At 66.5% G+C, this 47,464-nt stretch carries 47 protein-coding genes and 1 tRNA gene; 27 read left to right on the top strand and 21 right to left on the bottom strand.

Features of this window, described 5'->3' with window-relative positions:
• Positions 1-113 precede the first annotated feature (113 nt).
• From VSO01S_RS12575 to flgL, 4 genes are all read left to right on the top strand, one after another.
• On the top strand, positions 114-1,850 hold the full coding sequence (locus tag VSO01S_RS12575) for a methyl-accepting chemotaxis protein (protein ID WP_068642850.1): 1,737 nt from the start codon (positions 114-116) through the stop codon (positions 1,848-1,850).
• 35 nt (positions 1,851-1,885) lie between these two features.
• Entirely contained in the window at positions 1,886-3,436 is a 1,551-nt protein-coding gene (locus VSO01S_RS12580; protein ID WP_068642852.1) for a methyl-accepting chemotaxis protein, read from the top strand.
• 136 nt (positions 3,437-3,572) lie between these two features.
• The gene (gene flgK, locus VSO01S_RS12585) at positions 3,573-5,534 is read left to right on the top strand and encodes a flagellar hook-associated protein FlgK (protein WP_068642854.1); all 1,962 of its coding nucleotides are present in this window, start codon (positions 3,573-3,575) and stop codon (positions 5,532-5,534) included.
• A 41-nt stretch (positions 5,535-5,575) separates the two neighbouring features.
• Complete coding sequence (gene flgL, locus VSO01S_RS12590; protein ID WP_068642935.1) at positions 5,576-6,787, top strand: flagellar hook-associated protein FlgL; 1,212 nt, start codon at positions 5,576-5,578, stop codon at positions 6,785-6,787.
• Here flgL and VSO01S_RS12595 read toward each other — a convergent pair.
• Positions 6,774-7,049, bottom strand: a complete 276-nt coding sequence (locus VSO01S_RS12595) for a hypothetical protein (RefSeq protein ID WP_245684195.1) — start codon at positions 7,047-7,049, stop codon at positions 6,774-6,776. The genes flgL and VSO01S_RS12595 overlap by 14 nt on opposite strands.
• A 207-nt stretch (positions 7,050-7,256) precedes the next feature.
• Between VSO01S_RS12595 and VSO01S_RS12600 the strand changes: the two genes are divergently transcribed.
• From VSO01S_RS12600 to VSO01S_RS12615, 5 genes are all read left to right on the top strand, one after another.
• The gene (locus VSO01S_RS12600) at positions 7,257-7,496 is read left to right on the top strand and encodes a hypothetical protein (RefSeq protein ID WP_068642856.1); all 240 of its coding nucleotides are present in this window, start codon (positions 7,257-7,259) and stop codon (positions 7,494-7,496) included.
• A gap of 15 nt (positions 7,497-7,511) precedes the next feature.
• The gene (locus VSO01S_RS12605; protein ID WP_068642858.1) at positions 7,512-7,736 is read left to right on the top strand and encodes a hypothetical protein; all 225 of its coding nucleotides are present in this window, start codon (positions 7,512-7,514) and stop codon (positions 7,734-7,736) included.
• 42 nt (positions 7,737-7,778) lie between these two features.
• On the top strand, positions 7,779-8,642 hold the full coding sequence (locus VSO01S_RS12610) for an alpha/beta fold hydrolase (RefSeq protein ID WP_068642860.1): 864 nt from the start codon (positions 7,779-7,781) through the stop codon (positions 8,640-8,642).
• Positions 8,643-8,911: 269 nt separating this feature from the next.
• Positions 8,912-9,118: a hypothetical protein gene (locus VSO01S_RS27835; RefSeq protein WP_174544727.1), complete on the top strand. Its 207-nt coding sequence runs from the start codon at positions 8,912-8,914 to the stop codon at positions 9,116-9,118.
• 45 nt (positions 9,119-9,163) lie between these two features.
• Positions 9,164-11,500, top strand: coding sequence for a phosphocholine-specific phospholipase C (locus VSO01S_RS12615; protein WP_068642862.1), 2,337 nt, complete (start codon positions 9,164-9,166; stop codon positions 11,498-11,500).
• 52 nt (positions 11,501-11,552) lie between these two features.
• On the opposite strand, the gene VSO01S_RS12620 is transcribed toward VSO01S_RS12615, so the two are convergent.
• Positions 11,553-12,194 carry a GDSL-type esterase/lipase family protein gene (locus tag VSO01S_RS12620; protein WP_068642864.1) on the bottom strand — a complete coding sequence of 214 codons (642 nt, stop codon included), beginning with the start codon at positions 12,192-12,194 and terminating at the stop codon, positions 11,553-11,555.
• A gap of 39 nt (positions 12,195-12,233) precedes the next feature.
• On the opposite strand from VSO01S_RS12620, the gene VSO01S_RS12625 reads away from it, so the two are divergent.
• Both VSO01S_RS12625 and VSO01S_RS12630 read left to right on the top strand, forming a co-directional pair.
• Positions 12,234-12,635, top strand: coding sequence for a YkvA family protein (locus VSO01S_RS12625; protein WP_068642866.1), 402 nt, complete (start codon positions 12,234-12,236; stop codon positions 12,633-12,635).
• A 38-nt stretch (positions 12,636-12,673) separates the two neighbouring features.
• On the top strand, positions 12,674-13,231 hold the full coding sequence (locus tag VSO01S_RS12630) for a hypothetical protein (RefSeq protein ID WP_153305246.1): 558 nt from the start codon (positions 12,674-12,676) through the stop codon (positions 13,229-13,231).
• Positions 13,232-13,240: 9 nt separating this feature from the next.
• On the opposite strand, the gene VSO01S_RS12635 is transcribed toward VSO01S_RS12630, so the two are convergent.
• Complete coding sequence (locus VSO01S_RS12635) at positions 13,241-14,155, bottom strand: LysR family transcriptional regulator (RefSeq protein ID WP_068642870.1); 915 nt, start codon at positions 14,153-14,155, stop codon at positions 13,241-13,243.
• A 98-nt stretch (positions 14,156-14,253) separates the two neighbouring features.
• Between VSO01S_RS12635 and VSO01S_RS12640 the strand changes: the two genes are divergently transcribed.
• The 5 genes from VSO01S_RS12640 to VSO01S_RS12660 all read left to right on the top strand — a co-directional run bounded on the left by VSO01S_RS12640 (position 14,254) and on the right by VSO01S_RS12660 (position 20,741).
• Positions 14,254-14,718, top strand: coding sequence for a GlcG/HbpS family heme-binding protein (locus tag VSO01S_RS12640; protein WP_068642872.1), 465 nt, complete (start codon positions 14,254-14,256; stop codon positions 14,716-14,718).
• Between the two features lie 67 nt (positions 14,719-14,785).
• The gene (locus VSO01S_RS12645; RefSeq protein ID WP_068642874.1) at positions 14,786-15,544 is read left to right on the top strand and encodes a tRNA-uridine aminocarboxypropyltransferase; all 759 of its coding nucleotides are present in this window, start codon (positions 14,786-14,788) and stop codon (positions 15,542-15,544) included.
• Positions 15,545-15,729: 185 nt separating this feature from the next.
• On the top strand, positions 15,730-17,526 hold the full coding sequence (locus VSO01S_RS12650) for a carboxylesterase/lipase family protein (RefSeq protein ID WP_084241845.1): 1,797 nt from the start codon (positions 15,730-15,732) through the stop codon (positions 17,524-17,526).
• A gap of 174 nt (positions 17,527-17,700) precedes the next feature.
• A complete protein-coding gene (locus VSO01S_RS12655; protein WP_068642878.1) occupies positions 17,701-19,428 on the top strand; it encodes a dipeptidase in 1,728 nt (575 codons plus the stop codon).
• A gap of 20 nt (positions 19,429-19,448) precedes the next feature.
• On the top strand, positions 19,449-20,741 hold the full coding sequence (locus tag VSO01S_RS12660; RefSeq protein WP_068642937.1) for a M16 family metallopeptidase: 1,293 nt from the start codon (positions 19,449-19,451) through the stop codon (positions 20,739-20,741).
• Positions 20,742-20,775: 34 nt separating this feature from the next.
• On the opposite strand, the gene VSO01S_RS12665 is transcribed toward VSO01S_RS12660, so the two are convergent.
• The 3 genes from VSO01S_RS12665 to VSO01S_RS12675 all read right to left on the bottom strand — a co-directional run bounded on the left by VSO01S_RS12665 (position 20,776) and on the right by VSO01S_RS12675 (position 23,489).
• Positions 20,776-21,147: a hypothetical protein gene (locus VSO01S_RS12665; protein WP_068642880.1), complete on the bottom strand. Its 372-nt coding sequence runs from the start codon at positions 21,145-21,147 to the stop codon at positions 20,776-20,778.
• A gap of 130 nt (positions 21,148-21,277) precedes the next feature.
• A complete protein-coding gene (locus VSO01S_RS12670; protein ID WP_068642882.1) occupies positions 21,278-22,588 on the bottom strand; it encodes an aminotransferase class V-fold PLP-dependent enzyme in 1,311 nt (436 codons plus the stop codon).
• A gap of 4 nt (positions 22,589-22,592) precedes the next feature.
• The gene (locus VSO01S_RS12675; RefSeq protein ID WP_068642884.1) at positions 22,593-23,489 is read right to left on the bottom strand and encodes an amino acid ABC transporter substrate-binding protein; all 897 of its coding nucleotides are present in this window, start codon (positions 23,487-23,489) and stop codon (positions 22,593-22,595) included.
• A gap of 127 nt (positions 23,490-23,616) precedes the next feature.
• Here VSO01S_RS12675 and VSO01S_RS12680 point away from each other — a divergent pair, with 127 nt between their 5' ends.
• Positions 23,617-24,537, top strand: coding sequence for a LysR family transcriptional regulator (locus VSO01S_RS12680; protein ID WP_068642886.1), 921 nt, complete (start codon positions 23,617-23,619; stop codon positions 24,535-24,537).
• Here VSO01S_RS12680 and VSO01S_RS12685 read toward each other — a convergent pair.
• Both VSO01S_RS12685 and VSO01S_RS12690 read right to left on the bottom strand, forming a co-directional pair.
• Positions 24,534-25,259, bottom strand: coding sequence for a hypothetical protein (locus tag VSO01S_RS12685; RefSeq protein WP_068642888.1), 726 nt, complete (start codon positions 25,257-25,259; stop codon positions 24,534-24,536). The genes VSO01S_RS12680 and VSO01S_RS12685 overlap by 4 nt on opposite strands.
• Positions 25,260-25,317: 58 nt before the next feature.
• Complete coding sequence (locus tag VSO01S_RS12690; RefSeq protein WP_068642890.1) at positions 25,318-26,145, bottom strand: IclR family transcriptional regulator; 828 nt, start codon at positions 26,143-26,145, stop codon at positions 25,318-25,320.
• A 115-nt stretch (positions 26,146-26,260) separates the two neighbouring features.
• Here VSO01S_RS12690 and VSO01S_RS12695 point away from each other — a divergent pair, with 115 nt between their 5' ends.
• The 3 genes from VSO01S_RS12695 (at position 26,261) to VSO01S_RS12705 (ending at position 30,502) form a co-directional block, all read left to right on the top strand.
• On the top strand, positions 26,261-27,232 hold the full coding sequence (locus VSO01S_RS12695) for a Bug family tripartite tricarboxylate transporter substrate binding protein (RefSeq protein ID WP_068642892.1): 972 nt from the start codon (positions 26,261-26,263) through the stop codon (positions 27,230-27,232).
• Between the two features lie 79 nt (positions 27,233-27,311).
• Positions 27,312-29,672, top strand: a complete 2,361-nt coding sequence (locus tag VSO01S_RS12700) for a cytochrome P450/oxidoreductase (protein WP_068642895.1) — start codon at positions 27,312-27,314, stop codon at positions 29,670-29,672.
• A 65-nt stretch (positions 29,673-29,737) separates the two neighbouring features.
• Complete coding sequence (locus tag VSO01S_RS12705; RefSeq protein ID WP_068642897.1) at positions 29,738-30,502, top strand: alpha/beta fold hydrolase; 765 nt, start codon at positions 29,738-29,740, stop codon at positions 30,500-30,502.
• A gap of 22 nt (positions 30,503-30,524) precedes the next feature.
• On the opposite strand, the gene VSO01S_RS12710 is transcribed toward VSO01S_RS12705, so the two are convergent.
• A complete protein-coding gene (locus VSO01S_RS12710) occupies positions 30,525-31,337 on the bottom strand; it encodes a class I SAM-dependent methyltransferase (RefSeq protein ID WP_068642899.1) in 813 nt (270 codons plus the stop codon).
• Between the two features lie 435 nt (positions 31,338-31,772).
• Here VSO01S_RS12710 and VSO01S_RS12715 point away from each other — a divergent pair, with 435 nt between their 5' ends.
• The 3 genes from VSO01S_RS12715 to VSO01S_RS12725 all read left to right on the top strand — a co-directional run bounded on the left by VSO01S_RS12715 (position 31,773) and on the right by VSO01S_RS12725 (position 34,003).
• Positions 31,773-32,102, top strand: coding sequence for a hypothetical protein (locus VSO01S_RS12715; protein WP_153305247.1), 330 nt, complete (start codon positions 31,773-31,775; stop codon positions 32,100-32,102).
• A 14-nt stretch (positions 32,103-32,116) separates the two neighbouring features.
• Complete coding sequence (locus VSO01S_RS12720) at positions 32,117-32,725, top strand: hypothetical protein (RefSeq protein WP_068642903.1); 609 nt, start codon at positions 32,117-32,119, stop codon at positions 32,723-32,725.
• Between the two features lie 279 nt (positions 32,726-33,004).
• Positions 33,005-34,003: a ParB/RepB/Spo0J family partition protein gene (locus VSO01S_RS12725; RefSeq protein ID WP_161944440.1), complete on the top strand. Its 999-nt coding sequence runs from the start codon at positions 33,005-33,007 to the stop codon at positions 34,001-34,003.
• Here the strand turns inward: VSO01S_RS12725 and VSO01S_RS12730 are convergent, their stop codons facing one another.
• The 4 genes from VSO01S_RS12730 to VSO01S_RS12745 form a co-directional block, all read right to left on the bottom strand.
• A complete protein-coding gene (locus tag VSO01S_RS12730) occupies positions 34,004-34,228 on the bottom strand; it encodes a sigma factor-like helix-turn-helix DNA-binding protein (protein WP_068642907.1) in 225 nt (74 codons plus the stop codon). It abuts the gene before it with no gap.
• Positions 34,225-34,656 carry a hypothetical protein gene (locus tag VSO01S_RS12735; protein ID WP_068642909.1) on the bottom strand — a complete coding sequence of 144 codons (432 nt, stop codon included), beginning with the start codon at positions 34,654-34,656 and terminating at the stop codon, positions 34,225-34,227. Before VSO01S_RS12735 ends, VSO01S_RS12730 begins: the two co-directional genes overlap by 4 nt.
• 8 nt (positions 34,657-34,664) lie before the next feature.
• Positions 34,665-35,822: a phage major capsid protein gene (locus VSO01S_RS12740; protein WP_068642911.1), complete on the bottom strand. Its 1,158-nt coding sequence runs from the start codon at positions 35,820-35,822 to the stop codon at positions 34,665-34,667.
• A 76-nt stretch (positions 35,823-35,898) separates the two neighbouring features.
• Positions 35,899-36,180: a hypothetical protein gene (locus VSO01S_RS12745; RefSeq protein WP_068642913.1), complete on the bottom strand. Its 282-nt coding sequence runs from the start codon at positions 36,178-36,180 to the stop codon at positions 35,899-35,901.
• A gap of 373 nt (positions 36,181-36,553) precedes the next feature.
• Here VSO01S_RS12745 and VSO01S_RS27130 point away from each other — a divergent pair, with 373 nt between their 5' ends.
• The 3 genes from VSO01S_RS27130 to VSO01S_RS12750 are packed head-to-tail and all read left to right on the top strand — an operon-like array spanning position 36,554 to position 38,519.
• Complete coding sequence (locus VSO01S_RS27130; protein ID WP_153305248.1) at positions 36,554-37,231, top strand: hypothetical protein; 678 nt, start codon at positions 36,554-36,556, stop codon at positions 37,229-37,231.
• A gap of 4 nt (positions 37,232-37,235) precedes the next feature.
• Positions 37,236-37,901 (top strand): hypothetical protein, encoded by a 666-nt coding sequence (locus VSO01S_RS27135; RefSeq protein ID WP_153305249.1) that lies wholly within the window; start codon positions 37,236-37,238, stop codon positions 37,899-37,901.
• A 12-nt stretch (positions 37,902-37,913) separates the two neighbouring features.
• Positions 37,914-38,519 carry an RES family NAD+ phosphorylase gene (locus tag VSO01S_RS12750; protein WP_161944441.1) on the top strand — a complete coding sequence of 202 codons (606 nt, stop codon included), beginning with the start codon at positions 37,914-37,916 and terminating at the stop codon, positions 38,517-38,519.
• Between the two features lie 282 nt (positions 38,520-38,801).
• On the opposite strand, the gene VSO01S_RS12755 is transcribed toward VSO01S_RS12750, so the two are convergent.
• From VSO01S_RS12755 to VSO01S_RS12790, 8 genes are all read right to left on the bottom strand, one after another.
• Complete coding sequence (locus tag VSO01S_RS12755; protein WP_084241848.1) at positions 38,802-40,190, bottom strand: AAA family ATPase; 1,389 nt, start codon at positions 40,188-40,190, stop codon at positions 38,802-38,804.
• Positions 40,172-40,642 (bottom strand): CHC2 zinc finger domain-containing protein, encoded by a 471-nt coding sequence (locus VSO01S_RS12760; RefSeq protein WP_068642918.1) that lies wholly within the window; start codon positions 40,640-40,642, stop codon positions 40,172-40,174. The genes VSO01S_RS12755 and VSO01S_RS12760 overlap by 19 nt, the downstream gene beginning before the upstream one ends.
• A gap of 309 nt (positions 40,643-40,951) precedes the next feature.
• On the bottom strand, positions 40,952-41,143 hold the full coding sequence (locus tag VSO01S_RS12765) for a hypothetical protein (RefSeq protein WP_068642920.1): 192 nt from the start codon (positions 41,141-41,143) through the stop codon (positions 40,952-40,954).
• Positions 41,144-41,348: 205 nt separating this feature from the next.
• On the bottom strand, positions 41,349-42,005 hold the full coding sequence (locus tag VSO01S_RS12770) for a hypothetical protein (protein ID WP_068642922.1): 657 nt from the start codon (positions 42,003-42,005) through the stop codon (positions 41,349-41,351).
• Entirely contained in the window at positions 42,002-43,273 is a 1,272-nt protein-coding gene (locus tag VSO01S_RS12775; protein WP_068642926.1) for a tyrosine-type recombinase/integrase, read from the bottom strand. The genes VSO01S_RS12770 and VSO01S_RS12775 overlap by 4 nt, the downstream gene beginning before the upstream one ends.
• A 201-nt stretch (positions 43,274-43,474) precedes the next feature.
• Positions 43,475-43,565, bottom strand: a tRNA-Ser gene (locus VSO01S_RS12780).
• Positions 43,566-43,590: 25 nt separating this feature from the next.
• Positions 43,591-44,517 carry an SPFH domain-containing protein gene (locus VSO01S_RS12785; RefSeq protein WP_068642928.1) on the bottom strand — a complete coding sequence of 309 codons (927 nt, stop codon included), beginning with the start codon at positions 44,515-44,517 and terminating at the stop codon, positions 43,591-43,593.
• A gap of 56 nt (positions 44,518-44,573) precedes the next feature.
• Positions 44,574-45,002 carry an NfeD family protein gene (locus tag VSO01S_RS12790; protein WP_068642930.1) on the bottom strand — a complete coding sequence of 143 codons (429 nt, stop codon included), beginning with the start codon at positions 45,000-45,002 and terminating at the stop codon, positions 44,574-44,576.
• A gap of 116 nt (positions 45,003-45,118) precedes the next feature.
• Here VSO01S_RS12790 and VSO01S_RS12795 point away from each other — a divergent pair, with 116 nt between their 5' ends.
• Entirely contained in the window at positions 45,119-47,392 is a 2,274-nt protein-coding gene (locus tag VSO01S_RS12795; protein WP_068642932.1) for an arginine/lysine/ornithine decarboxylase, read from the top strand.
• Positions 47,393-47,464 lie beyond the last annotated feature (72 nt).

The following is a 47,464-nucleotide window of genomic DNA, read 5'->3' on the forward strand; positions in this document are numbered from 1 at the left end:
GGCAAGGCCCGCAGCGCCAAGGCGCAGGCCGAGGTGCAGCCCGCCGACCCGACGCCCCAGCCCGCCACCGCCGGCACCGGCGACTGGACCGAATTCTGAACAGGCGCACGACCATGCAATTCCTTCGCAACATGCTGATCGGCAGGCGCCTGGCCCTGGGCTTCGGCCTGGTGCTGGTCCTGTCGCTGGCCTCCACCGCCTTCACGCTGCAGAGCATGCGCAGCAGCGCGCAGACCACCCAGCAGACCGTGCTGGGGCCGCTCGCCAAGGAGCGGCTGGTGTCCGACTGGTACGTGCTCACCTATTCGGCCATTGCCCGCACCGAGCTGATCGCGCGCAGCACCGACGCGGCGCTGTCCAAGACCTTTGCCGAGGTGATCGCGGCCAGCTCGAAGAAGGGCAGCGAGACCATGGCCAAGGTCGAGCCGCTGCTGGTCACCGACGAGGAACGCGCGATCTTCAAGCACATCGGGGAGCTGCGCGCCAAGTACCAGAGCGCCAAGGAACTGGTGATGAACACCAAGACCGCCGGCGACGCTGCGCTGGCCGAGCGCCAGTTCAACGAGGTGTTCATGCCGGCCGCCAAGACCTACGAGAAGCGCGTGCTGGACCTGCTCTCGCACGAGCGCCAGACCATCGACGCGGCCGTGGTCGCGGCGCGCGAGGCCTCGGCCGAGCGCTTCATGACGCTGATGCTGTTCGCGGCGGTGTCGCTGGTCGCGGGTGTGGCGGCGTCCTTGCTCATTGCGCGCAGCATCGTCCGCCCGCTAGGGCAGGCGGTGGATGTGGCCCGCACCGTGGCCGGCGGCGACCTGGGCAGCCGCATCGTGGTGGATTCGCGCGACGAGACCGGACAGTTGCTGGAAGCGCTGCGCGAGATGAACGACAGCCTGGCCCGCGTGGTGGGCGAGGTGCGCAGCGGCACCGACAACATCGCGACCGCCTCGGGCCAGATCGCCACGGGCAACCAGGATCTGTCCTCGCGCACCGAAGAGCAGGCCAGCTCGCTGGAAGAAACGGCCGCCTCGATGGAACAGCTGACCAGCACCGTCAAGCAGAACGCGGACAACGCGCGCCAGGCCAACCAGCTGGCGGTGTCGGCCTCGGAAGTGGCGGTCAAGGGCGGCACAGTGGTCGGCCAGGTGGTGGACACGATGGCCTCGATCAACGAGTCGTCCAGGAAGATCGTGGACATCATCGGCGTGATCGATGGCATCGCGTTCCAGACCAACATCCTGGCGCTGAATGCGGCGGTGGAAGCCGCCCGTGCCGGCGAACAGGGCCGGGGCTTTGCAGTCGTGGCCGCCGAAGTGCGCAACCTGGCGCAGCGCTCGGCGGCAGCGGCCAAGGAAATCAAGGGCCTGATCGACGACTCCGTGGGCAAGGTGCAAGCCGGCAGCGAACTCGTTGGCGAAGCCGGCCAGACCATGCAGGAGATCGTGGGCAGCGTGAAGCGCGTGACCGACATCATGGGCGAGATCACGGCCGCGAGCCAGGAGCAGACGGCGGGCATCGAGCAGATCAACCAGGCGATCACGCAGATGGACCAGGTGACGCAGCAGAACGCGGCGCTGGTGGAAGAGGCGGCTGCAGCTGCGGCCTCGCTGCAGGAGCAGGCCGGCGGCCTGGTGCAGGCGGTGAGCGTGTTCCGCATGGGCGGCGCATCGCAGGCGGCGCCTGCGGCCCGCAAGCCGGCCGGCACGGCCGTTGCGCGCAAGGCCACTGCACCGGCAGGCAAGGCCAGGGCCTCTGCCAAAGCCAAGCCAAGCGTTCGCGAAACCACTCGCGCAGAGCCCGCCATGGCCCCGTCCGGCGCCTCCAGCGCCGCAGGCGACTGGACCGAGTTCTGAACAAGCAAAACAAGAAAGACAGAGAAGAGAAGTCAATGAACCTGAAGAACCTGAAGATCGGCACCCGCATGGGCCTGGGCTTTGCCGTCGTGCTGCTGCTGATGGCTTTCATCGCGGCATCCGGCCTGCTGCGGCTGGAGAACGTGGGCAGTGCCACGAATGAGATGGTGAACGGCCCGCAGGTCAAGGAGCGCCTGGTGGCGCAATGGGCCAGCGAGGTCAAGGCCAACATCGTGCGCACCTACGCCATGGTCAAGTCCACCGACGCCGCGTACGAGGAGTACTACAAGAAGGGCATCGGCGAAGGCTCGGCCCGCATCTCGCCGATCCAGAAGAAGCTGGAGGGCATGCTCGACTCGCCCGAGGAGAAGAAGCTCTACGCCCAGATGGGCGCGGTGCGCAAGGAGGTGCTCGACATGGTGGATGCCGTCGGCAAGCTCAAGGCCGACAAGGAATGGGACGCGGCCGCCCGCATGGCCGACGAGCAGCTGAGCAAGAAGCTGGCGGCCTACGAGGCCAGCCTGATCGCCCTGGGCGAACAGCAGCAGGCGCAGATCGACGCGGCGGCCAAGGCCATTGCGCACGAGCACCAGACCGGCCGCCGCTCGCTCATCGTGCTGTCCGTCGTCGCGCTGGTGGCGGCGGCGCTGTGCGCCTGGCGCCTGACGGTGAGCATCGTCCGCCCGCTGGGCGAGGCGGTGAAGGTGGCCGAGACCGTAGCCGGCGGCAACCTGGGTTCGCACATCGAGGTCGACAGCAAGGACGAGACCGGCCAGCTGATGCTCGCGCTCAAGGAGATGAACCAGAGCCTGGCCCGCGTGGTGGGCGAGGTGCGCAGCGGCACCGACAACATCGCGACCGCCTCGGGCCAGATCGCCACGGGCAACCAGGATCTTTCGTCGCGCACCGAAGAGCAGGCCAGCTCGCTGGAGCAGACGGCTGCCTCGATGGAGCAGCTGACCAGCACCGTCAAGCAGAACGCGGACAACGCGCGCCAGGCCAATCAACTGGCCGTATCGGCATCTGAAGTTGCCGTGAAGGGCGGCACGGTGGTGGGGCAGGTGGTGGACACCATGGCCTCGATCAACGAGTCGTCCAGGAAGATCGTGGACATCATCGGTGTCATCGACGGCATCGCGTTCCAGACCAACATCCTGGCGCTGAACGCGGCGGTGGAAGCCGCCCGTGCCGGCGAGCAGGGCCGGGGCTTTGCAGTCGTGGCAGCGGAAGTGCGCAACCTGGCGCAGCGCTCGGCCGCAGCCGCCAAGGAAATCAAGGGCCTGATCGACGACTCGGTGGGCAAGGTGCAAGCCGGCAGCGAACTCGTTGGCGAAGCCGGCCAGACCATGCAGGAGATCGTGGGCAGCGTGAAGCGCGTGACCGACATCATGGGCGAGATCACGGCGGCCAGCCAGGAACAGACGGCGGGCATCGAGCAGATCAACCAGGCGATCACGCAGATGGACCAGGTGACGCAGCAGAACGCGGCGCTGGTGGAAGAGGCTGCGGCAGCGGCCGCCTCGCTGCAGGAGCAGGCCGGCGGCCTGGTGCAGGCGGTGAGCGTGTTCCGCCTGCAGGCGGCCTGAAGGCGCGGGCGAGCCGCCAGGCCGGCGCGCAGCCCTTCAGCTTTGCGCCGGCCTGCCGATATCCCACTTGAAGCGGCTCGTTTCTTTCTCTTGAAGGCGGCTGCCACAAGTCCAACCCCCACTTCCCCGAAGCACCATGTCCGGAAACTTGTTCCTCACAGGCCTGAGCGGCCTCAACGTGGCACGCGGCGCGCTGTTGACCACGGCCCACAACACGGCCAACGTCTACACGCCGGGCTACAGCCGCCAGGTGGCGCAGATCAGCACCTCCACGCCCAACGCCACCGGCGCGGGCTTCTTCGGCACCGGCGCGGTCGTGACCACGGTGACCCGCAGCTACGACCGCTACCTGACGGCGCAGCTGGCGGCCGCCGATTCGTCGGCCGCCGCGCTGTCCACCTATGCCTCGCAGATCAACCGCATCGACTCGCTGCTGGCCGACCGCACCTCGGGCCTGCAGCCGCTGCTGCAGGGCTTCTTCGACAGCGTGCAAGGCGTGGCCAACATGCCGGCGGACCCGGCGGCGCGCCAGCAGCTCATCAGCTCGGCGCAGGCCCTGGCCAACAAGTTCCGCAGCACCGACCAGTACCTGACGGACATGAACGCGTCGGTGAACGACCAGATCACCGCCAGCGCCGGCCAGATCAACACCTATGCCACGCAGATCGCCAACCTCAACCAGCAGATCAGCCAGCTGAGCGCCATGGCCGGCGGCCAGCCGCCCAACGACCTGCTGGACCAGCGCGACCAGCTGGTGAGCGAGCTGAGCAAGATCGTCGACGTGAAGGTGCTGGAAACCGACGGTGGCAAGTACAACGTGTTCATCGGCAACGGCCAGTCGCTGGTGCTGGGCGACCGCGCGGCCGAAGTGGCGGCGGTGACCTCGGCGGCCGACCCGACCCGCAAGTCCATCGCCATCACCGGCCCGGCCGGCAACCAGGTGGAAGTGGCCGACAGCGTGTTCACCGGCGGATCGCTGGGCGGCCTCATGGCCTTCCGTGCCGAGACGCTCACGCCCACGCAGAACGCCATCGGCCGCCTGGCCATGGCCCTGGGCGACACCTTCAATGCGCAGCACAAGCTGGGCGTGGACCTCCAAGGCCTGCTGGGTCAGGACTTCTTCAGCGTGGCCCAGCCCGGCGTGTTCACCAACACGCACAACGCGGGCGACCTGCAGCTCGCAGCGAGCATCACCGACACCGGCAGCCTCAGCACCAGCGACTACAAGGTGCAGGTGAAGGACGTGGCCGGCACGCCCACCTATGTGGTCACGCGCATGTCGGACAACCAGGTGGTGGCCAATTCCACCGGCTTTCCCATCGACTTCGACGGCGTGCGGCTCGACTCGGCCGGCGGCACCGCCGCCGCCGGCGACTCCTTCCTGGTGCAGCCCACCCGCACCGGCGCGCGCGACGTGGACGTGCTGGTGCGCGACCCGGCCAAGGTGGCGGCGGCTTCGCCGGTCGTCACCGGCAGCGCCGCCGGCAACATGGGCACGGGCTCGATCAGCAGCGCCACCATCGGCGCCGGCTATGGCGCCACGCCGCTGGCAGCCAACGTCACGCTGGCATACGACGCCGCCACGGGCACGCTGTCGGGCTTTCCCGCTGGTTCCGCCGTGACGGTGACGGCGGCCGACGGCACGGTCAACACCTATGCCGCGGGCACCCCGGTGCCCTACAGCGCGGGCGCAGCCATCAGCTTCGACGGCATCAGCGTCACGCTCAAGGGTGCGCCGGCGCAGGGCGACACCTTCAGCATCTCGAAGAACACAGCCGGCGTGTCGGACGGCAGCAATGCGCTGCTGCTGGGCGCGCTGCAGCGCCAGACCACCATCGGCGGCGGCACCAGCACCTTCAACGGCGCCTATGCGCAGCTGGTGAGCGAAGTGGGCAACCGCGCCATGGAAGTGCAGGTGGCCAGCAAGACGCAGGACAGCCTGGCCACGCAGATCCGCGCCAGCCAGCAATCCGTCTCCGGCGTGAACCAGGACGAGGAGACCGGCAACCTGCTGATGTTCCAGCAGATGTACCAGGCCAACGCCAAGGTCATCCAGACCGCGCAGGCCATGTTCGACGCCATCCTCGGCATCGGCTGAGCCGGCGGCCACGACAAGAACGCATTCAAGGAGTCATGATGATGCGCATCAGCACCCAGACCTTCTACGACCAGAGCCAGTCGGCCATGGGCTCGCAGCAGCTGAACCTGTTCCGCCTGCAGCAGAAGATCGCCACCGGCCGCAACATCCTCACGCCCTCGGACGACCCGGTGGGCGCGGCGCGCGCGCTCAACGTGAGCCAGGCCCTGTCGGAAGGCGCGCAGTACGCGGCCAGCCGTTCGCAGGCCACGGCCATGCTCTCGCGCGAGGAAGACGCGCTGCAGAGCGTGGTCTCGGTCCTGCAGAACCTCAAGACGCTCACCGTGCAGGCGGGCAACGGCACGCTCAGCGACGCCGACCGCGCGTCCCTGGCCACCACCATCCAGAGCAACCTGGACCAGCTGGTGGGCCTGGCCAATGCGGACGACGGCAACGGCCAGTTCATCTTCGCGGGCTTCAAGAGCGCCACCGCGCCCTTTGCCCAGCAGGCCGGCGGCGGCTACCAGTACCTGGGCGACCAGGGCCAGCGGCTGATGCAGGTGGACGTGGCGCGCCAGATGGCCACCACCGACGACGGGCGCAGCGTGTTCCAGTCGGTGCAGGGCGGGGCAGGGTACGTGGCCTCGGGCGCCGCGGCCAACACCGGCACCGGCGTGTTCGGCGCCGTGAGCGTGACCGACGCCACCGCCGCCGCCTACGGCAAGGACTTCACCATCAGCTTCGCGGGCGGCAACTACAGCGTGCAGACGAAGGACACGCCCCCCACCGTGGTGGCCACCGGCCCCTATGCGGCAGGCACGCCCATCAGCTTCGGCGGCCTGTCGATGAGCATCAGCGGCCAGCCGGCCGACGGCGACAGCTTCGACGTCTCCACCGCGCGCAATGCCGGCACCGACATCTTCGCGACGCTGGGCGAGCTGGTCACGGCGTTGAAGAAGCCGCTGGAGGGCGGCGGCGCGCAGGCGCAGTCCCAGCTGCTCAATGCGCTGAGCACCGCCAACGTGAAGATCACCAACGCGCACGACAACGTGCTGACCATCCGGGCCTCGGTGGGTTCGCGCATGAGCGAGCTCGAGCAGCTGGACAGCGGCGGCGAAGCCCGCACGCTGATCGACAAGAGCTATCTGTCGGAAATCGAGGACCTGGACTACTACGACGCCATCTCCGAATTCACGCAGCGGCAGACGGCGCTGCAGGCCGCGCAGCAGACCTTCGTGTCCCTGAGCGGACTGGCCCTGTTCAAGTACCTCTGAGCGCGCGGCGCGCTTCGAGAGGGCGGGGCGGCCCTAGCGGGTCCGCCGATGCGCGCTCGCCGGTGCCGGCGGCATCGGTGGTGCTGTCGTGCGCAATGGGATAGGCGCCTTCCGAGCCTTCGTCGGGCAGGGCGGTGCGATGGCGGTCGGTCTGCACATCGCTGCCGCTGTCGCTGCTGTCGCTCGGGCCGAGCGCGTCCACGTCCTTGCCTTGGGGCTCGGCGGGCGCACGCTTGCCGCCGAGGATGCTGCTGGTTGCCATGGGCATATCTCCTGGGAAGAATGAAAGAGCAGATGCCACCACTTTGGGGCGGCGGGAAGGCAACGCATGTGAGACGGTGCCCAGCCCGCTTGTCGGTGGCCGTGGCGGATCGTTGACCTGCACTAGGGGCTGCGTCCGACAGGCATGCGCCGGCGGCGGTCCTACGCTTGGGTATCCAAGCTGTCCTCCTCCTCGGAGTCTCGTCCCATGCAACGCGGAGAAATCGTCAAGAGCAAGGCGCCCCGGCGCTGGATGCTGGTGCTTCTCGTGGTGCTGCTGGTCGGCGGGGTGGCCATCGCGCTCTTCTGGAGCGAGCAATCCAATGCCCAGGCCTCGGCTGCGCTGGGCCAGAGCCTGGTGGCCTGGAGCCCGAGCGCCGAACTGCGCTGCGAAATGGTGCGCGTGTGGCCGCTGCCGGCCGAATGCGTCTTCGTGTTCGGGAAGTAGGAAGGGCTCTCCAAGATGCCAAGCGAATCGCGCATCAGCCGGGCCGGTGGCGGCAATGTGCCGGCGCCGCAACCGGTGCCGCCCCTTCCCGGCCCCGACGTGCCCGGCATCGAACTGCCGCCTGACCCGACCGAGCCGCCGGGCTCGCCCACCGGTCCCGACATCGAGGATCCGCCGGCCCAGCCGCCGGTGCCGGTGCGGGAGCCCCCGGGCACGCCGCCGCCCGAGCACGCGCGCTGACCCATTCCCGGTGTGGCGTGCAGCAACAGTGGTGGTGCCCCCATGCCCGAACAGGTTCTTGTCGATTTCGACCACCATCGGCTTGCTGCGCTGCAGGCCGGCGACCGGCGTCACCCGGCGTTGGTCCTGCTCCACGGTTGGCCGCTGACGAGTGCCGTGTGGCAGCCGGTCATCGAGCCGCTGGCCGCGGATCACCATGTCCTGGCCTTCGATCTTCCGGGCATCGCCCAATCGGCCTCGCCCATCCAGGCGCCGACGCGCAAGGCGGAGATCGCCCAGCTCGTGCTCGACGCCGCGCAGGCGGCAGGGGCGCGCGACATCACCATTGCGGGCGGGGACGTGGGCGGCATGATCGCCTTCGCCGCGGCGCGCGACTTTGCAGACCGCATCCGCGGCGCGGTCATCATGAACACGGTGATTCCCGGCCTCGACCCCTGGCGCCAGGTGCTCACCGACGAGCGCGTTTGGCACTTCGCCTTTCACCTGATCCGGGGCTTGCCCGAGAAGCTGGTGACAGGGCATGAGCGGGTCTACTTCGACTACTTCATCGACACGCTGAGCGCCCACCCCGAAAAGATCGACGATGCGCTGCGCCGCCAGTTCGTGCTCGGCTACACGGCCACCGGCGCGCTGAAGACCGGCTTCGGCTGGTACCGCGCGATGCCCGCGGATGCACGGCACAACAGCCGGCACCAGCCGATCGACACGCCCATCCTGTACCTGCGCGGCGACGCGGACCGGCGGCCCATCGCGCCCTATGTCGACGGCCTGAAGGCCGTTGGTGCGAGCGATGTGCGCGGCAGCGTGATCAAGGGAAGCGGCGAGCTGCTCTCGATCGAGGCGCCCAAGGCCTTGATCGCCTGCCTGCGCGAATTCACGGCCTCGCTGCCCGCGATGAATTCATAAGTTCGCGCCGCGCGTTGCATGTGGCAACAGTTCGTGCCGTGAACGCATCAGCTTCGCCGATGTCATCGCAAGTTCGTTGACCTGTCACGGCGAATGCTTAGCCTAGCTGCTGCCTTGTCAGTCGGTCAGTCAGGCAAGGCAACGCTCTGTTCCAAGAACCACCAGGAGGCTTTGTCCCCTGTCGCTGCCACGGCGGCACAGGGGCGCATGCGTTGGCGTGCACGCACGCGCCTGCACCTCCGAAATCAAGAAGAAGGAGTCTTGCTTACATGTCCAAGTCCATTCCATGGCGCGCCTGCATTGCGCTCTCCCTGCTCGCCATGCTGGCGGCCTGTGGCGGCAGCGGCGGCAGCGACGCCAGCGGCGCCGGCAGCGCCACCGCCAGCAGCGCGCCATCGTCCAGCAAACCCGAAGACAAATCCGCGTCGCCGTTGTCCGCCAAGAGCAGCGACTCCGAAGTGCGCTTTGCCCCTTGAACGTCCCGTGAACAACAACATCCGAACAACAGGATTCATCACCCCATGACCACTCGTCGCAGCTTTCTTCAAAGCGCCACCGGCACCGGCCTTGCCGCCGCCACGCTGACTGCCTTTCCGCCCAGCATCCGCCGCGCCCTGGCCATTCCGGCGCATCGCGAAACGGGCACCATCAAGGACGTGAAGCACGTCGTTTTGCTGATGATGGAAAACAGGTCCTTCGACGGCTACTTCGGCACCTTCAAGGGCGTGCGCGGCTTCGGCGACCGCTTCGCCGTGCCGGCGCCCAACGGCAAGACCGTGTTCCACCAGACCTACACGAAGACCACGCCGCCCACCACCTACGTGCCCTACCACCTGGACGAGAGCAAGGGCAACGCGCAGCGCGCCGGCAGCACGCCGCACAGCTGGAATGACTCGCAGGCCGCGTGGGACCACGGCCGCATGTTCAAGTGGCCTGATTCGAAGAACCTGCTGTCGCTGGGCTATTACGAAGAAGCGGAAGTGACCTTCCAGCGCTCGCTGGCCGAGGCCTTCACGCTGTGCGACCACTACCACTGCGGCATGCACACCGGCACCATCGCCAACCGCCTGTTCTACTGGACCGGCACCAATGGCCCCAACGGCGTGAGCCCCATCGACGGCAGCCGCGTGGAAGTGGCGGCGCTGAACAACCAGTTCAACGGCGGCAACGACATCGGCGCATCCACCGCCGGCTGGACCTGGACCACCTATGCAGACCGGCTGGAGCAGGCCGGCGTGAAGTGGAAGGTCTACCAGAGCCTGATCGACAACTACGGCTGCAACGAGATGATGAGCTTTCGCCACTGGCGCGCCGCCATCGAGCAGATGCCGGCTGCGCGCCGCCCGCTGTACGTGCCGGCCACCGACATCACGCAGCCGGTGACCGCTGCCGGCCCGTTCTACGACGCGGCCGTGGACGACGCGCTCAGCCCGCTGGCCAAGGGCTTTCACAACACCATGCCCTACGGCTTCCTGGAGACCTTCCGCGAGGACATCCAGGCCGGCAGGCTGCCGCAGGTGTCGTGGATCATCGCGCCCTCGGTCTACAGCGAGCACCCCGGCCCGTCGAGCCCGGTGAAGGGCGGCTGGTACGTGCAGGAAGTGCTGGACGCGCTCACCGCCAACCCCGAGGTGTGGAGCAAGACCGTGCTGCTCATCAACTACGACGAGAACGACGGCTTCTTCGATCACCTGCCGTCGCCGTCGGCGCCCTCGCGCAATGCCGACGGCACGCTGGCCGGCGCCACCACCATGGCCGCGGCCGACGTGGCGGTGGAATACCACGACTACACGCCGGCCACGAGCAGCCAGCCGGCCAAGGACGGGCGGCCCTACGGCCCCGGCCCGCGCGTGCCGCTGTGGGTGGTCTCGCCCTGGAGCCGCGGCGGGTGGGTCAACTCGCAGGTGTGCGACCACACGTCGACGCTGATGTTCCTGGAGCAGGTGTTCGGCGTGAAGGAGCCGCAGATCAGCAACTACCGCCGCGCAGTGTGCAGCGACCTCACCAGCGCCTTCAACTTCGACCGCCCCAACGACGAGCCGCTGCCCACGCTGGCCGGCCGCAGCACCAAGGCCGAGGTGGATGCGCGCACCGCCGCGCAGCAGGCGCTGCCCAAGATCACGCCGCCCATCGACGCCGCGCTGCCCAGGCAGGCCACCGGCGTGCGGCCCTCGCGCGCCTTGCCCTACGAGCTGCACACCAGCGCGCGCAGCGACGCGGCCGCCGGGCGCGTGCAGCTGCTGTTTGCCAACAGCGGCAAGGCGGCCGCCGTGTTCCATGTGTACGACAAGCTGCACCTGGCCGACCGCCTGCCGCGCCGCTTCATGGTCGAGCCCGGCAAGCAGCTGAACGACGACTGGAACGCGATGGCCGACGACGCCGGCCTGTACGACCTGTGGGTGCTGGGCCCCAACGGCTACCACCGCCAGTTCAAGGGCAACCTCAACACCCTGCGCGCCGGCGGTGCCGCAGCGCCCGAAATCCGCGTGGGCTACGACGTGAAGCGCGGCGAGCTGCTGCTGCAGCTGCGCAACGAAGGCGCGCGCGAATGCCGCTTCGCCGTGCAGTCGAACAAGGCCTACGCGCTGCCGCATCTGCTGGGCCCCGCCGGCCACAGCAATGCGCAGGACGGCAACAACGCCGGGCAGGGCCACGGCCGCGACGGCAGCTGGTCGGTGCGCGTGAACGGCGGCGAGGAGGCCACCATGCGCTGGCGCCTGGAGTCGAGCGGCCAGTGGTATGACTTTGCGGTGAACTGCGATGCGGATGCCGCCTTCTACCGGCGACTGGCCGGCCGGGTCGAGACCGGCCGCCATGCGGTGAGCGATCCGGCGATGGGCATGGCCGACCAGTTCTGATGGTCGGCGGGCGCGCGGTTCTGCTGCTGCGCGCCCGGCAAGCCGGCAGTGTTCAGCGCCAGCCGGCCGCCTTGAGCTTGTCGGCCAGCTGCTGCGCCATGGCGGCGTAGCCCTGCGCATTGGCATGGATGCGGTCGGACCGCAGCGCCGCGTCGGACAGCACGGTGGAATACACGTCCGGGATCAGCAGCGCCTTCTCGGCGGCCGCCACCTCTGCGTAGAAGCCGGCGTCGCTCAGCGACCCGGCTGCGGCGCGCCATGCCTCCGGGGCCGGCGTGGCGATCAGGGCGACATACGGCGTGTGCGCCAGTGCGGCGCGCACGATGGCGGCCACGTTGTCGCGGGTGGCCTGCTGCGGCACGCCGCGCAGCATGTCGTTGCCGCCGATGCCCACCAGCACGGCGTCGTAGCTGTTGGCTGCGAGCAGGGCCGACAGGCGCTGCAGCGCGCCGGCCGAGGTGTCGCCATTGACGCCTTCGTTGTCGACCTGCCAGCCTGTGAGCCCTGCCAGCAGGGCGGGCCAGGCCTGTTCTGGCATCGCGCCATAGCCCACGGTGAGGCTGTCGCCCAGGGCCAGCACGCGTGCGCCGGGTTTCAGGGCCGTGGCGGCAGAAGTTGGTTGGCGTTTGCCGCAGGCCGCCACGAGGGCCAGCGCCGGAGCGAGCAGGAGCAGGTGTCGTCGTCGTCGGTTCATCGGGCGCGAAGGTAGCACGCGGCGGGTACAGTCGATTCAATGGGCTTTCTCGACACGAGCCGCGCCTGGGCGCGCCAAATCAAGCGCGACGTGATGACGCTGTGGTTCGCCCGCTCGCACCCCGCCACGCCGTGGTACGCCAAGGCCATGGGCGCCTTCGTCGTGGCTTATGCGCTCAGCCCCATCGACCTGATTCCGGACTTCATTCCGGTGCTCGGGTACCTGGACGACGTCATCCTGCTGCCCGTGCTGATCTGGCTCACCGTGCGGATGCTGCCGCCGGAGGTCTTGCAGGATTCGCGCAGCCAGGCGGAGCAGTGGATGGCGGACAAGGCATCGAAGCCGCGCAGCCTGGCGGGCGCCGTGGCCATCGCTCTGATCTGGCTGGCGGTGGCCGTGATGCTCCTGCTGTGGGGATGGAAGCTGTCTGGCATCATGTAGCACGAAGTAACTAACCTGGCGCCGCCGGCGTGCTCATCATGAAACTGTTCAGGTCCTTGTTCGGCAATGCTTCGCCCCCCACGGTACCGAACCCGACGAGCCCCGATGCGCAGCCGCTGCCCCTGGCGCACTACCTGGCGCAGGCGATCCGCGGCAGCGGCAAGCTCACGCCGCGCGGCGAATCGGTGATGGCGGAATACTTGCAGCAGTTTGCCCAGGCGCCGGGCCTGCAGATCGACCAGCGCCAGGCGCGCGCCAAGGAAGAAGCCGACCTGGCGCTGAACATCCGCGCCGCCGAGCTGTTGCGTGCCCCCTTGTCACCGCGCCGCACGCTGGCCGCCTTTGCGGACGAGCTGCACAGGAACGCGATGCTGCACAAGGCCCGCCATGACGCCGTGGTCAATATGCGCGGGTTCTGCAGCGAGATGATGCTGACGCTGGCTCACACCGGTGACGAGTGCGCCTGGTGCCGCGAGAACGAGGGCCGGCGCTTTTCGGTGCAGGACGATCCGAATGCGTTGCTGGCCGGGCACTGCAGCTGCGCGCCGTATTCGTCGAGCACGTTCTATCCGGCCATCAAAGCGTTCGACGCTTAGCCGCTCGCGTCAAGCCAACTCGCCAGCCGCTTCCTCGATCAGCTCGCCAATCAGGTCCGCCATCCGCCGCACGCGCGGCGAGCGCCGCACGTCGGGGTGCACCACGCACCAGATCTCGCGCGACACGGGCGCGTCCAATCCCGGCATCTCGACCAGCCCGCCGTCCGGCCGTGCAAGGAAGCTCGGCAGCATCGCGAGCCCGAGGCCCGCGCGGCAGGCGCGGTGCACCGCGGCCAGGTCGTTGCTGCGCAGCACGAAAGGCCGGTGGTCGGCAACCTTCGCCAGCACCTGCTGGTGCGGCACGTCGCCCAGCGGCTCGCCGTAGCCGAGGAACTGCCATTCCGTCTGCGGGCGCGACTGCCACTCCGGCGCCGCATAGAGCCGAAAGCCCAGGCTGCCGAGCTTGCGGGCGGCCAGGCCCGGCTCTTGCGGACGCATGAAGCGAAGCGACAGGTCCGCCTCGCGGCGATGCAGATTGGCCGTACGGAACTCGCCCACCAGGTCCAGCTCGATGCCCTGCCATTGCGCCGCCCGGCCGGCGAGCCGGGGCACGAGGAACTGGCTCGCGAACATCGGCGGTGCCGAGATGCGCACCCGCCCATCGAGGCCCGAGGTCGACGCTGCGGCGCGGCTGAACGCGAGGGCCTGCTGCTCGAGCTGCTGCGCGGGCTCGACCAGCGCTTCGCCTTCGCGGGTCAAGGCCCAGCTGCGCGGCAGCCGGTCGAACAGGCGCACGCCCAGGCTCGATTCGAGTGCGCCGACCCGGCGCGCCACGGTGGAGTGTTCCACCTTCAATGTTCTTGCGGCGCCCGAGAGGCTCCCGTCGCGCGCCACGGCGAGGAAGAAGCGCACGTCGTCCCATGCGGCAGGCGCGGCGGGTGATGAAGCAGCGGGTGCCGGATCGACGGTGGTGTTTTTCTGCACAACCCTTGGGCGCAAATCGGGAATTGGCGGCGAGTCTATCGATTCCTACCATCCGCGGCGTTCTTCATCACCTTCCTTCGAAAGAGAGAGTTCATCGCATGACTGCAGCCGCAACTTCAACAACGACAACAGCAGCAACAACGAGCAATCCGGTCGTCCGCTACGGTCCGCCGATCTCGCTCGCCCTGGCGCAGCGGGTGGCGTCGGCCGCGCAAGCCGAGGCCCAGCGCAACGGTTGGCCCATGGTGATCGCCGTGATGGACAGCAGCGCCAACCTGGTCGTGCTGCACAAGATGGATCACGCGCAGACGGGCAGTATCGACATCGCGCAGCAGAAGGCCGAGAGCGCCGTGCGCTTCAAGCGGCCCACCAAGGCCTTCGAGGAGGCGCTGACCCAGGGCGGCCTGCATCTGCGCCTGCTGGCGACGCAGCGCGCCATTCCGCTCGAAGGCGGACTGCCGCTCATTGTCGACGGCCAGCTGGTCGGTGCCATCGGCGTGTCGGGCATGCAGTCGACGCAGGATGCGCAGGTCGCTGCGGAAGGCGTCAAGGCGCTGGGCTGACCAAGCGAAGTGGGGCGCGGTTCAGCGGAGGCGGGGGCAGGGCGCATGCATCGCTGAAAATTGCTGCATGCCCCACGCCGTATCCCGCCTGCGCACCGCGCGCCTGGCACGCAGCACCCAGCCGCTTTTCGCCCATGGCGGCTTCAAGAGCGAACGCTGCGCGAACTGCCGCCTGGCGCCTACCCATTGCATGTGCGCCTTGCGCCCAACGCTTGCCAACACGCGCGCCGGTGTGTGCCTGCTCATGGCCGACATCGAGCCGCTCAAGCCCACCAACACCGGCTGGCTGGTCGCCGATGTGGTGCCCGACACCTTTGCCTTCAGCTGGTCGCGCACAGAACCCGACCCCGAGCTCCTGGCCCTACTGGACGATCCGCAGTGGCAACCCTATGTGGTGTTTCCGGGCCAGTACGTGGCGCCCGGGCGGGTGGTGCATGACGTTGCCGGCCATGCCGAAGAAAAGCGCCCGCTGTTCGTGCTGCTGGATGCGACCTGGACCGAGGCGCGCAAGATGTTTCGCAGAAGCCCTTACCTGGACCGGTTCCCGGTGCTGAGCCTGGAGGCGGGGCAGGTATCGCAATACAAGCTGCGCCGCTCCGGGCGCGATGGTCACTTGTGCACCAGCGAGGTGGCCGCGCTGTGCATGGGGCTGGCGGGCGAGCCAGTTGCCGGCCAGGCGCTGGAGGCTTACCTGGCGGTGTTCACGCATCACTATGTGCAGGCGAAGAACCAGCAGCCGGTTGCGTGGGAGGGTGCTGCGCACCAGCGCTTGCGCGAGGTCTTGCGAGGGCGAGGACAGGCTCCTTGCGCAGGCGGCAGTGGTTGAAGCCGGTGATGTCGCGGCGTGTATCCATTGCCAACACATCCACGGCCTTTCATGTATGGGCGGCGCACATTGTCGCGGCACCCGCAATCTTCAAGACTGCCCTGGGGAACCGCCACACCTTCCGGGCGCCGGCGCTCCCGGACCTTGGCGGCAACCTTCTGCCGTAGAACAAACAGGAGTGAGACATGAAATCAAGCATATTGAGATCAGTCACCGTCGCGCTGGTCGCGTCGACGACATTGAGTGTCGGCCTGACCGGTTGCGGCGGTGGCGGCGGCGGTGGCGGTTTCGATGACGCCGGCGCCAGCACGGCCAAGCCAACTCCCCCGCAGATTCGCAAGACCCAATTCGGACAGATTGAAGGCGTGACGTCCGCCGACGGGGCGACCGCCGTATGGCTCGGTGTTCCCTTCGCCGAACCGCCGGTGGGGACGCTTCGATGGCAGCCCCCGCAGGATCCGACCCCTTGGAGAGGCGTCAAGCCGACCAGGGACTATGCAGAGGCGTGCACGCAGATCGGCGGCATCTTCAGTCCGCCACCCAGGGGCAAGGACTATTCCGCGATCACCGACAACTTCTACAAGCCCATGGGCTCCGAGGACTGTCTCTATCTGAACATCTGGGCCCCCACGGGCGCCCGAGGCGACCGGGCGAAGCTGCCGGTCATCGTCTATATCCACGGGGGAAGCAACGTCGTCGGCGGCGCGACGGACCCCCTGACGGCAGGCGGCAACCTGGCGAAAAGTGCCAACGCGGTCGTGGTGACCGTCGCGTACCGGCTGGGCATGATGGGCTGGTTCGCCCATCCCGCCTTCGACACGGGCGATGCTGTCAGGGACTCCGGCAACTTTGCCGTGCTGGATCTGATCCAGTCCTTGAAGTTCGTGAAGAACAACATCGAGAACTTCGGCGGCGATCCCGACAACGTGACGATCATGGGCCAGTCGGCCGGCTCCACGAACGTCAATGCCCTGATCGTGTCGCCGATGGCGGCTGGCCTCTTCCACAAGGCGGTTTCCCTCAGCGGCGGAATCGGCGGCAGCTCCAAGACCGCCGCGGTGAACAAGTCCAACGCCATCATCAACGCGATGCTGATCAAGGACGGACTGGCCAGCGACAAGGCGTCGGCCGATGCGTATCGCATGGGCCAGAGCAACGAATGGATCAGGAACTACCTGATGACCAAGAGTGCCGCCGAACTCTACGGCCTGCAGGTCGATCCCACGGGAGGCAAGTTCGGCACCGGCTCGCGTACCTTCGAGCCGGGGTCGACGACGGCGACGCTCTGGGGAACGGTGGCGCCGATTTCGGATGGCACCGTGATGCCGGCGAACTCGGCTGGCGCGGTCAGGGCCGGGACGTTCAACAAGGTGCCGATCCTGGTCGGCAACACGGCGGAGGAAGGAAAGCTCTTCTCGGCCGCGTTCAAGATCGATGATTACACGCGCGTCAGGTGGATGAATGAAACCTTTCTCGGGACGATCTCGGGCCTTCGGTTCCAGGACATCATCGACGGCACGATCATCTCGCCGCTGACCGTGGAGAACTACAACATCTACGCGCAGAACAATGCGAACCGCGTGGTCCCCGGTCCGAGCATCACCACGGCGACCTTCTGGGCCTTGTCGGATTCGAGCAGCACGGCCTACTACGGGCAGGTGCCCTTGTACGCCTACAACTTCAGATGGAAGCAGCAGCCGGCTCCGTGGAACGATGTCTATGGTGCGTGGCATGCCGGCGACCTGTCGTTCATCTTCGGCAATTTCGGCGTGAACCTGAATTCCTTCGGGTACAGCAAGGCGAACGAACCTGGAAGACTGGCGCTCACCAGTCTCATGCAGCAGTCTGTCTCGGCATTCATCAGAACGGGCAACCCCAACAACAGCGCCCTCGGCGCGACGTGGGATCAGTGGACGCCGACGGCTCCCGTGAGAATGCAGTTCGACGCGACGCTCGAGCAGGCATCGGCAACGCAGCAGTGAGGGAGATTGCTCCGGGGCGCACCCCGGGGCTGCCGTGCTGCCGCATGCAGGCTCTGCTCTTTTGACATGCAGGGCACGAAGACCGCTTCAGCGGCGCTCACCCGGCGTGTGCGATAGTCTCGCCCCTTCGCCGAGACACCCGGCCCCTCTATTCGCCCGCCACCGGAGTATGTGATGACGCCCCATTCGCATGCCACAGTCCTGTCCCTCGCTGTTAGCCTGCTCTTCGCCGCGCCGGCCCAAGCCGACACCCTCAAGAAACCCGAACTCGACAAACTCGCCGCCATCGAACAAGCGACCCCGTCCGCCGACTTCCAGGCCTTCCTCGGCGCCGCCCTCAAGGCCAACCCCTCACTGCAATCAGCCGTTACCGCCTACCGCTCGAAAACGCCGCTTGCCGGCGACGACCTCGTCAACATCGGCCGCCTGCTCGGCTTGTGGAACCGGACGCACAGCCAGGGCGCCGTGCTCGCCATGCTGGAGAAGATGGTCGAACTGCCGACGGTTCGCGACGACAAGGTGCCGCCGCACCAGAACCCCGCCATCATTGCGTTCGGCGCGCTGGTCGAAGGCGCCGCGCGGGACTTCGGCCTCGCTTACCGCAACGTCGAAAACCGCATCTTCGAAGTGAAGCTGCCGGGTCGCGGCAGCGATGAGTTCGGCATCCTGACGCACGCCGACGTGGTGCCCGTGACCGCCGACGAGTGGGTGCTGGACGACGGCCGCAGGATCGATCCGTTCAAGGTCACGCGTGTGGGCAATCTGCTCTATGGCCGCGGCACGATCGACGACAAGGGATCGATCGCGGCAACGCTGTTCGCGATGAAAGCCGTCAAGGAGAGCGGCCTGCCGATCGACCGGACGATCCGCCTGATGATCGAGACCACCGAAGAGACCGGTGGCGACGCGATGAAGTACTACCGCGAAAAGACGCCGCTGCCAGACTACAACATCGTGCTCGACAGCAAGTACCCGGCGGTCGTGGCCGAGAAGGGCTCCGGCGCGGTGAAGGTTTTCTTTCCCGCCGAGCCCACCGGCGCGAACACCACGGGTATCACGGCCATGGCCGGCGCCGCCGCGGCCAATGCCGTGCCGCAGACCGCCACCGCCACGCTCAGGGGTGGTGACCTGGCCGCTGCAGCGGCCAGGCTCGAAGCTGCCAAGTCGGACTTCCTGCGCAAATACGAAACGCAAGGCGGCAAGTTCGCGATCGACATCACCCCGGCCGCGGACAGCCTGGCCGTGAAGGTGACGGGCGTTTCGGCCCACGGATCGCGGCCGGAAGAAGGCGTGAACCCGCTGCCTCGCCTCGGATTGTTCTTGCGCGAGGCCGGCATTCCGCTCGCGGACAACCACTACGCGAAGGCGTTGCGCTACCTGGACGACCTGTACGGCACGGGCTACCTCGGCGAGAAGATGGGCGTGGGCTACCGGGATGACTTCATGGGCCCGCTCACGATATCGCCCAACCTGATCCGCGAGCGCGACGGAAAGCTGGAAGTCACTGCCAATGCGCGCATGCCGCGCGGCCGCACGCCAGAGGCGCTCGTGGAATCCGTGAAGGGCAAGATCGACGCCTGGGCTGCGGCGAACCATGTGAAGCTGGAGGTCAGCTACGAGCAGGGCAACTGGATGGCGCGCGATCCGAAGGGCGCGTGGCTGTCGACGCTGCTCAACGTGTTCGGCGACACCACGGGCCTGGAGGCGAAGCCCGTGGCCACGGCGGGCAGCACCACCGCGAAGCTGATGCCCAACGCGATCAACTTCGGGCCCGCGATGCCGGGCAAGAAGTACACCGCGCACAACGCCAAGGAATACAAGGAGGTGCAGGACCTCGATGCGGACATGCAGATGTTCACCGAGATGCTGGTGCGCATCGGCAACCTCAAGCAGATGCAGTGAAAGCCCCTGGTTCGCCCACCATCGCCCTTCGCACGCTTGCGAACGGGGTGCGGCTGCTCGCCGTACCCATGCCCCACGTGCGCAGTGCCAGTGTGGGCGTGTTCATTCGCGTCGGCTCGCGCGATGAAACCCCGGCCACGAACGGTATCGGCCATGTCCTCGAGCACATGGCGTTCAAAGGGACCGCCACCCGTTCCGTGCAGGCCATCAACCTGGAGGCAGAGCGGCTGGGCGCGGACGTCAACGCATTCGCCAGCAAGGACACCACCGGCTACTTCATGACCGGCCTGGGCCGGCACGCGGAGCAGCTGCTGCAGATGACGGCCGACATCGTGCTGAACAGCACATTCCCCGAAGACGAACTTCGGCGAGAACTGGAGGTCATCCGCCATGAAGCCATCGAATACGAGGAAGACCCGGAGGACACCTCCAGCGAGCTGCTCGACCGCGCCATCTGGGGCGATGACCCGATGGGCATGCCGGTGATCGGCACGGTCCGGAACATCGAAGGCTTCACCCGGCAGGATCTGGTGCGGCACGTCCAGTCCCACCACGTCGCAGAGAAGACCGTCGTCGCGGCGGCCGGGAATTTCGATGTCGAAGCCTGGCTGGCGCTCGCAGGGCAGCTCTTTTCCGCCATGCCCTCGGCCCAGCTGCCTGAACCGCCGCCGCCAAAGCCCGGGAAGTACATGGGCACGGCCGTGGCGCGGCGCTTTTCGCAGGTGTCTCAGGTCTTCCTGAACATCGCTTATCCGTTGGCGCCTGCGCGGGAGGAAGAAATCCCCCAGCAGCGTTGGCGCCTTGCGGCGGCGCTGGCGGTCAACCTGTTTGGCGGCGGGATGTCGGCGCCCCTGGTCGACAGGGTCCGCGAGCAGCTCGGCCTGGCCTACACGACGCATTCCACGATGGACGCCGGCGACGTCTGGGCCAACTTCGTCATTCATGCGGTCACCACCCCGGACAAGCTCGACGAGCTTGTGTCGTCGACGGCCGTTTTGCTGCGCGAGCAGGCGACGAAGATCGATCCGGTACACCTGGAGCGGGCGAAGAACCAATTGATCGTGTCGCGCGTGCGCGCCGGAGAGCGGACCTACGCGGCGATGGAGCAGGCCGTCGAGGAGCTCTTTGCCAGCGCAACCGTGACGCCTGTTGCCGATGCGATCGCGGCGATCGAGAGCATCCACGCAGCAGAGGTGCAGGCGGTCTTCGAGCGAATGCTGGCCAACCCTCCCGCGGTGGCGATGGCCGGCAAAGGCGCTGGCGTACGAACGGCGCGGCAGTTGGCAGCGCGCCTGGTCGCCGGCGTCCGCTAAAGGATCGAACTCGGCCGAGTCGAGGCCGCGTCGTCTATTTGAGGCAAGCGGTCTGGATGGCCGACCAGGTGTCCTCGGCATGGGCGATCGCCGTGTCCAAGGCGGCCACGACGGGCATGGCCGCCGCCCGGTCCTCGGCTGCGAGGGCCGGCGCGAGCTCCAGCTCCAGCAGCTCGTTGATCCGCCCCAGCTGATCGGACATCAATGCCCGCAAAGGCTCGATCGAGGCCGGGTCGGCGTGGCGCTGGAGGATGAGGGCGTCGATTTCCTCGAACAGGTCCAGCACATGCCCCAGCCGCTCGGCAAAGTCGAAGGCCGACTCGCGGGCCCAGGCCAGGCGCGAGCCCTCGACGGTGCGCTGCACCTCTTCGAGCTTGCTGCGAAGACCGGAAAGCGAGGCTTCCATCTGCACCTGCGGGTTGCACCCAGGGATTGGCCCGCTGGGAGGCTACTGCGGCGGGCAGTACCGCACAAGCCGTTGATTGCAACTCGAAGAAAAAGGCGCGTGCTCGACATCCCGCGCCCGGCAGGCTTCGTCAATCGCCCCTGGCGATGTCCTGGGTAATGCGCAGGAACTTCTCGACGTCGGCCACGGAATGGCAGTGCAGGGGCGACACGCGCACGGTCCCCGCGAGGCCGAAGGATTCGAGCATGCGCCTGGAGTAGATGCTGGTGGCGACCCGCTCGTAGACCGTCACCCCGCGCCTGGCGTACTCCACCACGGCCTGCGTGCAGTCGATGCGGTCGAAGCCGATGCCCAGGATCAGGTCGCGCCGGGTCAGGTCATCGTGGTCGAGGAAGACGCTGACGCCTTCCAGCTTGCGCATGCCGGCCACGTTCTCGTTGCCGTCGAGCAGCAGCGCCAGCAGTGCGCGCTCGTGCAACTCGATGTGCGTGATGCCCGCGGTGAACAGCGCGCGGCGATCTGTGGTGATGGCGTCGCCCACGAACTGGCTGCCCAGCCAGCACACGTAGTCGACGATCTCGGTGAGAACCGCAAACTGCCACGGCGCGGCGCTGCCCAGGTCCCAGTAGTCGGGCTTCTTGCCCGCGAGCTTGTGGTGCGGCAGCACGGACGCGCGCTCGGACAGCCACGACAGGCCCGATCCCCGGCAGCCGAAGAACTTGTAGGGCGCGAGGTTGATGCCGTCCACCGGCGTCTTCTGCAGGTCGATCAGGCCGTGCGGCGCGTGCTGCACCGCGTCCGCCAGGATGTAGAGATCCGGCTTGATCTCGCGCGCACCGCGCACGATCGCTTCCATGTCGAGCTTGGCGCCCGAGATGTTCGATGCGTAAATGACGTTGAGCACGCTGGTGTTCTCGTCGACCAGCCGCAGGATCTCGTCCACGTCCACCCCGCCGGTGGCCGGGTTGCTCCTGGCAACGCGCAGCTCGCGGCCCAGGCGCTGCGCGTACAGGCTCATCGCATCGAAGGCCGATGGATGTTCGAGCACGGTCGTGACCATGTTGGTGCCCGGTACGTTCTCGGCCACCGCACGCACCATGTCGAACATGGCGCCCGAGGCGCTGAGCGAGGCGTACACGCTGCCGCCCTGGGCGTTCAGGATCGTGCGCAGGTCGGCGCACCCCTTGGCCTGGATGTCCTGCAACTCCACCGCGGTGGCGTGAATGCGCTCTGCGTTGTCGGGAATGGCGTCGACCTGCGCGAAGCGCTCGGCCGCGGCCTTCAGGCGAAAGGAGCCCCCGGCGTTGTCGAAGTACAGGCGCTCGCGGCCGTGATGGTCGTGGTCGACCTGGAGGAAGCGCGCCTTCACCTCGCGCATCAGCGCGTCGGAAAACAGCTGGCCGCGGGCGAGCTTCGGAAGAAGTGCTTGATCGGTGCCCATCGCGTCAGACGCCCTTGTTGTTGGGGTTCTTGTAGATCTCGCGCACCGCGTCGGACATCGGGAAGTTGAGATTCGCGTTCTTGGGCGGAATGGGCGAGAGGAACCACTTGGCGTAGAGCTGCTCGATGGCGCCCGACTTCATCAGGCCGGCGACGGTCTCGTCCACCAGCGCCTTGAACTGCGGATCGTCCTTGCGCAGCATGATCCCGTAGGGCTCCTGGCGCAGCGACTCCTTCAGGATCTTGTAGTCGCCGGGGTTGGGCGCATTGGCAATCATGCCGGCGAGCTGCACGTCGTCGAGCACGTAGGCATCGGCACGGCCGGTGGACAGCAGCAGGAAGCCGTCGGAGGTGTCCTTGCCCGGCAGCTCGTTCGCCTCGATGCTGCCGCTCTTGCGCGCGCCGCGCAGCAGCTGGATCGAGGTGCTGCCCGCAACGGTTGCCACGTTCTTGCCGTTGAGGTCGGCCAGGGTGTTGATGCCCGAGGCCTTCTTCACGGCGGCGGTGATGTTGGTGACGAAGTGGCTGGGCGCGAAGTCGACCTGCTGCTGGCGCTGCGTGCTGTTGGTGGTGGTGGCGCAGTCCAGGTCGACGGTGCCGTTCTGGAGCAGCGGGATCCGGTTGGTCGAGTTGAGCATGACGTACTGCACCTCGACCTTCGGCAGGCCCAGCTTGGCTTTCACGGCATCCACGATCTTCAGGCAGATGTCGGTGGTGAAGCCAATGGGCGCGGCGTCCGCACTGAGCTTATACGAAAACGGAATCTGGCTTTCGCGGGCGCCGATCTGGATCGTGCCGCTCTCCTTGATCTTCTGCAGCGTGCCTCCGCTCTGGGCGCTGGCGGCGCCGCAGCACAGGGCCAGCGCAAGTCCGAACATGAGGGGCCGCTTCTGGAAGTTCATGGCAGGGATTCCTTGCAATTCGATGAGGGTGGTTCGGGGCGCATCTTCGATGCCACGATGAATTTCCAAAAGCGATTTTTTGTGATCGAATTGCATGAACAAAAGTGTTTTGTAGAACCCTCCCGTGATGACCTTCAAGCAGCTCGAAGCGCTGTACTGGATCGCCCGGCTCGGCGGCTTCGCGCAGGCGGCCAGCCACCTCCATACCTCGCAGTCGGCCATTTCCAAGCGCGTGCACGAGCTGGAACAACTGTTCGACACCGAGCTGTTCGACCGCAGCCAGCGCGCCGCCCGCTTGACGGAAAAAGGCGAGGAAATGTTCCTGCTCGCCGGCAAGCTCCTGGAGCAGCGCGACGCCGCCGTGGAGCAGTTCGGCAAGCCCGGCGTCCTGGAGCGCCGAATCCGCCTCGGCGTGACCGAACTGAGCGCCATGACGTGGCTGCCGCGATTGATCGGCCTGATCCAGCAGCACTACCCCAAGGTGATCCTCGAGCCCGACGTGGACGACAGCCTGCAACTGCGCGACAAGCTGCTGGCCGACCAGCTCGACCTGGCCATCGTGCCGGAGACCTTTGCCGACGCACGCCTGCCGCACAAGGTGGTCGGTCAGGTGACGAGTGCCTGGATGTGCAAGCCCGGTGTGGTCAGCGCAGGCAGCCCCATCCGGCTGCACGAACTGGCGCGGCACCGCATGCTGGTGCAGGGCCCCAACTCGGGCACCGGTCGCGCCTACGATGCGTGGCTGAAGGAGCAGGGCGTGCAGCCGGCCAGCGCGATCGTGGTGAGCAACCTGGTGGCGCTGACCGGGCTCACCGTGTCGGGCCTTGGCGTGAGCTATCTGCCGCGCGAGTGCCTGCAGCCGCTGGTGACCGCGGGCATGCTCGCGGAGCTCGACGTGGTGCCAGCCCTTCCCGTGGTGCGCTACGTGGCCATGCAGAAGGGCACCCACCGCAGCGCGCTCACTTCGTCCATCGTGATGCTCGCGCAGGAAAGCTGCGACTTCACGCGGATGTTCCAGGCGCAGATGGCGGCTCCGCTGCCTGGTTAGCCGGTCTCACGCCTGGCGTGGGCCAGCAAGGCCTTTGCGGCTTCGATCCGCAAGGCCATGGGCACCGATTCGTCGTTCATGACGCGTCTCAGGAAGCGCTCCGCGTCGGCGCTCCCTTGTCCGGAGGCGGCCGCTTCGGGCAAGCCGGACCGCGTCGAGTCAGCCGTCACGTCCTCCAGGACGCCAAGCTGGCCCCGCGCGGCTTCGAAGTCGATTTGCCGGATGGGATCGAGCGTGCGCAGAAGCGCTGCCTGGCCTTCGCTGCTCGGTGGAAGGTCCAGCCACGGCGTATCGGCAAACACCGAAGCCAGGTCGGGCGCCAGGAACGCCGACCAGCGGTCCGGGCCGGTCTCCAGGGGCGGCGCGGGCGGGAGCTGCGCCGCATCGGCGATCAGGCGTACCTGGGCCGATCCGACGTCCGGCAGATACCGCGCACGCAGGCCCCGCAGGAAAAGCTCGCCAGCACTCGGCAAGGTCGGCGAAGCAAGGGAGAACCACAGCTGCAATGCATCGACGCCTGAGACCGCGATGGCCGGGGCAGGAAAGCCGAGGTCCGCTTGGACGCCCGTCCAGACCGAGGACAGCTGGGCCCACCCCGCGGGTGGCCTCAGCTCCAGCACCAGGACCCGAACGCCCACGGCGGTCGCTGGGGCCGCATCGTGCGCGGCGGCGCTCGCACCCAGTCCGTACAGGCGATCGAGTTCGAACTGCAATGGGTTCATGCCGACATGCTAGTCGACCGGCCTTGCCTGATGTCCGCGAGTGCCGGCTTGCCAACCCTCAACGCGCCTGGTCCTGATACCCCAGCATCGCACTGATCGACGCGGCTTCTCGCTGCACGGCCTTCGCGACCGGCCCGCCCACCGCGGCATCGAAGCCGCCCGTCGCCCCCAGCGCGGTCAGCACGGCGCACACGCGCCCGGTGTGGTCGTGCAGCGGCGCAGACACCGCGCTGATGCCACGCAAGTTGGTGTCGCGCACCGAGGCGCAGCCGGCCTTGCGCACGGCCTGGCGCAGCGCCTCGATGGGGTCCTTGCCGGCCAGCGAGGCGCGCTGCTCGGGCGAGGCATGCGACAGCTCCTCCGAAGCCATGGCCTGCACCGCGCGCTCGTCCAGGTAGGCGAGGAAGGCGCGGCCCGTGGCCGACCAGAGCAGCGGCAGCACCGAGCCGACCCGCACGTTCACGGTCACCGGCAGGCCCGGTTCCTCGAAGCGCACGATGGTCGGGCCCTTGTTGCCCATCACCGCGATGAAGCAGGTGATCTCCAGCGTCTCGCGCAGGCGCACGAGCGCCGGCTCCGCGGCGCGGATCGGGTCGGCCTGGCGCATGGCCGCCATGCCGATGCGGATGGCTTCGGGGCCCAGGAAGTACTGCTGCGTGCCCGCGTCCTGCGAGACCAGCCCTTCCTCGGCCAGGCTGGCCAGGTACCGGTGCACCTTGGCCGGCGGCTCCTGCACGTGGGCCGACAGGGCGGTCAAGGTGGCACGGCCCCCGAGGTCGGCCAGGCCCTTGAGTACGGCCATGCCGGTTTCGGCGGCCTGTACGCGCTGGCGGCGCTCGCGTGGTCGGTCGGTGCCGGGAAGAGGAGGGGAGTCTTGGCGAGGCATGCGGGGCAAGGGAAATCGGTGGACGGGATTGTCAGGGTTAGCCTGGATTCTGAAATTACGCTATGCGGATAAGAATTACGCAATAGATGAACACCCGACCTTAAGGAAGAGTCCCATGAAGAAGCTCATTGCCACCTGCCTGCTCGCGTTGCCGCTGGTCGCCCCCGTTGCAGCACAGGCCCAGCCCGCCTGGCCGTCCAAGCCGGTTCGCTGGCTGGTTCCCTATCCGGCGGGCGGCGGCTCGGACTTCCTGGCCCGCACCATCGGCCAGCAGCTGTCCACGCAAATCGGCCAGCCGGTGCTGGTGGACAACAAGCCGGGCGGCAACACCGCCATCGCCGCCGCCGACGTGGTGCGCTCCGCACCCGACGGCAATACCGTGCTGTCGGCGGACAACGGCACGCTGGTGTTCAACCCGGCGCTCTACAAGTCGCTGAGCTACAGCCCGACCAAGGACCTGGCCCCCGTCACGCTGATGGGCCGCTTTCCCATGATCCTGGTGGTCAGCCCGAGCGTGACGGCCAAGGACGCCAAGGAATTCATCGCCCAGGCCAAGGCCAGTGCCGATGGCATCAACTACGCGTCCGCCGGTGCCGGCAGCCCGCATCACCTGGCCATGGAACTGCTCAGGACCGAAGCCGGCCTGAAGATGAACCACGCCCCGTACCGCGGCGCCGCGCCGGCCCTGGCCGACGTGGCCGGCGGGCAGGTGCCGGCCATGATGGTCGACCTGGCCGCAGGTGCAGGCTTCATCAAGGGCGGCAAGGTGCGGCCCCTGGCCGTGGCCAATGCCAAGCGCCTGCCGCAGCTGCCGGACGTTCCGACCTTTGCCGAACTCGGCTTCAAGAATGTCGAGGCGGCTGCGCTGGTGGGCATGGTGGTGCCCGCCGCCACGCCCGCGGATGTGGTGGCTGCGCTCAACAAGCAGGTGGTCGCGGCCATCAACGCGCCCGACGTGCACAAGAAGCTGGTCGACTTCGGCGTGGAGCCGGTGGGCAACACGCCGGCCCAGTTCGCCGAGCTGCTCAAGTCGGAGACCACGCGCTGGCACAAGCTCATCCGCGACCTGAACATCACGCTGGACTGACCGATCTTTCATCTTGCCGCTTGCATGGCGGCCGGCCCTGGCGAATGTCCGGGGCCTTTGCCTTTTGGGAGCCCCCGACATGAACCCTGCCACCAACACAGCTGCCCCGGCGAGCGGCGGCTGCCCCTTCGCCCATGGGGCGCAGCAAGAACAGCGCTCGCCCACGGGCTGCCCCGTGAGCCACCAGGCGGCTGCCTTCGACCCGTTCAGCGACGGCTACCAGCAGGACCCGCCTGAGTACGTGCGCTGGGCGCGCGAGCAGGAGCCCGTCTTCTACAGCCCGCAGCTGGGCTACTGGGTGGTGACGCGCTACGACGACATCAAGGCCATCTTCCGCGACAACCTCACCTTCAGTCCCTCCATTGCGCTGGAGAAGATCACGCCCACCGGCCCGGAGGCGAATGCGGTGCTGGCCAGCTACGGCTTCGCCCTCAACCGCACGCTGGTGAACGAGGACGAGCCGGCGCACATGCCGCGCCGCCGGGTGCTGATGGAGCCGTTCACCCCCGAGCACCTGATGAAGCACGAGCCGCTGGTGCGCCAGCTGGCCCGCGAGTATGTGGACCGCTTCATCGACGAAGGGCGGGCCGACCTGGTGGACCAGATGCTGTGGGAAGTGCCGCTTACCGTGGCCCTGCACTTCCTGGGCGTGCCGGAAGAAGACATGGACACGCTGCGCAAGTACAGCATCGCGCACACCGTCAACACCTGGGGCCGGCCCAGGCCGGAAGAGCAGGTCGAGGTGGCGCATGCGGTGGGCAACTTCTGGCAGTTCGCGGGCAAGGTGCTCGACAAGATGCGCCAGGACCCGGATGCCGAAGGCTGGATGCAGTACGGCATCCGCAAGCAGAAGGAATTTCCGGAGGTCGTGACCGACTCCTACCTGCACTCCATGATGATGGCCGGCATCGTCGCGGCGCACGAAACCACCGCCAATGCCACGGCCAACGCGATGAAGCTGCTGCTGCAGCACCCGTCCGCATGGCGCGACATCTGCGAAGACCCGGCGCTCATTCCGAACGCCGTGGAAGAGTGCCTGCGGCACAACGGCTCGGTGGCCGCATGGCGACGCCTCGCCACGCAGGACGTCACGGTGGGTGGCATCGACATCCCGGCGGGCAGCAAGCTCCTGATCGTCACCTCGTCGGCCAACCACGACGAGGCCCGCTTTGCCGATGCCGACCTGTTCGACATCCGCCGCGACAACGCGAGCGACCACCTGACCTTCGGCTACGGTTCGCACCAGTGCATGGGCAAGAACCTGGCACGCATGGAGATGCAGGTGTTCCTGGAGGAGTTCACGCGGCGCCTGCCGCACATGCAGCTAGCGCCGCAGCGCTTCAGCTACGTGCCCAACACGTCCTTCCGCGGGCCGGAGCACCTGTGGGTGCAGTGGGACCCGGCGCGCAACCCCGAACGCCGCGACCCGGCCTTGCGCACCGGTGCACGCGCCGGCGTGCGCATCGGCGAGCCCTCGGCCCATGCCATCACCCGGCCGGTGGTGGTGCAAAGCGCCACGCAGGTCGCGCAGGGCATCGTGCGCCTTCGGCTGGCCGCGCCCGACGGCCGGCCGATGCCGCGCTGGTCTCCGGGCTCGCACATCGACGTGGAGTGCGGCGACACCGGGCTGTCCCGCCAGTACTCGCTGTGCGGCGATCCGGACGACGCGTCTGCCCTGGAGATCGCGGTGCTGCTGGATCCACAGAGCCGCGGCGGCTCGGCCTGGGTGCACGGCCAGGTGAAGGCGGGCGACCGGCTGCGCATCCGCGGGCCGCGCAACCACTTCCGCCTGGACGAAGGCGCCAGGCGCTTGATCTTCATTGCCGGCGGCATCGGCATCACGCCGATTGCCGCCATGGCCCGCCGCGCGCGCGCCCTGGGCATCGACTACACGCTGCACTACTGCGGGCGCAGCCGGGGCGCGATGGCCTTCGTCGACGAACTGCGCGCGCTGCACGGCGAGCACCTTGCGCTGCATGTGAGCGGGGAGGGTGCGCGCCTGGACCTGGCAGCGCTGCTGGCCACGCCCGAGGAAGGCGTGCAGGTCTACGCCTGCGGGCCGCTGCGCATGCTCGAAGCGCTGGACAAGGCCTGCGCCCATTGGCCCGAGGACGCGCTGAAGGTGGAGCATTTCGAATCCACCCTCGGCACGCTGGACCCGGACAAGGAGCACGCCTTCGAGGTGGAGCTGAAGGACTCCGGCCTGACCCTGCCCGTGCGAGCCGACCAGACACTGCTGGCCGCGCTGCGCGCCGCCAACATCGACGTGCAGAGCGACTGCGAGGAAGGGTTGTGCGGATCGTGCGAGGTGCGCGTGCTCTCGGGCGATGTCGATCATCGCGACATGGTGCTGACCCGCGCCGAGCGCGAGGCGGGCCAGCGCATGATGAGCTGCTGCTCGCGCGCATGCGGCGGCCAGCGCCTGGTGCTGGAGCTGTAGGGCGGCGCGGGCCGCTCGGTTAATCTCGGCCGCGTCCAATCGAACGAACGACGGAGACTTGTCCCATGTACATCGAACAGGGCGGAGCAGGGCCCGACCTTCTGGTGATGCTGCACGGCCTGGGCGCCACGGCGGCGGTCTGGTCGCCCCTGTGCGCCGAGGCCGGCGAGCGCTGGCACAGCCGCTGGCTGGCCATGGATTTGCCGGGGCACGGGGAGTCGCCCGCGCAGGATTCGTATGCGGTCGGCCAGTACGCCGCCAGCGTCGCGCGCGCGCTGTTGCCGCACGTCGACCCGGCGGGGCGGCTCGTGGTGCTCGGCCATTCGCTCGGCGGCGTGATCGGCCTGGCGCTCGCCACGGGCTGGTTCGGCGTGGTGCCGCACCGCGTCTTCGGTGCCGGCATCAAGGTCGCCTGGAGCGATGAGGACCTGCAGCGCATGGACAAGCTGGCCGCCCAGCCGCCCCGGGCCTTCGCCACCGAGGCCGAGGCGCTGGACCGCTACCTGAAGGTGTCGGGGCTGGCCGGCATCGCCGGCGCTGATTCCCCGGCGGTCGCGATGCGCGGCGTCGCGCGCGACGCACAGGGCGGCGGCTGGCGCCTGGCCATGGACCCGCGCGCCTTCGGCGTCGGCAAGCCGCCCGTTGCGCAGTTGCTGGCGCTGGCCCGATGCCCCGTCCATCTTGGCCGTGCGGCCGGCGACGCCCTGGTGACCCTGGAGCAGCTTCGCGCCATCGACCCGCAGGCCGACGATCTCGGCCCGCATGGCCACAACGTGATGGTCGAGGCGCCCGCACGGGTGTGGGACTGGATGGGCGCGCATTCGAGATAGCGCTTCCCGCTGGGGCCGCTCGCTATTTGACGGCCGCCATCACATGCGCCTGGATCTTCCCGGCCACGGGACCGTTGCCGTGGCGCTTGGCGATCACCACGGTCGCGCGGTCGGTGGCGAACTCGAGCCGACTGGCGTCGCGCGCTTCGATCTCGTTGCGCAGCGGCGTGCCTTGGCAATAGGCGGTGGCGGCCTGGCGTGCCGACGACGCGCGGCTCACCTTTTCGATCGTCTCGAGCTCGACGTGCGAGAAACCGGCGCTATTCACCTCTGAACGGATCACCGCGACATCGTGATAGCCGTGCGGCGTGCGCGCAAGGAAGCGCGGAGGGTCTTGCGGAAACACGGTGGCCATGGCGCTGGTGACCTCGTCGGCAAACTCGTTCTCTTCGATGCGGTCCCACACGCTGAAGACAAAGAGGCCGCCCGGCCTGAGGACGCGGCGGGCTTCGGCGTAGCCGGCGACCCGGTCCGGGAAGAACATGGCGCCGAACTGGCAGAGCACGACATCGAAGGACGCATCCTCGAACGGAAGGTGAAGGGCGTCCGCCTGCTGCCACGTGATGCGGCTGTCGGCCCCTTGCCGGGTGGCCGCGTAGTCGAGCATGGGCTGGTTCAGGTCGGTCACCACGTACCGCGCTTCGGTGCCGAGCCTGGGCGCCAGCGCCCGCGTGACCACGCCGCTGCCGGCGGCTGTTTCGAGCACGGACATCGGGCGTGATGCGGCAATGCGGGCCGCCACGTCGCCGGCATAGGCCTCGAAGATCAGCGGCACCATCAGCGTGTCGTAGAGCTTCGGAATCGAGCCGGCAAACACCTTGTCGCTGTCAGCCATGACATTCCCTCCGCGCCGCGTGCATGGGCGGCGGACCACCACTGCATCCGTGCTGATGGTGGCCGCCCCGATGGCCGCCGTCAACGCCCGTCCGTCCGGTCGCCGGACAAAAAGAAACCCGCCGAAGCGGGTTCGTAAACGGCATCCCGGGGATGGAGGGAGGAGGAGGGTCTTGGAGATGCCGAACTGCCACTGTGCTGCGGAAAGCGGGAGGCGGTGATAGTCCTGCAAGCCGTCGTCGTGTAGGAGGACCGCTTACATGGCGGGACCTCGGGTTCTGGCGAGGCCGGAAACGAAAAAGCCCCGGGTCGCGGGGCTTTTTCGTGGATGGAATCAAGGTGCGGGTTGAAGCACCGAGTGATGGTTTCTTGGCGGAGCAGGCGGGATTAACACCCATTCTCTGTAGCCTAGGAAAATCGATGAGTGCGGGGTGGAATGAAGATTTCTGTTCCACCCTTCTTCGCTTCCGTCGTCATGCGGATTTGCACTGTCGGGAAAAGGCGTCGACTTCCCGAACCGCGCCGCGATCGCGGGCGCCTGCGCCGGGGCGTGGTGCTCCGCATGCGGGCCGAACGCCGCTGCGGGGAACTGCTGGCCGAGCTGGAACGGGCCACGCCGCAGCAGGTTGCGAAAGCTGGCGGGCATGCGAAGGCGCGCACCGTGCAACCGGCAACGGTTGCCGTAAGCAGCCCCTACCGCGAAACCATCGAACGCACCGGCATTTCGCCGCGCACGGCGCAGCGCTATCAGCGGCCTGCCGCCTGATACCCTCCTGCCGCATGACGATCCTGAACCTGTGCGCCGAGCCGCTACGCGTGGTCGTGGCGACTGACACTGCCGTATCCCGCGAAGGCCAGCGCGGCAATGTGGACGTGGCCCGCAAGGTGCGCGTGTTCCCCGAGCGTCGGCTAGCGGTGGCGTCTCGGGGCGCAATCAAGTCCCTGGATGCACTCGAAGCGTACGTGAAGCAGTCGCCGACACGCGATTTCGACAGCCTGATCAATCTGCCGCATCTGACCTTTCCGCCCCTGCTGTGCCGCAGCATGCCCATCGGCACCGATGCCGCAAATAGATGGCAGGTCGCGATCGCGGGATGGTCTGCCGAGCATGAACGCATGTTGGCGGCAGTGTTCGAGGTCGATCGCAAGCAATGTTTTCCGAAGAAGGCAAACAGCGGCGCAGGAGGCGCGCGGGTCATGCCGCTCCCGCCTATCGATCATCCTGAACTGCTTGCCGAACCGTTCTCCCGCGATGCGATGCTGCTGACCATGCGCCGCCAGCTACAGGCTGCACAGGATGACGATCTTGAAGGCGGCTTCGGTGGGGACATGATCTACGTCACGATCACTGCAGATGGAGTGATCGAGGATGAGCCGACGCAGCTCTGACCGACAGAACGCGCGCAGGCGGCGCGATCGCAGGGCGGGATAGGGGCATGGTGCGGCACAGCCCGAAAACGCCCCAGGGGCGGCCTATTGCGGCGCCTTCGGGCCTTGCAATGCGCCGCGCGTCGGCGTAAGGTCGCGGGCGCCCCATCCCCCACGGGGCTACAGATTTCGACCGTCGCGCACGGGCCGGAATTGATGCACGGCGAACTTTTTCGGGGGTGTCGATCAGCAGCGGAACCCGCTTCCGCTGCGCGATCGTGCTTTTCACCGGAGTTCGCCATGAAGCAAACGCAATCGCTCCCTTGCTCGGTAGTGCCCGAGCTGTTCCCTGTTGACCCCATGCCCGAGGTTCATCCGTGCGCCGAAGGCATTCCCGAAGCCAGCGCAGACGACTTTGCAGGACTGGTCGCGAGCGTGAAAGTCAGCGGCGTGATCGACCCTGTGGTCATGTACGACGCGAAGGTGCTGGACGGAAAACAGCGCTGGCGCGCTGCCATCGCTGCGAATCTTGCGACCATCCCGGTTGTGCAGTTCGTCGGCACTGAGGATGAGGCGAGCGAGCTGACTATTGCTCGCACCAGCCGCCGCAACTGGACCGAAGATCAGAGAGCTTGCTACTGGGCGCGGCTGGCAACGCGCAAGCGTGGCAGGCCCCGAGTCGCGTGCAACGGGAAAATCCGCAGCTTTGCGGATTTATCGGAAGAGGAAGCGGCGAAGGCCGCGCAGGTTCCTTTGCGCCGCTTGCAGTCTGCGAAATCCCTGCTGCGCAAGTCGCCGGAGATATTCGAGCGCGTCTTGCGCGGCGAGCTGTCATTGAACGCGGGGCACGCGCGAGCGGACGGAATTGCAGCCGTCGAGAGTGGCGAATACGCGGCGCTGGTCTCGAAGCCTCGGGCTGAGCGATGGCCCCCGGAGTCACTGGCAGGGGCACGACTTCCCCACGCATGGCGGCTCGGTACGGCGCCGCCGACGGTTGCGCAATTCTTCGGATTGCTCGATCTACTCAACAGCGCAGCCAGCGAACAAGGCATGGATGCCCAACAACTTGTCGCGGCAGTTCTGGCACAGTTTCCAAGGGGTGATCCGCAGGCCGCAGCCGCGCTCGCGAGAGTGGCGCCAATGCTTGCGGCGCTCGGAGAATTTCATCTCAGCGTGGCGCGCGACCTGGGCGACGTCATCGAAGCCGCTGGCATCAGCGACGATGACGATACGGCGCCCCATCCGATCTCGGTGCGCGTGCCGTGGCCGTTTGCGAATTCGACCCCGCCAGCGTCGTGATCAATCCAGGAAGTCGTCGGGGCCGAAGCCCCGGGCGCGCAGGGCATCGGCAACCTTGCGAAGCGCGCTTGTTTCGAGCTGCCGAACGCGCTCGCGCGACACGCCCAGCGCCCTGCCGACTTCGGCCAGCGTCGGGCCTTCGTCGACGACGTCCTGATGCCGCAGCGCTCCAGGCGGGCGCGAGAAATCGCGCAGCTTGGCCGGGGGCTTGGCGGGCGCAGTCATGGCGCGCGGCGCAACAGCGTCTCAGCGCGGGCCAATGCCAATTCGGCGCGCGCTGCGGCTTCCCGCCTGCTGGCGCTGCGACGCGGGGGCGGCGCGTTGGCCTTGCCCTTGTCTTCCAGGGCTTGCAGGCGCTGCCCGATGTGCTCGAAAACGCGCCCCAGCCCGTCGACGTCGGCGCGGGTAAGGCCGCTGGTCTTCGGTGCCGCCTCGGCGGGCTTGGGCGGGGCTACTGCGCGGCGCTGGGGCACCATGAAGCCCGACGCCAGCGCCTGCGCCAGATCGAGGCGGTGCCCGGCGACAAGATCGGTCGAACCATCAGGCAGGCGTACGACCAGCAGGCCGTCAGCGCGCCGGGTGATCGAGTCTGCTGGCGCGCGCTTGTTGCTCATCCAGCCGTTCGGGATGGTGCGGGCGTCAGCGTGGAGCATGGCGCCCCTTACCAAGCAACGCCGGTCAGCGCCTGCACGGCGCCATCGGCAGCAACCCAGTCGACGGGCAGCACCAGCTTCAAGGCGGCGGCGTTCGTCTGAAAGATCGAGCGCGTCGGCGATGCCATCACGCCCGCGCCCGCGTCACCGCTCACGATCGGGCTCACCAGCCCCGCGCCAGCTTCTTCGTGCAGCAGCGTTTCGGTCGCGACGTCGATCGTCGGCACGTCCTGCCCGATGGCAACGCCCGCGCAGTCGGCCAGAAACACCACGTCAGCGGGCACGTCTGGGCCGCTCACGATCGGGATTTTCAAGTAGCGATCGAGCATGGCGGCTTCGTCCGAGATTTCGGCGAGCGCCGCCGCGTTCAGCGTGTTCATGATCCAGACCGTGCGCGGGCTGCCGAAGCCGTTGGCGATCAGGCGCGAGAGCATGCCTTTCAGGTCTGCGCGGATATTCGCCGCCGTGGCCCCGCTGCTGACGGCAGTGTCGCCTGTAGCAATGCCGCTTTGCAGGCCCGCAGGGCGCTTGTTGTCGGCGGGCTGGTCGTCGTAGAAGATGCGATCCAGCGCCTTCGCGCTGTCGGTCATCGCGCCTTGTCGGACGACGTTCAGCATGACGTCGTCGCCTGCCGCCGCGATCATTTCGAGGGTCGTTGTGCCGATCACGCCCAGGGTTTTCGGCGCGAGCGTTGCGGGCTGCAGTTGCAGTGCCCCGACCCGGATCGGACCGCCTTCGGCGAAGAACGCCGCCGCCAGATTGGGCGAAGTGCCGCTCGTTCGCATCGGCACGCGCAGCTTGCCCGGTCCGAACACATAGCGCTGTGCTGGCAGCAGCGCGAGCGTCGAACCTTGCTCGGCCAGGACGTCGACGAACGCCGCGACGACGGTCGGCACCAGCTCCTGCGCCCAGCCGGGGACGTTGGTCATGGCGGGGGCCTGCGCCGCGCGTGCCAGGGCGCCCACCAGCGCGCGCGTGATCTTCATGGCTTCGTTCGCGCCGCGCGCGTCCAAGGCGCTTTCGAAGCTCATGCCGCGCGCCTGGGCCTGAAAGGCAATACCGATCGAGCGCAGCAGATCGCGGGCGTAGTGGGCCGATGCGGCGCCCGCTTGATGATGGGACAGGGGCGCGCGCGTGGGCGCAAGCAGTACCGCGTTCACGGACATGGTCGGGACTCCTTCGTCGAAAGGGGGGACTGAGTACCGGCCCGTCCATCAAGCCGCAGGGCGAAGGGTAGGACGATTACGTGCCGTTGCGAAGGGGCTCGGCCTTCATGCTGGCGATCTGCTGATCGAGCCGTTCGACCAGTTCGGCGAGCTTCGCCGCGTGTTCGGCGTCGCCGCCTTCAACCGCCGCCGCATGCTGCAGAAGCACTTCGCGCCGCAGCGATTCGACGCTGTCATGCAGCAAGGTCTGCGCGTCGTCCAGCGCGCTGCACAGCGCTTCGTGTTGCGCTGTGAATTCCGCTTGAATCGCCTGCCGCCACGTCTCATAGCTGGATTGAGTTGGGCTGTCCGTGGTCATGTCGTTCCTTTCAAGGTGTGCGGCTGCGCCGCATGGGTCTTCGTCAATCGCGGGAAGTTGCGGTGCCCCATGTATCTGCAAAAACGTATGGTTCTGGTGCCATCCATACGCTCCCGTGAATAAAAAAATCTGCGCCTGAGAGCAATGCATGGTTGCCGTGTGTCTCTTGCTCTTGAACCACTGCCCCCCAAGTAGTAGTGGTACCCCCGTGTAGACCCGACGGTGGTCGCGATACGCTGGCGGCATCATCGAACGAGGCAGCAACGTTTCTTGGTTGGACCATGGACCGGGCATCGGAAACCAACTAACCTGCGGAGAATCCCAGCCTCGGGGTGTCCGCCGGGCACTGCCACTTGGAAACTGCGTACAGCCAATGAAGATCAACTGGACCCTCGCCACCATCACCCACCGAATCGAGTTTCCTAGGCCGGCAGTTGGCCTAATGACGCGAGGCGCACAATTGATCGAAATGGTCGCCGATGGTTTGGGTTCAAAGTTCCCGCTTGCTTCAAGCGACATATCTACTGTCCAATCGCCGAGGCTGCAAGACCAAGCCATCCGCTTTTCGATGTTCAACGGAATCGCAAACCTTAGGATTACGGCAGATTACGTCGAAGGACAGTTCAGAAATCTGACTAGCGAAGCTGATATTGGTATTGCCCTTGGCGTCCAATCGTTGTTTGTGTCGATTTTAGGAGGGCATTCGCCTTCTTTGGCATCTACGACTGAAAAGCTTGTTGGCCACATTGAGTTCAATATTGAGGGAGGTGCTGCAGCCCGAGACAAATATTTCAATCTCATGACGCTGCCAGGCCGTTTGTCTCCACTGTCAAACGTGAGCTTCAGGTTTGCGTATAGTGAGACGGAGGATGGGCCTCAATCGCTCATCGACGTGGCTCCGATGTATTCAAATGCGGAACGGCTTTTTGTTGGGTTTGATGTGAACCTCACCAATATATCTGCTCGACCTTTCGAGTCGAAGGCTCAGGCCGGCCGCGAGTTACTCGAAAGGGCACTTGAACACGCCGGGCTTGAGCTTCCTAATGGGTGATGTCATGAATCTATCTGCTGCTCAAGGAACAAACGCCACGGGGGGAATTCCCCACGATGGACCAGAAGCGTCCCCGTACAAGCTCTTGGAGACGAAATCGGCGTCTTCGCTTGAATCTCTTGTGCGAACTACCACTCAAGATATCAATCTTATTTATTTCTCCGGGCACGCCGCTACGTCTCCGCCAAGTTTGACTGACTTTCTCCAATTGAAGGGGACGGAGAAGATTTCGCGTAAAGTTATTCTTCTCGACGCTACCCTTGCAAGTCACGTTGAACAGAGCAAGGCGGCGGCCGTCAATCCCGTGACCAGCCTTGCACCGGATCTCGCACCGGTCCGTGCGCTGGCCGCCCTACAGGACTACTGGGGCGCATCTGACAAGCAAATGAAAGCAATGTGCGGCCTCCCTCCTGAGGGTGACGACCCCTTTTCGTCAACGCTTGTTGAATATTTCGCACTGCCGGACATCAAGCTGCGCATGCGTACGCTAATGCGAATCCGATCGCGTCTGTCGGCACTATTCCAGGGCAATCGAGATAGCGAACGAAGTTGGATAAGAGCTCCATGGCCGCTGCTGAATAATTCCTCCCCGGTTGATGCTATGGTAAAGGCAGATTTGCCTACTTTGATAAGAATCGAATCGTCAGTTCGAGAATTGGCCGGAGCTTGAAAAGTGTTGGAGGTGTTGACTCGACAAAACGAGACGATTCAACGTTGGCGTCTGGGCAACTCGCGATTGAGGACACAGGTGTTTAACGAGCTGGGCATTTCTGAAGGGGATTTCGCCCGCAACAGCGCCTTTTTTGACATTGACGATTACACCCCTTCGGACTACCTTAAGTGGGTCTTCGATGAACTAGGGCAAGCAAGCCAAAGGCCGAGCCGGTTCACCGATGGAAGCATTCCAGTGCTGTACACCGCTGCGGAATCCGATACAGCGCTCGCAGAGAAGGTGCATTGGCTTCCACCGGAAGGGGGCCCCAGTATGTATGTGCAGCTTGTCACGGTCGACGCGCAAGCGACTACAAAGGACCTGCATCTCATCGATCCGAGGCCGGCGTGCCTTACCGGTGAGGCTGCTACGGGCGCTTATGCCCAGTGTCTTGCGATCACCCAAGAAGCAATTGCCGATCAGCTTCACGGGTTTCACACGCCGTCAGCGCGCAGGGACGGTGGCACCTGTACTCCCATACTCTCCAAGACGTCGGTGCTTGCGATGACGGAAGTCCAGTACGTCAGATTTGATTTTGATGAGGCCCAAGCACGCTGGAACGCAGTGTTCCTGTAGTGTCAGTTGCGCTCTGGACCGGTGCGCTGATGTGGCGGCGCCGTAATTTGTCCGCTGATCATATGTCGAGACAGTAATGGTTCCGTGCCCCAAGGGAGCACGCCGCTTTGACGCCTTTCGCCGCTTTGACACCGCCTTTGCACCGCTTCGACGTTTGGCGAGGGAAAGGGGAAGGAAACCCCCGGTGCACCGCATGCACGGGGTTCTTTTCCCTTAAGGCGTTCAAGCGGCTTTTGTGAAAGCGGCAAAGCGCCCAAAAACACTGCCGCATTTACGCGCCGCTTAAACACCGCCGTCCCCTGCGCGGCGCTTGCCGCTGGTCATCGCCGCGCTTTTCTGCGCATTCCAGGCGGCAACCGTCACGATGGTTTCAGGCAGCGATTCGCCGCGTCGCAGCGGGTGCAGGTATTCGCGCGCGCCGCGTTCACCGGCATCCGGTCGGCGACATGGGATCAGCAAGCCGCGATCGGTCAGGTCGTCGATTATGGCTTTCGCGTCGCGATCGGAAACGCCCATGTGCTCGCGCAATAGCGCCTTGAGCGTGTGAACGCTGTTCATGCGCCCGCCATCGAGCAAGCTGCGCGCGTAGTTCAGCGCTTGTTCGGCGCGCGCATCGAAGTGTTCGGCGGCACTGACCTGGGCGCGCCGACCCGGTTCGATCCGTTCCAGTGCATAGCCTTCGCGCTCGAAAAACAGATGCTGCGGCGCGGGCGGCGCGAAGCTGCATTTCGCGATCGCCAGTTCGAGGGCGCTGCGCCCGGGCGGCAGATCGCGCCCGAGCGTCTTGCGCCAGGTCTCGGCGTCCGCAGGATGGGCGACCCAGACATGGCGCGCGCCATCGGCAAAACTTGAACCGCCCCGATTGCTGTATTGCCCGAAATTGCGTTCTCTGGCCGGTCCTTGTCCGGTGTGCGTGGCGTAGACGACGGCGCATTGCAGGTTGTGGATCAACACCCGCGCGCTCGCGACCAGCGCCTGTTCGGCATCGTTCGTTCGCCCTTCGCCGACGCCGAAGCTGATCGCGGGATCGAGTAGCACGGCGATCGGCTGACCATCTTTGCCCTGCGCCTGCGCTTCGGCGACGATCTGATAAGGGGCAACGGATGGCACGACCATGTCGCGTTCGATCGTCGCAAGGCGAAGCGTCCCCGTCGTCGCGTCGCTGATGCGAAGGCGCTGCACGCACAGCTCGATTTCGCGGGGCGTCAACGCCATCGCCCGCATAACGCGAAGCTGCCGCGCAAGAAGCAACTCCCTGCCGTCTTCGGCGCTCACCAGCAGCACCACGCCGGGCCGAAGGATGGGATGCCCGAAGAAGGGGCGCCCGGTGGAGATGCAGATCGCCAGCCACAGCAGTAGCGTCGTCTTTCCGGTGCCCCCGGGCGCGGCCAGCAGCAGCAGATCAGCCCACAGCAGCCCTTGAATGATTTCGGGCGGGGTGAGCCGGGCGGCGCTCAGTTCGTCCAGCGTCGCGGCCTGCGGCCACGTCCACGGGGCAGGCATCGCCGCTGGTGGCACGGTCCCGGGGCCAGGATCGAGCCCACCGAAGCGATACAGGTCAGCGGTGCCGTCGTGGCCGTTGCCGATCTGGCGCGCCTGTGCGGCCACGGCGTCGTCGACGCGCTGCGCTGCCGTTCTGGGCGGGTTCGGCTTCATGTCGGGCTCATCCATGACCAAATCGTGTGAACGCGCCTTGCCGCCACCAGCAGCCGCGCGCGATCTGCATCGGTGAGGGCGACGCCCTGATGAACGTTCAGTGCCGCCACGACGACCAGCAGCAGTTCGTCGCCGAACACTTCCAAGGCATCGCGCGGGCTGAATGGAGTTGGACGGCGGCGCGGCTTCGCGGGGTCGCGCGGGTGACTTGTCCAGGCGCCGAGGTCTTTGGCAGCTCGGACAAAGCCGACGCCGTGATGGGCCTGATGGAAGCTGACAAGGTCGCCGCCACGGGCGCCGCATCCGGCCATGCAGATGAAGGCACCCGATTCAACGTTCACGCGCAGGCTGCTGCCGGAGCCGTGGAACGGGCAAGCGGTCGAACGCCACTTGCCGCGCCCGGTCAGCGTGAAGCCCTCGGCCTCGAAGTAGTCCAGCGGGGCTGGAAGACGGTCGCGGTGAAACACGTCGTTCGCCTATCGATGCTGCCCATGGATGGGCGCAGGCGGCGTCGGTGCGCACCAGCGGGGCCAGGGCGCGGTCGTCCAGGCCCCGCGCCAGCGCCTTCGATCGGCTTCGGCCAGGGCTTGGCGATGTTGACGGCTGCGCAGCGTCGACGTCGACGGCGGGCGGGTGTTGGTTGATGCCATTGCGTGCTTTCGTGCAATGGCCGGGGCTTTGCGCGCGATGGCATCGGGCTTTAGACTCATGCCCGGTTTCGACGACCTGCATGAGCGACGAAGGCCGGGTGCTGTGCTGCGGCGCAGCCCCGGCCTTTAATTTTTGATGCCTACGATCGGCGGCAGCCCGTTCTCCGCGATGCCGAGCCAGAACCTGCGCGTCTGGATTAGCGAATAGATCGCTTTCGATCCAGGGCGATCGCCGCCCAGGATCGGGCGCGGCGCGTCCGGGTGTTCATCCAGAATCTTGCCGGCGCGGGCGTTTCCGATGGGCGTGGCCTGCGCCACAACGTCGTCGCGCGTTCCGAACAGCGGGTCGAAGGGAAGGGGGGGGGCGCGGGGCTTTGGTGTTCATGGCCCGGCACGATGCCGAACCAAGAACGTCCAGTGAACCCCGCTTTTGCCGGACATTTTTTTGCAGTCCGTGCGCCCTGCAGAAATGAAAAAAGCCCGAACGGTCCGAAGACCTTCGGGCATTTGTGGATTTGCAAAGCTATTGTTTTCGCGAATCCGATTCGGCCGCTCGGCCGTCGTCCAGCAACTGCCGTTGATCTAGGGCGCCCGGTTGACCGTGATATTTCGCGGCGATTTCCTGGGCAATTTCATCCTTCGACTTTTCGCCCTTTGGCGTTCTTCCCGACTTGCCCCTGCGATGCTCGGTGCGTTCGAGGAATTCCGCAATCATCAAGCCCCGCACTGATGCAACCCGATCGAAAACATCGCTCAAGTCGAACGGCGGCACGGTGCGCGTCACGTAATCTTCAAGGTCCGATCTGCCAATGCATGGTGCGAATCCGGTGAAACGGAAACGCTCTGGAATGCCTGCCCGGTCCCGCAATGTCGCCATGATCGTGTCGCGGTCGGCCTGGGCGAATGGCGGCATCGGGCAGCGATCGAAGCTATAGGGCGGCACTTCCACGCGGGCCCACAAGTCGGCGTCAGACAGCCCGTTGTGATCGGCTTCGAACGCCGCGACTCTTTCTTGAAACTGCCGATGCTGCACGCTGCGAGAAAGCTCGCCGAAGTAGTCGCACAGCAGCTCATAGATTGCTGCGTTCCCTTGTGCCAGAACGCGCGCAATGTCATCGGCAGCCATGTGCCGATCGCCGCTCAACCGCTTGTCCAGCAGGGCGCGGCGTAGATCGGTCATGCGGTCTTGCCTTCAAGCAAGTCCGCCCACCACGCCAGGACGCGGGCGGCCTGTTCAGTGTGGCGCCCCCGGTCATAAGCAGCTTCGACGCTGTCGTCGGGCAGGTGATCCAAAACGCTTTCGATCCAGGCATCGGTGAATAGCGGGCGCCCGTCTTCGCCGATCGCGCGCGTCCCAAGCGTTTTGAGACTGCTGCGCCAGCCGTGCGGAACATGCTTGCCATCCATGCCCAGATCGCGGCGCATCGCTTGCGAAAGCGCGTTGTCCGTCACGGCGTTGTCTTGTCGGCCTTCGCCGGGCCTGCCAGGGAAAAGCAGTTCACCACGGCGGGGCAGATCGCGCAGCCATGCGGCAGTCTGCGGCGCGAGATACAAGACGTGATCCCCGCGCGCGGCGTCCTTGATTTTCATCCTCTCGCGCGGAATCGCCCACCGGGGTTCATCGCCGTCGAGGTCGAAGAATTCGGCCCACCGCGCTTCGCGCACTTCGGTCGTGCGCGTTGCGGTCCACGCCTGCAACTTCAAGGCGCCGCGAACCGATGGGCTGCCCGGCAAATGGTCGATCGCGCGAAATAGCGCGCGCAGTTCGCCGACGTCCAGCAGCGCGTGATGGTGGCGGGCAGACGCACGCTTGCCGCTGGTGATTGCGATCTGTTCGAGCGCGTCGGCCATGGGGACCGCGTTGATCACCTTCTTGACGCGCGCGTAAGTTAGCGTCAGGCGCAAAAGCCCACTGAGCTTTCGACCTTGGGCGGGCGTCGCGCGTGTGATCGGCCCGAGCTTGGCGGCTATGTCGTCAGCGGTCAGTTCGGCGGCGGGGCGGTGCCACAGCGGCCACGGGACGAAGTGTTTATCGATGCGCGCGACGTTCGTTTCCCGATTCCGATCGGTCCAGCGCGCGTTCGCTTTGACGTCGACCAAGAATGCCGCCCAGCATTCGGCGACTGTCGATGCTGGCGTGAGCTTGCCGACGGGTGCGCGCGCGATTTCCTCTTTGACAGCGGCGCGGGCCTTTCGGACAGCGACTTGCTTGTCGGCGGCAGCACGCACGACGTCGGCGTCGCGCCAGACCTGGGCGACGGTCGCTTTGCTGAAAGGTTCTTCGAAGACGCCGACTTTCAAGTCGACTTGCTTGCCTGCGCGCTTGACCCTCAACGTCGCACTGATGCTTCGATCGAGGTTCTTGCGCAGATAGACGGCGCGGCCAGCGCTAAGGCGCGCGCCCGGTGCGAGCGCCGAAAGCGCCGCGACGGTCAGTTGCTGAGACACGATGATTCCACCCCGGAGACTTGATTCCACCCCTGGGGTGGAACAGCACCGACCGTTCCACCCTTCGAGGTTTGAAGGTGGATTTTAGGGCTTTGATGTGGAATTGACCAAGGATTCGCACCCGCCCGCCTGCTACAGAGAGATCAAGTAGCAGGCTTTGGGGTGGAATCAGGGGATGTTTGCGGCACCAAAAAAAGGTGCTGGCGGAGCAGGCGGGATTCGAACCCGCGGTGGGCTATTAACCCACACACGCTTTCCAGGCGTGCGACTTAAACCACTCATCCACCGCTCCGAAGCCCGCCATTCTAGCATTGTGTTCAGGCGCTGCCGCCCGACGTCTTGCCGGCCTGCAGCATCCGCATGGCCGAGGCGATGAGGGTCGAGGTTTCGGTCATGTTGCTGGGCACGATCAGGGTGGAGGACGCATCCGCCGCCACCTTGCTGTAGGCGTCCACCGCGCGTTCGGCCACCTTGAGCTGCACCGCCTGCTCGCCGCCGGGCTGGCGGATGGCGGCGGCGATGCGCGCGATGGCATCCGCGGTGGCCTCGGCCACGGCGGTGATGGCGGCGGCCTCGCCCTGGGCGTTGTTGATCTGCGCCTGCTTCTCGCCCTCGGAGCGGGCGATGAAGGCCTCGCGCTCGCCGGTGGCGATGTTGATCTGCTCCTGGCGGCGGCCTTCCGAGGCGGCGATCAGCGCGCGCTTCTCGCGCTCGGCCGTGATCTGGCGCTGCATGGCCTGCAGGATCTCCTTGGGCGGCGTCAGGTCCTTGATCTCGTAGCGCAGCACCTTCACGCCCCAGTTGAGCGCCGCCTCGTCGATGGCCGAGACCACCTGGGCGTTGATCATGTCGCGCTCCTCGAAGGTCTTGTCCAGCTCCAGCTTGCCGATCACGCTGCGCAGCGAGGTCTGGGCGAGCTGGGTGACGGCCACGATGTAGTTGGAGCTGCCGTAGCTGGCGCGCATCGGGTCGGTCACCTGGAAATAAAGGATGCCGTCCACCTGCAGCTGGGTGTTGTCGCGGGTGATGCACACCTGGCTGGGCACATCCAGCGGAATTTCCTTCAGGCTGTGCTTGTAGGCCACCTTGTCGATGAAGGGGATGAGGAAGTTGGGCCCCGGCGACATGGTGCCGTGGTACTTGCCCAGGCGCTCGCGCACCCAGGCATTTTGCTGCGGCACGAACTTCACCGACTGGCTGATGAAGATGATGGCGATGACCAGGATGATCACTGCGACTTCCATGGTGGCCTTGTCCTTTCTGATGGGGGCTTGCTGCCGGGAGGAGGGGAGGGAGTGACTCAGATCTTGTCGACGACCAGGCGGCTGCCGACCACCTCGGCCACGCGGTGCATGCCGGTGGCCGGCGTCGCGCCCGGGCGCGGCATGGCCGTCCACTGGGCGCCGCGGTAACGCACCGAGGCGGTGCCGTCCGGGTCCCAGGCCTCGATGAGCACCGTGCCGCCGATGTCCAGGTTGATGTCCGGGTTGGCCTGGCTGGCCGGCTGGTTCGTGCGCCCCTTGCGGCGCACCAGGTACCAGGTGAGCACGGCGCTCACCCCCACCACGGCGGCCACGACGATCTGGGCCGTCAGGCTGGCGCCCAGGTGGGCCGAGACGGCGGCCGCGGCAAAACCGGCCCCCAGCAGGAGCAGATAGATGGTGCCGCTGAGCAGCTCCAGCACGATGGCCGCGCCTGCAATGAGCCACCAGATGGTGGATTCAGCCATGGAACTTCCCCTGTCAAGTATTTCGTCAGGGCGATTCTGCTTGAAAGCCGGCCGTCGTCCTTCATCTGGATTCCGTACACTTCCGCCCTCATTTCCCTGTCCGGAGCACCGCCGCCATGAAATTTCGCTTCCCCATCGTCATCATCGACGAGGACTACCGCTCCGAGAACACATCGGGGCTGGGTATCCGCGCCCTGGCCCAGGCCATCGAGGCCGAGGGCTTCGAGGTGCTGGGAGCCACCAGCTACGGCGACCTGAGCCAGTTCGCCCAGCAGCAAAGCCGCGCCAGCGCCTTCATCCTGTCGATCGACGACGAGGAGTTCAGCGTCGGCCCCGACCTGGACCCGGCGGTGCTGAGCCTGCGCACCTTCATCGAGGAAGTGCGCCGCAAGAACGCCGACGTGCCCATCTACATCTACGGCGAGACCAAGACCAGCCGGCACCTGCCCAACGACATCCTGCGCGAGCTGCACGGCTTCATCCACATGTTCGAGGACACGCCCGAGTTCGTGGCCCGCCACATCATCCGCGAGGCCAAGAGCTACCTGGAGAGCGTGCAGCCGCCTTTCTTCAAGGAGCTGATCGACTACGCGGAAGACGGCTCGTACTCGTGGCACTGCCCCGGCCATTCGGGCGGCGTGGCGTTCCTCAAGAGCCCGGTGGGCCAGATGTTCCACCAGTTCTTCGGCGAGAACATGCTGCGCGCCGACGTCTGCAACGCGGTGGAAGAGCTGGGCCAGCTGCTGGACCACACCGGCCCGGTGGCCGCCAGCGAGCGCAATGCGGCGCGCATCTTCAATGCCGACCACTGCTTCTTCGTGACCAACGGCACCAGCACCAGCAACAAGATGGTGTGGCACCACACGGTGGCGCCGGACGACGTGGTGGTGGTGGACCGCAACTGCCACAAGTCGATCCTGCACGCGATCATCATGACCGGGGCCATTCCGGTGTTCATGAAGCCCACGCGCAACCACTTCGGCATCATCGGGCCGATCCCGAAGAGCGAGTTCGAGCAGAGCGCCATCAAGGCCAAGATCCGCGCCAACCCGCTGCTGGCGCATGTGGATGCCGACAAGGTCAAGCCGCGCGTGATGACGGTGACCCAGTCCACCTACGACGGCGTGCTCTACAACACGGAGACCATCAAGGGCATGCTCGACGGCTACGTGGACACGCTGCACTTCGACGAGGCCTGGCTGCCGCACGCGGCCTTCCACCCGTTCTACGGCACCTACCACGCCATGGGCAAGCGGCGCGTGCGCACCAAGGAGTCGCTGGTGTTCGCCACCCAGTCCACGCACAAGCTGCTGGCCGGTATCAGCCAGGCGAGCCATGTGCTGGTGCAGGATTCGCAGCACCGCCAGCTGGACCGGGACCTGTTCAACGAGGCCTACCTGATGCACTCGTCCACCAGCCCGCAGTACGCCATCATCGCCAGCTGCGACGTGGCCGCGGCCATGATGGAGCCGCCCGGCGGCACCGCGCTGGTGGAAGAAAGCCTGCTTGAAGCCCTCGATTTCCGCCGCGCCATGCGCAAGGTGGAGGCCGAGTTCGGCAAGGACGAATGGTGGTTCAAGGTCTGGGGCCCCGAGAAGCTGGTGGACGAGGGCATCGGCCGCGCGGACGACTGGATCATCAAGGGCGAGGCGCGCACCGCCAAGTGGCATGGCTTCGGCAAGCTGGCCGACGGCTTCAACATGCTCGACCCGATCAAGTCGACCATCGTGACGCCGGGCATGGACCTGAATGGCAAGTTCGCCAAGACCGGCATTCCGGCCAGCATCGTCACCAAGTTCCTGGCCGAGCACGGCGTGATCGTGGAGAAGACGGGCCTGTACAGCTTCTTCATCATGTTCACCATCGGCATCACCAAGGGCCGCTGGAACACGCTGCTGACGGCGCTGCAGCAGTTCAAGGACGACTACGCGCGCAACCAGCCCATGTGGCGGATCATGCCGGAGTTCTGCAAGGCGCACCCCGGCTACGAGCGCATGGGCCTGCGCGATTTGTGCCAGCGCGTGCACGAGCTGTACGCCCGCTACGACATCGCCCGCCTGACCACCGAGATGTACCTGAGCGACCTGACGCCGGCCATGAAGCCCAGCGACGCCTTCGCCTACATCGCGCACCGCAAGACCGAGCGGGTGGAGATCGACGAGCTGGAAGGGCGCATCACCACCAGCCTGATCACGCCGTACCCGCCGGGCATCCCGCTGCTCATTCCGGGCGAGGTCTTCAACAAGAAGATCGTCGACTACCTGAAGTTCGCGCGGCAGTTCAACGAGGAGTGCCCGGGCTTCGAAACCGACATCCATGGCCTGGTGGCCAAGGTGGATGCCAGCGGCAAGAAGCGCTACTACGCCGACTGCGTGCGCAAGGCCGGCTGATCCTGGCTCCCTCTCCCTCTGGGAGAGGGTCGGGGTGAGGGCACGCACGGCGCCGCTGCATGAGACACCGCG

This window comes from Variovorax soli NBRC 106424, from assembly GCF_001591385.1.
GTDB classification, from domain to species: Bacteria; Pseudomonadota; Gammaproteobacteria; order Burkholderiales; family Burkholderiaceae_C; genus Variovorax; species Variovorax soli.

Bases quoted from the DNA above. Each gene is read 5' to 3' on its own strand.
- VSO01S_RS12715 (WP_153305247.1), top strand. From the start codon at position 31,773: ATGAAGATTTCTGTTCCACCCTTCTTCGCTTCCGTCGTCATGCGGATT.
- VSO01S_RS12675 (WP_068642884.1), bottom strand. From the start codon at position 23,489: ATGAACTTCCAGAAGCGGCCCCTCATGTTCGGACTTGCGCTGGCCCTG.
- VSO01S_RS12640 (WP_068642872.1), top strand. From the start codon at position 14,254: ATGACTGCAGCCGCAACTTCAACAACGACAACAGCAGCAACAACGAGC.
- VSO01S_RS12600 (WP_068642856.1), top strand. From the start codon at position 7,257: ATGCAACGCGGAGAAATCGTCAAGAGCAAGGCGCCCCGGCGCTGGATG.
- VSO01S_RS12710 (WP_068642899.1), bottom strand. From the start codon at position 31,337: ATGGCTGACAGCGACAAGGTGTTTGCCGGCTCGATTCCGAAGCTCTAC.
- VSO01S_RS12580 (WP_068642852.1), top strand. From the start codon at position 1,886: ATGAACCTGAAGAACCTGAAGATCGGCACCCGCATGGGCCTGGGCTTT.
- VSO01S_RS12705 (WP_068642897.1), top strand. From the start codon at position 29,738: ATGTACATCGAACAGGGCGGAGCAGGGCCCGACCTTCTGGTGATGCTG.
- VSO01S_RS12755 (WP_084241848.1), bottom strand. From the start codon at position 40,190: ATGGATGAGCCCGACATGAAGCCGAACCCGCCCAGAACGGCAGCGCAG.
- VSO01S_RS12730 (WP_068642907.1), bottom strand. From the start codon at position 34,228: ATGACTGCGCCCGCCAAGCCCCCGGCCAAGCTGCGCGATTTCTCGCGC.
- VSO01S_RS12575 (WP_068642850.1), top strand. From the start codon at position 114: ATGCAATTCCTTCGCAACATGCTGATCGGCAGGCGCCTGGCCCTGGGC.
- VSO01S_RS12605 (WP_068642858.1), top strand. From the start codon at position 7,512: ATGCCAAGCGAATCGCGCATCAGCCGGGCCGGTGGCGGCAATGTGCCG.
- VSO01S_RS12655 (WP_068642878.1), top strand. From the start codon at position 17,701: ATGACGCCCCATTCGCATGCCACAGTCCTGTCCCTCGCTGTTAGCCTG.
- VSO01S_RS12795 (WP_068642932.1), top strand. From the start codon at position 45,119: ATGAAATTTCGCTTCCCCATCGTCATCATCGACGAGGACTACCGCTCC.
- VSO01S_RS12770 (WP_068642922.1), bottom strand. From the start codon at position 42,005: ATGACCGATCTACGCCGCGCCCTGCTGGACAAGCGGTTGAGCGGCGAT.
- VSO01S_RS12700 (WP_068642895.1), top strand. From the start codon at position 27,312: ATGAACCCTGCCACCAACACAGCTGCCCCGGCGAGCGGCGGCTGCCCC.
- VSO01S_RS12595 (WP_245684195.1), bottom strand. From the start codon at position 7,049: ATGGCAACCAGCAGCATCCTCGGCGGCAAGCGTGCGCCCGCCGAGCCC.
- VSO01S_RS12685 (WP_068642888.1), bottom strand. From the start codon at position 25,259: ATGAACCCATTGCAGTTCGAACTCGATCGCCTGTACGGACTGGGTGCG.
- VSO01S_RS12690 (WP_068642890.1), bottom strand. From the start codon at position 26,145: ATGCCTCGCCAAGACTCCCCTCCTCTTCCCGGCACCGACCGACCACGC.
- VSO01S_RS12790 (WP_068642930.1), bottom strand. From the start codon at position 45,002: ATGGCTGAATCCACCATCTGGTGGCTCATTGCAGGCGCGGCCATCGTG.
- VSO01S_RS12620 (WP_068642864.1), bottom strand. From the start codon at position 12,194: ATGAACCGACGACGACGACACCTGCTCCTGCTCGCTCCGGCGCTGGCC.
- VSO01S_RS12735 (WP_068642909.1), bottom strand. From the start codon at position 34,656: ATGCTCCACGCTGACGCCCGCACCATCCCGAACGGCTGGATGAGCAAC.
- flgK (WP_068642854.1), top strand. From the start codon at position 3,573: ATGTCCGGAAACTTGTTCCTCACAGGCCTGAGCGGCCTCAACGTGGCA.
- VSO01S_RS12650 (WP_084241845.1), top strand. From the start codon at position 15,730: ATGAAATCAAGCATATTGAGATCAGTCACCGTCGCGCTGGTCGCGTCG.
- flgL (WP_068642935.1), top strand. From the start codon at position 5,576: ATGCGCATCAGCACCCAGACCTTCTACGACCAGAGCCAGTCGGCCATG.
- VSO01S_RS12610 (WP_068642860.1), top strand. From the start codon at position 7,779: ATGCCCGAACAGGTTCTTGTCGATTTCGACCACCATCGGCTTGCTGCG.
- VSO01S_RS12745 (WP_068642913.1), bottom strand. From the start codon at position 36,180: ATGACCACGGACAGCCCAACTCAATCCAGCTATGAGACGTGGCGGCAG.
- VSO01S_RS27135 (WP_153305249.1), top strand. From the start codon at position 37,236: ATGAATCTATCTGCTGCTCAAGGAACAAACGCCACGGGGGGAATTCCC.
- VSO01S_RS12725 (WP_161944440.1), top strand. From the start codon at position 33,005: ATGAAGCAAACGCAATCGCTCCCTTGCTCGGTAGTGCCCGAGCTGTTC.
- VSO01S_RS12645 (WP_068642874.1), top strand. From the start codon at position 14,786: ATGCCCCACGCCGTATCCCGCCTGCGCACCGCGCGCCTGGCACGCAGC.
- VSO01S_RS12630 (WP_153305246.1), top strand. From the start codon at position 12,674: ATGAAACTGTTCAGGTCCTTGTTCGGCAATGCTTCGCCCCCCACGGTA.
- VSO01S_RS12785 (WP_068642928.1), bottom strand. From the start codon at position 44,517: ATGGAAGTCGCAGTGATCATCCTGGTCATCGCCATCATCTTCATCAGC.
- VSO01S_RS12720 (WP_068642903.1), top strand. From the start codon at position 32,117: ATGACGATCCTGAACCTGTGCGCCGAGCCGCTACGCGTGGTCGTGGCG.
- VSO01S_RS12615 (WP_068642862.1), top strand. From the start codon at position 9,164: ATGACCACTCGTCGCAGCTTTCTTCAAAGCGCCACCGGCACCGGCCTT.
- VSO01S_RS27130 (WP_153305248.1), top strand. From the start codon at position 36,554: ATGAAGATCAACTGGACCCTCGCCACCATCACCCACCGAATCGAGTTT.
- VSO01S_RS12740 (WP_068642911.1), bottom strand. From the start codon at position 35,822: ATGTCCGTGAACGCGGTACTGCTTGCGCCCACGCGCGCGCCCCTGTCC.
- VSO01S_RS12670 (WP_068642882.1), bottom strand. From the start codon at position 22,588: ATGGGCACCGATCAAGCACTTCTTCCGAAGCTCGCCCGCGGCCAGCTG.
- VSO01S_RS12695 (WP_068642892.1), top strand. From the start codon at position 26,261: ATGAAGAAGCTCATTGCCACCTGCCTGCTCGCGTTGCCGCTGGTCGCC.
- VSO01S_RS12680 (WP_068642886.1), top strand. From the start codon at position 23,617: ATGACCTTCAAGCAGCTCGAAGCGCTGTACTGGATCGCCCGGCTCGGC.
- VSO01S_RS12665 (WP_068642880.1), bottom strand. From the start codon at position 21,147: ATGGAAGCCTCGCTTTCCGGTCTTCGCAGCAAGCTCGAAGAGGTGCAG.
- VSO01S_RS27835 (WP_174544727.1), top strand. From the start codon at position 8,912: ATGTCCAAGTCCATTCCATGGCGCGCCTGCATTGCGCTCTCCCTGCTC.
- VSO01S_RS12625 (WP_068642866.1), top strand. From the start codon at position 12,234: ATGGGCTTTCTCGACACGAGCCGCGCCTGGGCGCGCCAAATCAAGCGC.